The sequence below is a fragment of the Streptomyces sp. NPDC127038 genome (assembly GCF_042725875.1).
Lineage (GTDB): Bacteria > Actinomycetota > Actinomycetes > Streptomycetales > Streptomycetaceae > Streptomyces.
In genome coordinates this window covers 1-55,494 of record NZ_JBHXDQ010000014.1, presented here as the reverse complement: position 1 = coordinate 55,494, position 55,494 = coordinate 1, and the positions used below count along the sequence as shown (strand labels likewise).

Genomic DNA, 55,494 nt, shown 5'->3' with positions numbered 1-55,494 from the left:
TCTCGATGGAGATGCGGGTGCGCCGGGTCAGGATGTCGTCCAGGTGGCGCGCGCCCTCGTGCGAGGCGGCGTAGACGATCTCGGCCCGGAGGTAGTCCTCGGCGGCCGGAAGGGGTTCGCCGAGGGAGGGGTCCGCCGCGATGAGGTCGAGGAGCTCCTCGGCGAGCGATCCGTACCGGTTCAGCAGGTGCTCCACCCGCACCACGTGGATGCCGGTGCGGGCCGCGATCCGCGCCCGCGCGTTCCACAGCGCGCGGTACCCCTCGGCACCCAGCAGCGGGATGTCCTCGGTGACGCATTCGGCGACGCGCTGGTCGATGCCGTGCACCGCCTCGTCCACCGCGTCCTTGGCCATCACGCGGTAGGTCGTGTACTTGCCGCCCGCCACGACCACGAGTCCGGGCACGGGGTGGGCCACGGTGTGCTCGCGCGACAGCTTGCTGGTGGCGTCCGACTCCCCGGCCAGCAGCGGCCGCAGCCCCGCGTACACCCCCTCGACGTCGTCGCGGGAGAGCGGGACGGAGAGCACCGAGTTCACGTGCTCCAGCAGATAGTCGATGTCCGCGCTGGAGGCGGCGGGGTGGGCCTTGTCGAGGTCCCAGTCGGTGTCGGTGGTGCCGATGATCCAGTGGCGGCCCCACGGGATCACGAACAGCACGGACTTCTCGGTGCGCAGGATCAGCCCCGTCGAGGAGTTGATCCGGTCCTTCGGCACGACCAGGTGGATGCCCTTGGACGCGCGGACGTGGAACTGGCCGCGCTCCCCGACCATGGCCTGGGTGTCGTCGGTCCACACACCCGTGGCGTTGACGATCTGGCGGGCGCGGACCTCGTACTCGCCGCCGCCCTCGACGTCGCGCACCCGGGCCCCGACCACCCGCTCGCCCTCGCGCAGGAATCCGGTGACCCGCGCGCGGTTGGCGACCTTCGCGCCGTACGAGGCGGCCGTGCGCACCAGGGTCGCCACATAGCGGGCGTCGTCCATCTGCGCGTCGTAGTACTGGAGGGCGCCGATCAGCGCGTCCTTCTTCAAGGCCGGTGCCACGCGCAGGGCGTGGCGGCGGCTCAGATGCCGGTGGCGGGGCAGGCCCCTGCCGTGGCCGCGGGCCATCGACATGGCGTCGTACAGCGCGACGCCCGAGCCCGCGTACAGCCGCTCCCAGCCCTTGTGCTGGAGGGGGTAGAGGAACGGGACGGGCTTGACCAGGTGCGGGGCGAGGCGTTCCAGGAGCAGTCCGCGCTCCTTCAGTGCCTCGCGCACGAGCGCGAAGTCGAGCATCTCCAGATACCGCAGACCGCCGTGGATCAGCTTGCTGGATCTGCTCGACGTGCCCGAGGCCCAGTCGCGCGCCTCCACCAGGCCGGTGGACAGACCGCGGGTCACGGCGTCAAGCGCGGTGCCCGCGCCGACCACGCCCGCGCCCACGACCAGTACGTCCAGCTCACGCTCGGCCATTCCCGCCAGTGACTCGGCACGCTCCGCCGGCCCCAGTGTCGCTGTCCTCACCGCTGCCTCCCGCTGTAGGTCGTGCTGGCCGCACCGCACCTGTCCGGCGACGCCCGGCTCACATCCCCCCTGCCCAAAGTCTGACCGCCTCTCCCCTCATCGGCCACCGTCCGTCCGCAGCCTGTGGACAACTCTGGGCGACGCGTAGGGAATCTTGATCGATCAATCCCGCAAATCGGTCATATTTACTCCTAGTCTGACATTGCTCTCGCCCATCCTGTCCACAGGGCTTGCGCACCTGTCCCGCTTCGGTTACTGGGAAGGACGGCCCATCCATGCCCGCAGACCTCGCCGTCATCGGACTCGGTCACCTCGGCCTGCCCCTGGCCCAGGCCGCCGTCGCCGCCGGCATCCCCACGCTCGGCTACAGAACAGGACCCGAGGGGGGCTCCCTCACCCCTGCGGAACTGCGCCGGATGCTCTCGGGGGGCTTCCGGCCCGCCACGAACCCGGCCGAGCTCGGCCGCGTCCGCACCGCCGTCATCTGCGCACCGACCCCCCGGGGCGCGGACGGCACGCCGGACCTCGGCCAGGTGGAGGCGGCCGCGCGCACCCTCGCCGCACGGCTGCGCCCGCACACCACGGTGATCCTGGAATCCCCGGTGCACCCCGGCACCACGGAGGGCTTCCTGCGCCCGCTGCTCGAAACCGGTTCCGGGCTGCGCGCGGGGCGCGACTTCCACCTCGCCTACTCGCCCAGCCGGGTCGACCCCGGCAACCGCGACTTCACCCCCGCCGGAACCCCGAAGGTCATCGGCGGCCTCACCCCCGCCTGCACCGAGTCGGCCGCCGCCTTCTACGGACGGCTCACCGACAAGGTCGTCCGCGCGCGTGGTCCCCGCGAGGCGGAGACCGTGCAGGTCCTGGAGACCAATTTCCGGCACGTCAACATCGCCCTCGTCAACGAGATGGCCGTGCTCTGCCACGACCTGGGCGTCGACCTGTGGGACGTCATCCGCTGCGCGGAGACCAAGCCGTTCGGGTTCCAGGCGTTCCGTCCCGGCCCGGGGGTCGGGGGCCACGGGCTCGCCCAGGACCTCGGCGGTCCCTCCGGGCGCCCGCTGCGGATGGTCGAACTGGCCCAGCAGGTCAACGACCACATGCCCCGGTACGTCATCCAGCGCGCCGCCGCGCTGCTCAACGAGCACGGGAAGTCCGCCCGGGCCGCGCGGGTGCTCCTCCTCGGGGTCACCTACAAGGCCGACACCGCCGACCAGCAGGGCGCTCCCGCCCATGAGATCGCCGTCCGGCTGATGGAACTCGGCGCCTCCGTCAGCTATCACGACCCGCACGTGCCGGCCTGGAGCGTGCTCGGGCGGCCCGTCCCGCGCGCGGACTCCCTCTACGAGGCCGCGGCCGACGCCGACCTGACGATCCTGCTCCAGCAGCACCGCACGTACGACCTGCAAGGACTGTCCGTGAAGGCGCAGCTCCTCCTGGACACGAGGGGAGCGACCCCGACGGGGGCGGCACACCGGCTCTGACCGGGGACCGGCCCGCTCCCTCCCGCGCCGAGGCCGGGGTGATCCGCCGACGGGCGCACCACCCCGGGGTGACGGACGCGTCAGGAGGCGGAGTGCGTGTACGCGTATCCGACGGCCTGGCGAGCGGTTCCCTTGCCCACGTAGGAGCCGTCGAGCTTGCTGTAGGCCTTGAACGTATACGTCTTGTACAGGGGATACGCCTTCAGGGTGCCCATCTTGCCCCTCGGGACGGCCCAGCTGGCCGCCATGGTCTTCGTCCGCGACTTGGTCACGTCGAAGCCCACCGCCGTCGACACCGATCCGGCCGTCACCGTGATCGTGGAACTCTTGGTGTTGGAGACGGTCTCGCTGTTGGTCAGGGTGAGCGTGATCGGCCCGCGCCCCTTCGCCAGCGCGACCGCGGTCTTGCCCTGCTTGATGCCCACGTACTTGACGTTCTTGATGTTGCACCAGTTGTGCTCGTGCACCCGGCCCAGATCGTCGGTGATGTGGCTGACGCACGACGTCATGTGGGAGGCCTGCGCCTCGCCGCCCATGCCCATCGCTCCGACGAGTACGGCCAGAGCTACACCCGAGTTGAGTCCGACGCGGACAGCGGGCGGTGTGATCGATCGCAAAACTGTTCCCCTCGTTTTACTACCGGTCGGTAGCAAAAGGGACGCTATCCCAGGCCACCGGCGGTCCTGGGCGGGTCGGAGCCGATTTGATCAACATCTGAGCCTCGGCCCCGAGGCCCGGACACGAGGGAAGGGCCCCCGCCGGATCGGCGGGGGCCCTTCCCTCGTACGACGTGAGAACGCCGGTGGAAGCCGTGCTGCTAGCGCTTGTGCTGGGAGTCCGCGACCGTCACCTCGACGCGCTGGAACTCCTTGAGCTCGCTGTAGCCGGTGGTGGCCATGGCGCGGCGCAGGGCGCCGAAGATGTTCATCGAGCCGTCCGGGATGTGCGACGGGCCGGTGAGGATCTCCTCGATGGTGCCGACGGTGCCGAGGTCGACCTTCTTGCCGCGCGGCAGCTCCTCGTTCACCGCCTCCATGCCCCAGTGGTGACCGCGGCCGGGCGCGTCGGTGGCGCGCGCGAGCGGGGAGCCCATCATCACCGAGTCGGCACCGCAGGCGATGGCCTTGGGGAGGTCGCCGGACCAGCCCACACCGCCGTCGGCGATGACGTGCACGTACCGGCCGCCGGACTCGTCCATGTAGTCGCGGCGGGCCGCGGCGACGTCCGCGACGGCCGTGGCCATCGGGACCTGGATGCCCAGCACGTTGCGCGTGGTGTGCGCGGCGCCGCCGCCGAAACCGACCAGCACGCCGGCCGCGCCGGTGCGCATCAGGTGCAGGGCCGCGGTGTACGTGGCGCAGCCGCCGACGATCACCGGGACGTCGAGCTCGTAGATGAACTGCTTCAGGTTCAGCGGTTCGGCGGCACCGGAGACGTGCTCGGCCGACACCGTCGTACCGCGGATGACGAAGATGTCCACGCCCGCGTCGACGACGGCCTTGGAGAACTGCGCCGTGCGCTGCGGGGACAGGGCGGCGGCGGTGACGACTCCCGAGTCGCGCACCTCCTTGATGCGCTGCCCGATCAGCTCCTCCTTGATGGGAGCCGCGTAGATCTCCTGGAGCCGGCGGGTCGCGCTCTCCGAGTCCAGCCCGGCGATCTCGTCGAGCAGCGGCTGCGGGTCGTCGTACCGGGTCCAGAGGCCTTCCAGGTTCAGGACGCCGAGGCCGCCGAGCTCACCGATACGGATCGCGGTGGCCGGGGAGACGATGGAGTCCATGGGAGCGGCCAGGAAGGGCAGCTCGAAGCGGTACGCGTCGATCTGCCAGGCGATCGAGACCTCCTTCGGGTCCCGCGTACGGCGGCTCGGGACGACGGCGATGTCGTCGAAGGCGTACGCCCGGCGGCCGCGCTTGCCGCGCCCGATCTCGATCTCAGTCACGTTGTGGCCTTTCCGTCTTCGCTTCTGCGCCTCCCAGTATCCCCGACGCCCACGACGAGGGCGGCCCCGGAACCTCCGGGGCCGCCCTCGTGGCGGGCTTCCACGCGCGCGTGGAAGCCTTTTCAGGTGTACGGGTGACTACTTGAGGCGGCTGTAGTTCGGCGCCTCGACCGTCATCTGGATGTCGTGCGGGTGGCTCTCCTTGAGGCCCGCCGAGGTGATCCGGACGAACCGGCCGCGCTCCTGGAGCTCGGGCACGGTGCGGCCGCCGACGTAGAACATCGACTGGCGCAGACCGCCGACCAGCTGGTGGACGACCGCGGAGAGCGGGCCGCGGTAGGGCACCTGGCCCTCGATGCCCTCGGGGACGAGCTTCTCGTCGGAGGCGACGCCCTCCTGGAAGTAGCGGTCCTTGGAGAAGGAGCGCTGCTCGCCACGGGACTGCATGGCGCCCAGGGAGCCCATGCCGCGGTACGACTTGAACTGCTTGCCGTTGATGAAGAGCAGCTCGCCCGGGGACTCCTCGCAGCCCGCGAGCAGCGAGCCGAGCATCACCGTGTCGGCGCCCGCGACCAGGGCCTTGGCGATGTCGCCCGAGTACTGGAGGCCGCCGTCGCCGATGACCGGGACCCCGGCCGCCTTGGCGGCGAGGGACGCCTCGTAGATGGCCGTGACCTGGGGGACGCCGATACCGGCGACCACACGGGTGGTGCAGATGGAGCCCGGGCCGACGCCGACCTTGATGCCGTCGACGCCCGCGTCGATGAGGGCCTGCGCCCCGTCACGGGTGGCGATGTTGCCGCCGATGACGTCCACGCCGGAGGAGTTCGACTTGATCTTGGCGACCATGTCGCCGACCAGCCGGGAGTGACCGTGCGCGGTGTCGACGACGATGAAGTCGACGCCGGCCTCGATCAGGGCCTGGGCGCGCTCGAAGGCGTCACCCGCGACACCGACGGCCGCGCCGACCAGCAGGCGCCCCTCGGAGTCCTTGGCGGCGTTCGGGTACTTCTCGGCCTTGACGAAGTCCTTGACCGTGATGAGGCCCTTGAGGACGCCCGAGTCGTCGACCAGCGGAAGCTTCTCGATCTTGTGGCGGCGCAGCAGCTGCATCGCGTCGTGACCGGAGATGCCGACCTTGCCGGTGACCAGCGGCATCGGCGTCATGACATCGCGCACCTGCTGCGAGCGGTCGGTCTCGAAGGCCATGTCGCGGTTGGTGACGATGCCGAGCAGCTTGCCGCCGCCGTCGGTCACCGGCACGCCGGAGATGCGGAACTTGGCGCAGATCGCGTCGGCCTCGACGAGCGTGGCGTCCGGGCGCACGGTGATCGGGTCGGTGACCATGCCGGACTCGGAGCGCTTCACCAGGTCGACCTGGTTGGCCTGGTCCTCGATGGACAGGTTGCGGTGCAGAACACCGACGCCGCCCTGACGGGCCATCGCGATCGCCATGCGCGATTCGGTGACCTTGTCCATGGCGGCGGAGAGCAGCGGGATGTTGACCCGGACGTTCTTCGAGATGTGCGAGGCGGTGTCGATCTGGTCGGGCGCCATGTCCGACGAGCCCGGCAGCAGCAGCACGTCGTCGTAGGTCAGCCCGAGTGTCGCGAATTTGGCGGGCACTCCGTCGACGTTGGCAGTCATGACACCTTCCCCAAATGGCCTTGATCGGTGCGGATGTCCATGCTAACGGGAAGCGTGGCTCTCTGATTCCACGGTTGCCGATGGGCACCGGCTTCGTATGTTCGTACGGGATGAGGGCCTTCCCCGTTCAGGTCCGCGACCGGACGGGCGCCGAAGGCCTGGTCCGGGCGTACGGAACGGGGTGGGCGGGGGTGCCGGCCGGCGCCCCGTTCCCGGGGTCGACCGCGTACGGCCCCACCCGGACGGACCGGTTCCGGCGCCGCCGGGGTACGTCACCTTTTGCCTGCGGTTTGCGGAGGGGAAGGCCTCCGGTGCCCCGGCACACCCCGACGCGGCGGGGCCGGGGTGACAGGCATCACCGGAAAGAGTGGCGCCGAGAACCACACCACCTCACCGGAAGGCGTACGAGGGCACGGTCCGACGCGAGGTCACGGCTCGGCCGGGAGACGCGGCCGGCTGAGGAGGCCGTACGAGAGCACGGCTCCACTCGGATCACCGCTCGGCCCGGAACGGGCGGCAGCCCGCTCGGCGCCGGATCACCGGCCCGCCGCGGCCCGCAGCCTGCTCAGCGCGAGGTCACTGCTCCGCCAGGGCCCGCAGCCTGCTCAGCGCGCGGTGCTGGGCCACGCGGACCGCACCCGGGGACATGCCCAGCATCTGGCCGGTCTCCTCGGCCGTCAGACCCACCGCGATCCGCAGAAGGAGCAGCTCACGCTGGTTCTCGGGCAGGTTGGCCATGAGCTTCTTGGCCCATTCGGCGTCGCTGCTGAGCAGCGCCCGCTCCTCTGGACCCAGGGAGTCGTCGGGCCGCTCGGGCATCTCGTCGGACGGGACGACCGTGGACCCCGGATGACGCATCGCGGCGCGCTGGAGGTCGGCGACCTTGTGGGCTGCGATCGCGAAGACGAACGCCTCGAAGGGACGTCCGGTGTCCTTGTAGCGCGGCAGCGCGAGGAGCACCGCGACACAGACCTCCTGCGCCAGGTCCTCCACGAAGTGCCGGGCGTCCCCGGGAAGCCGGGACAGCCGGGCGCGGCAGTACCGCAGCGCGAGCGGGTGTACGTGGGCGAGCAGGTCGTGCGTGGCCTGTTCGTCACCCTCGACCGCGCGAAGGACGAGCGCACCGATCCCCGTCGTCTCGTCTTCGCGCATCGGTCCATGGTGCCTTGGCGTCGTCCTGTCCGTGGCACCGCGTCCATAGTTGTGCACCGAAGCGTTATGAGCAGGTGCGCCGGAACTCATCTCCTGCGCCCTCCCCTTCCGCTCGACCGACTTGTCCCCAAGGAACTCCACACCTCAAGGATGCGGCATCCGCCGGGAAACGGGGATCGGACACCGAAGAGGCCCTCCGTGAGGACCCGGCCCCGCCCGCCGGACGGCGGGCAGGGACCACCATTGTCATACCCGCGAACCGGCCCGCCCAAGGCCCGCGGCGTGACTCCCGGCGGGCGCGCGACGCCGGCCGGGGTGCCTCGCCGTGGCGCCCGACCGCCCGGGAACGCCCGGGGCGCGGACGCCCCGCGGCCTGGCGGCGCACCGCGTCCGGCGCCGCGCGACGATCCCTCGGGGACCACGGGACACTCCTCAGCGAACCAGGCCCCAGCGGAATCCGAGCGCGACCGCGTGCGCCCGGTCCGAGGCGCCGAGCTTCTTGAAGAGCCGCCGGGCGTGGGTCTTGACCGTGTCCTCGGAGAGGAACAGCTCACGGCCGATCTCCGCGTTCGAGCGTCCGTGGCTCATGCCTTCGAGCACCTGGATCTCCCGCGCGGTGAGCGTGGGCGCGGCGCCCATCTCCGCCGAGCGCAGTCTGCGCGGGGCGAGCCGCCAGGTCGGGTCGGCGAGCGCCTGCGTCACCGTGGCGCGCAGTTCGGCCCGCGAGGCGTCCTTGTGCAGATAGCCGCGGGCGCCGGCGGCGACGGCCAGCGCCACGCCGTCCAGGTCCTCGGCGACGGTGAGCATGATGATGCGCGCACCGGGGTCGGCGGACAGCAGTCGCCTGACCGTCTCCACACCGCCCAGTCCGGGCATACGTACGTCCATCAGAATCAAATCCGAACGGTCGGCTCCCCAGCGGCGGAGGACTTCCTCGCCGTTGGCCGCCGTCGTCACGCGCTCGACGCCGGGCACGGTCGCGACCGCGCGGCGGAGCGCCTCTCGGGCAAGCGGGGAGTCGTCGCAGACGAGGACGGATGTCATGACCGTCCTCCGCAGCTGATGCGCGTCACCTTGAGCCTCCAGGCTGTTACGAATCGTCACCTGTGCGGTCGACACTCGCAGGCGGATATGACCGCCTACCCGAGCGCTTGTTCCTTCAACCGCCTCAGCCATCTCAACGATGGTCACTCGAAAGAGTTACGGGGCAGTCGGCCGTCATCGGCACTGTACGTGAGGACGCAAACACGGTGCAGACATGCGCGCCGACCCTCAACGTTTCATCACAACCCATGCCCCATTTAGCCTGTTTTCTTCCCATTTGCTGGTGTCTGAGGCTAGATTCGCAATGAGTCATATTTTCATCTCCTTAGATCGTAGATGTACGGTCGGTGGGCACAGAGCAGCCCGGAACGGCAACAAGGGGACACGCAATGGCAGATTTCTCTCGCCTTCCCGGTCCGAACGCGGACCTCTGGGACTGGCAGCTCCTCGCGGCTTGCCGAGGGGTCGACAGCTCGCTCTTCTTCCACCCGGAGGGCGAGCGTGGTGCGGCACGGAGCGCTCGTGAGAACTCGGCCAAAGAGGTCTGCATGAGATGCCCGGTGCGCGCGGAATGCGCTGCACACGCGCTGGCGGTGCGCGAACCGTACGGCGTGTGGGGCGGGCTGACCGAGGACGAGCGCGAAGAGCTCATGGGACGGGCACGCAACCGACTGGTCTCGGCGGCGGCCACAGGAAACACTTCCGCCTCGAACAACTGAAGGAACGTTTCTGCCAACTGGGTGAGCACCGGTCCGCGCGGGAGTGTCCGGCCCTGCCGCGGGTGGGGTGCCGGCGGGCCTCCCGCAGGTGAGGCGCACGCGGGCTTCCCGCAGATGAGGTGCACGCGGGCGCGCTGCGGGTGAGGTGCACGCGGGCCCACCGCGGGTGAGGTGTGTACGGGCCTACTGCGGCTGAGGTGCACGCGGGTCCGCCGTGGATGAGGTGCACACGGGCCTGCTGCGGCTGAGGTGCACGCGGGTCCGCCGTGGATGAGGTACACACGGGCCTGCCACGGGTGAGTGCACGCGGAGGAAGCGCTCGCTGATGGGGCGCTCGCGGATGGGGCGCTAGCGGGCCGCCGCCCGTGCCAGCCGTTCCAGCGTCGCGGCCACCGCCGGAACCTCGGCGAGGTCGGGGAGGGTGAGGGCGACGATCTCGCGGCGCACCGCGGGCTCCACCGTCACGGTCCGCGCCCCCTTCGGCCGTACGGACTCGATCGCGAGCTCCGGAAGGACGGCGACGCCGAGTCCCGCGCCCACGAGCCCGACCACCGCCGGGTAGTCGTCGGTGGCGAAGTCGATCCGGGGCTCGAACCCGGCACCGCGGCAGACCTCGACGAGCTGGCCGCGGCAGCGCGGGCAGCCCGCGATCCACGACTCATCGGCGAACTCGCCGATCGCGACGGACCGCGAGCGGGCGAGCGGATGCCCCTCGGGCACCAGGCCGACCAGACGGTCCATCAGCAGCGGCCGCACGACGAGGTCGTCCCACTCCTCGACACCCGGAGCGCCTTCGTAACGGAAGGCGAGCGCGATGTCGCAGTCGCCGGCCCGGAGCTTCTCCACGGACTCGGGCGGTTCGGCCTCCTCCAGGGAGACGCGCGTCCCCGGGTGGGCGGCGCGCAGCGCGGCCAGGGCCGTGGGGACGAGGGTGGAGCTGCCGCTGGGGAAGGAGACCAGGCGGACGCGGCCCGCGCGGAGCCCGGCGATGGCGGCGACCTCCTCCTCCGCGGCCGTGAGCCCGGAAAGGATGCTCGCCGCGTGCTTGACCAGGGCCTCACCCGCCTGGGTGAGACGCATCTCGCGCCCGGTCCTGACCAGCAGCGGGGTGCCCACGGACGACTCCAGGGCCTTCATCTGCTGGCTGACGGCAGGCTGGGTGCAGCCCAGCTCGCGCCCCGCCGCCGAGAAGGATCCGGTGGTGGCGACGGCGCGCAGGACGCGGAGATGTCGGGCCTCGATCACTCTTCGAGCATAAGCGCATCTTGGGTCCGGCGCCGAATATCACGTCGACGCTTTGGGGCGGATCGCCTAGCGTGGTTCCCATGAAGCTTCTGTCGCTGAACCTGGGCCGGGCGCAGGCCGTCGCGTACACGGACCAGCCGGAGGGCGTGACCGGCATCGACAAGCGTCCGGTCGACGGGCCGGTCCGGGTGACGGCGCCGGGCCCCAAGGGGACGGCTGGGAGCGGGCTCGCCGGGGACGCGGTCTGTCATCTGCGGCATCACGGCGGTGACGACCAGGCGGTGTACGCGGTGGCGCGCGAGGACCTGGACGACTGGGAGCGCGAGCTGGGCCGGCCGCTGCCGAACGGCGTGTTCGGGGAGAACCTCACGACGCTGGGGCTCGACGTGTCCGGCGCGCTGATCGGCGAACGCTGGCGGGTGGGTTCCGGCGTCGTCCTGGAGGTCACGAGCGGGCGGATCCCCTGCCGCACCTTCCAGGAGCACCTCGGCGAGAAGGGCTGGGTCAGGCGGTTCACGGGCCGGGGCGCGCCGGGGGCGTATCTGCGGGTGATCGAGTCCGGCGAGATACGGGCCGGGGACGCGGTCGAGATCGTGCACCGGCCGGACCATGACGTCACCGTCGCCCTCCAGTTCCGTGCCGCGACGACCGAACGGAAGCTGCTGCCGCGGCTGTTGGCGGCGGGCGAGGCGCTGCACCCGGAGTCGCTCGCGGCGGCGCGGGAGTACGTGGCGAAGTACGGCGACTGACGGCGGCCACGGCCCCGGGAGCTCGGCACGAGCGGCACGGCCCGGCGGCGCGGCACGAGTGGCACCCCGACCAGGTGTGCCACCGGCGGCACCCGCACGGAGGGCACCCCGCGTCCAGGCCCCCGGAAGCCGACCGGCGAAGGTGCTCGGAACCGGGGTGGGCAGCCGACGGCACCGGGCGGCGCGGGCCCCGGCCGGTCACTACCCTGACGCCATGACAACGGCTCTGATTACGGGATCGACCGCGGGGATCGGTGCCGCGTTCGCGCGGCGGCTGGCGGCGGACGGGCACGACCTCGTGCTGGTGGCGCGGGACACGAAGCGGCTGCTGGAGCAGGCGACCGAGCTGCACGACCGGCACGGCATCGAGGCGGAGGTGCTCACCGCGGACCTGGCGACGGACGAGGGCATCGAGGAGGTCGCCGCCCGTCTGTCCGACCGCAGGAACCCGGTCGACCTGCTGGTCAACAACGCCGGCTTCGGCAACAAGGGCCGCTATCTGGACGTGTCGATGGCGGACGAGCTGAAGATGCTCAAGGTGCACTGCGAGGCGGTGCTCCGGCTGACGTCTGCGGCGGCCGAGGCGATGCGGGAGCGCGGCCGGGGCGGTGTCGTCAACGTGGCGTCGGTGGCCGCGTTCGTGCCGCGCGGTACGTACGGGGCGTCCAAGGCCTGGGTCGTGCAGTTCACCCAGGGCGCGGCGAAGGATCTCGCGGGCAGCGGGGTGCGGCTGATGGCCCTGGCTCCGGGCTTCGTGCGGACCGAGTTCCACGAGCGGGCGGGCATGGGCACGGACAACATCCCGAACTGGATGTGGCTCGACGCCGACAAGCTGGTCGCGGCGGCGCTGGCCGATCTGGCGCGCGGAAGAACCCTGTCCGTCCCGGATCCGCGCTACAAGGTGCTGATGGGCGTGGTGAAGGTGACCCCGCGCGCGCTGCTGGGCGGGATCTCGTCGAAGACGGGACGCAAGTACGGGCCCCAGTGAACGGGTGCGCGCGGCCGGGCCCGGGCTCGCGATGATCGTGCGGTGGGTGGTGCCGCCCCTCCGGTGGGAGGATTGAGGGTGTTTCGACCGGAGTGAGAGCCGGAGGCGGCGCCATGACTTTCGTACAGCTGATTGACGGCAGGACCAGTCGGTTCGACGAGATGAACCGGCTGATGGACACCTGGGTCGAGAAGACCAACGGGAAACGGACCGCGACGCGCGGCGTCGTCGGCATGGACCGCTCCGACGCGAACCACTTCGTGGAGATCGTGGAGTTCCCGTCGTACGAGGAAGCGATGAAGAACTCGAAGATGCCGGAGACGGAGCAGATCTTCCAGGAGATGGTGGCGCTCTGCGACGGGATGCCGACCTTCACGGACCTGGACGTGGTGCGCGACGACCGCCTCTGAGGACGGGAGCCGGTCCGGGCCGCGCGCCCGGGCCGGCCCGCCGCGCGGCTCGGCCCCGGGTGCCGGGGACCGTGGGACAGAACGCACGAGGTCCCCGCTCCTGTCGGAACGGGGACCTCGTCACGTCGTCACACCCGTGCGGGTGTGCCGGCGTTCATGACGTCGGACGTCAGTGGGAGTGGCCGTGGCCGCCGTGGCCGGCGTCGCCCTCGTCCTCGGCCGGCTTCTCGACGACCAGGGTCTCGGTCGTCAGGAGCAGGGAGGCGATGGAGGCGGCGTTCTCCAGGGCGGAGCGGGTGACCTTGACCGGGTCGATGACGCCGGCCTTGACCAGGTCGCCGTACTCGCCGGTGGCGGCGTTGAAGCCCTGGCCCTTGTCGAGCTCGGCGACCTTCGAGGTGATGACGTAGCCCTCGAGGCCGGAGTTCTCGGCGATCCAGCGCAGCGGCTCGACGGCGGCGCGGCGGACGACCGCGACACCCGTGGCCTCGTCGCCGGTCTTGCCGAGGTTGCCCTCGAGGACCTTGACGGCGTGGACGAGCGCGGAGCCACCACCGGAGACGATGCCCTCCTCGACCGCGGCGCGGGTCGCGGAGATGGCGTCCTCCAGACGGTGCTTCTTCTCCTTGAGCTCCACCTCGGTGGCGGCGCCGACCTTGATCACGCACACGCCGCCGGCGAGCTTCGCGAGGCGCTCCTGGAGCTTCTCGCGGTCCCAGTCGGAGTCGGTGTTCTCGATCTCGGCCTTGATCTGGTTGACGCGGCCGGCGACCTCGTCGCTGCTGCCGGCACCGTCGACGATCGTGGTGTCGTCCTTGGTGACGGTCACGCGGCGGGCGCTGCCGAGCACGTCCAGACCGATCTGGTCGAGCTTGAGGCCGACCTCCTCGGCGATGACCTGACCACCGGTGAGGGTGGCGATGTCGCCGAGCATGGCCTTGCGGCGGTCACCGAAGCCGGGGGCCTTCACCGCGACGGCGTTGAACGTGCCGCGGATCTTGTTCACGACCAGGGTCGACAGGGCCTCGCCCTCGACGTCCTCGGCGATGATCAGCAGCGGCTTGGAGGCGTTCGACTGGATGACCTTCTCCAGCAGCGGCAGCAGGTCCTGGATGGAGCTGATCTTGCCCTGGTGGATGAGGATGTACGGGTCGTCGAGGACGGCCTCCATACGCTCCTGGTCGGACACCATGTACGGGGACAGGTAGCCCTTGTCGAAGGCCATGCCCTCGGTGAAGTCCAGCTCCAGACCGAAGGTGTTGGACTCCTCGACGGTGATGACACCGTCCTTGCCGACCTTGTCCATCGCCTCGGCGATGAGCTCGCCGACCTGGCTGTCCTGGGCGGAGAGCCCGGCCACGGCGGCGATGTCGGACTTGTCGTCGATCGGGCGGGCCGTCGCGAGGAGCTCCTCGGAGACGGCCTTGACCGCGGCGTCGATGCCCTTCTTCAGCAGGGCGGGCGACGCGCCGGCGGCGACGTTGCGCAGGCCCTCGCGCACGAGCGCCTGGGCGAGCACGGTGGCGGTGGTCGTACCGTCACCCGCGATGTCGTTGGTCTTGGTCGCCACCTCCTTCACCAGCTGCGCGCCGAGGTTCTCGAACGGGTCCTCGACCTCGACCTCACGGGCGATGGTCACACCGTCGTTGGTGATGGTGGGAGCGCCGAACTTCTTGTCGATGACGACGTTGCGGCCCTTGGGGCCGATCGTCACCTTCACCGTGTCGGCAAGCTTGTTGACGCCGCGCTCAAGGGCGCGACGGGCGTCCTCGTCGAACTTCAGGATCTTCGCCATGGAAGCGGTTCAGCCCTCTCGGAAAATATGGAGAACGAACCGCGCCCCCGGCGCCCGGCGCTGGAATGATCGCGGGTGCCAGGGGCGTGGTTCACTGCAATGCTTGGTGCGGGGTCGCCCGGGGACCAGCCCCGGACTCCCTTACCAGGTGAATTACTTCTCGATGATCGCGAGAACGTCGCGAGCCGAGAGGACGAGGTACTCCTCGCCGTTGTACTTCACCTCGGTGCCGCCGTACTTGCTGTAGAGGACGATGTCGCCGACGGCGACGTCGAGCTCGACACGCTTGCCGTCCTCGATGCGGCCCGGGCCCACGGCCAGGACGACGCCCTCCTGGGGCTTCTCCTTGGCGGTGTCCGGGATGACCAGGCCGGAGGCCGTGGTCTGCTCGGCGTCGAGCGGCTGGACCACGATGCGGTCCTCGAGCGGCTTGATGGCAACCTTGGAGCTGGTGGTCGTCACGATCCGACCTCCCCCTTCGGAGATCTCACGGGGTTAACTGTCTGAGGTGGCGACCAGGTCGATCCGTCGTCGCGGGTGCCGGACCTGCCCGTCGCTACTGGCACTCTCCAGGGGGGAGTGCCAGGCCTGAGACTATGACTGCGATTAGCACTCGGTCAAGCGGAGTGCCAAAGGCGTCGGCGTGGCGTGGGCGGGAAGGTGCCGGATCACGCCGAATGGGCGTCTCGCCGGCAGACCCCCCGGAGAACCGGCAGGCACCGCACCGGCCCCCACGGCCCCCTGGAGAACCGGCCCCCGCGGCCCCTGAAGGACCGGCAGGCGCGCCGCCCCGCCCCGCTCCCCCGGCGGGCCCCTGCTGGTGCTTCTCCTCGTCCGGCGACCTCTAGAGGTAGTTCTCCAGCCGCGCCAGGGTGAAGCCCTCCCGCTGGATCCGCCGGAGCAGCCGCAGGGTGGCGTCCGTGACTCCGGGTTCGCCTGGGCCGGAGAGGATGTCGCCGGGCCGCAGGCGGTGCGCGTCGGCCGTTCTGCCGAGGACGATCGCGGCGACCCCGCAGTCGGCGGCGGCGCGCAGGGTCGTGTCGTCGTACCGGCCGTAGGGGGGCCGCAGCAGCCGGGGCCGGACGCCGAAGCGCCGCGTCAGCTTGTCCTGCTGCCCGCAGATCTCGGCGCGCTGCCCGGCGTAGGGCAGACCGGCCAGGACGGCGTGGTCGAGGGTGTGGTTCTGGACGCTCGCCCCGACGGCGCGCAGCCGGGCGAAGTGCCCGTAGCCGGGTCCTGCGACCCGGTCCGTGAGGAACATGCTGACCGGCAGGCGCAGTTCGCGGACCATGTCGGCGAACCGCGGATCGCGCTCGGCGCCGTCGTCGTACGTCAGGAAGACCACCTTGTCGCGGGTGCGGACCTGGTTCACGACGGGCGGCAGTCCGGTGTCCGCGGTGCGGGCGGTGGTCCGGACGGACACCGCGGGGGCCGGGGCGAGCGGGCTGGCGAGCCCCCAGCGGCGGTACGCCGACTGCGTCGGGTGCACCCGCTGGGCGGCCTTCTTGCCCAGCCGTTCGATGGGGTCGACGGACTGCGCGCAGCCGCCGAGCAGCGCCGCCACGAGCAGTCCGGCGACCGGGACCCGGACCCTCGCCGGCACCCGCATCCGCATCCGCGCCCTCACCCTCACAGGTAGTCCTCCAGGCGCGCGACCGCGTATCCCTTGGCCGTGACGGTCTTCAGGAAGCGGCGGACCATGTCGGGCATGGTGCCGTTCCACTCCTCGCGGCCCTGGAAGTGGGTGAGGACGATGTCGCCGGGGTGCAGGTCCTGGTCCTCCTCGCGGTACTCCCAGTGGTCGACGAAGACCTCCTCGTTCCAGATCGGCGCGTACCGGATGCCGCAGGACTTGGCGGCGCGCAGGGTGTCCTGGTCGTAGTTGCCGTACGGCGGGCGGAAGACGGTCGGGCGCCTGCCGAACTCCTTCTGCATCACGTCCTGCATGCCGCAGATCTCGTGCTTCTGCTGCTCGTAGGAGAGGGCGGGCAGATAAGGGTGGTGCAGGGTGTGGTTGTTGAGGGTGATGCCGCGGTCGCGCATCCGCCGGAAGTACCCGTAGTCGTCCTTGACGAGGAAGTCGCTGAGGAACGCGGTGTACGGGATCTTCAGGTCGCTCATCATCCGCAGGAAGGCGGGGTCCTTCTCGGAGCCGTCGTCGACGGTGAGGAAGACGACCTTGTCCTTGGTGGGGACGGTGGTGAAGACCGGGGGCAGTCCCAGTTCCCTCTGGTCGTCGACCTCGAAGCCCTTGCGTGCCGCGATGCGCGGTTTCCTGGCGGGCGGCGCGGGGGGTGTCAGGGGCACCGCGGTCAGTCCCCAGCGTTTCGCGACGGCGGCGCGCCGGGCCTGGTCCCGGCGGAGGCGGTCGGCGTACGCGGCGAGGGCGCGGGCCGGGCCCGCGGGGAGCGCGGCCCCCCGGGCGTGGGCGGGGCCGTGGGCCGGCTCGGCGCCACCGGCTCCGGGGGCGGAGGCCGTGCCGGCCCCGGCGCAGCCTGAGACGAGCAGGGCGAGGGCGAGCGCGCCGACTCCCCAGCGCGCACCAGCCCCGTTTGCGCCGGTTTTGTAATTTTGTCGTACGGGTCGCATGGAGCCGGATCCTCCCAGCTCAGCGCCCCGCAGCGGCCCCGACACCGCCGCCGGAAGCGCGCCGTCCACCGACTGGCCCACAATGGCCGGGTGAACGACGCCTCCTTCGCCCCCCTCCTCACCGCCGAGGGCCGCGCCCTGCTCGACGAGGTCCGCGCCACCGAACCGGCACAGGAACTGGCCGTCGCCACGCGGCTGCGCCGCGACCACCCGGCCGATCTCGTCTCGGCGGCGCTCGGACAGGCCCGGCTGCGGCAGCGGGCGGTGGCGAAGTTCGGCGCCGAGGACGCCGGACGGATGTTCTTCACCCCGAACGGGGTCGAGCAGTCGACCCGTACGACCGTGGCCTCGTACCGCGCCGAGCGGCTGCGCGCGCTGGGGGTCCGCTCCGTGGCCGACCTGTGCTGCGGCATCGGCGGCGACGCCATCGCGCTGGCCCGCGCCGGGATCCGCGTCCTGGCCGTCGACCGTGACCCGCTGACGGCCGCCGCCGCCCGCGCGAACGCCGACGCGCTGGGACTCGCGGAGCTAATCGAGGTGCGCGAGAGCGATGTGACCGAGGTGGACACCGCCTCGTACGACGCCGTCTTCGTGGACCCCGCGCGCCGGGGCGGCCGGGGCCGGATCTTCGACCCGGAGGCGTACTCACCGCCGCTGTCCTGGGCGGTCGCGGCGGCACGGAAGGCGCCGCTCGCCGCGCTGAAGATCGCCCCCGGCGTCCCGCACGAGGCGGTCCCGGCCGAGGCGGAGGCCGAGTGGATCTCGGACGGCGGGGACGTGAAGGAGGCGGTGCTCTGGTTCGGCACGGAGCCCGGCCTGGTGCGCGCCACCCTGCTGCCCGGCCCGCGCGCGCTGCGCGGCCGCGGCCTGCCGGATCCGGCGGTCAGACCGGTCGGACGCTATCTGTACGAGCCGGACGGCGCCGTCATCCGCGCGCACCTGGTCGCCGAGGTGGCCGAGGACCTGGACGGCGGGCTCGTCGACGAGACGATCGCCTACGTCACGGCGGACGCGCTGCGCCCGACGCCGTACGCCACCGCGTACGAGATCACCGATCGGCTGCCGTTCAACGTCAAGAAGCTGAAGGCGCTGCTGCGGGAGCGTGAGGTCGGCGTGCTGACCGTGAAGAAGCGCGGGTCGGCGGTCGAGCCCGAGGAACTGCGGCGCAAGGTGAAGCCGCAGGGCCCGAACTCCGCGACGGTGTTCCTGACCCGGGTGGCGGGGGCCCCGACCATGCTGGTGGGGGCACCCGCGACTCCGGCCGCCGCGGCACAGGACACCGCGGCGCCGGCTGCCGCCGGTGGACCGTCCTGAGGGGCGCCGGGTTCGGCTCGGCGCCGACGGGGCCCGACCTCACGACCGTCGCGGCCTGACCGCCGTCCGTACGCGGCGCGAAGGTGCTGCTCCGCGTGAGGTCGAGTAGCGAGAGATTCCCGCGGACCCCCTGAGCGTGCAGCCGGTCACCGCGCGGGAGCCTCAAGGCTCCGGCAGGTCACGCGCCCTCGTCTCCAGTAGCTCCCGCTCCCGCTCGTTGCGGGCCAGTGAGGCGGCGCGCCGGAACTCCGCCCGTGCCTCGGCCGTCCTTCCCAGCCGGTCGAGCAGGTCCCCCCGCACGCTGGGCAGCAAGTGGTAGTCCCGGAGCGCGGGTTCGGACGCGAGGCGGTCGACGATGGCGAGCGCGGGTTCCGGGCCCTCGGCCATCGAGACGGCCACGGCGCGGTTCAGCTCGACCACGGGGGACGGGGACCTGGCCGCCAGCAGGCCGTACAGGACGGCGATCCGCTGCCAGTCGGTGTCCTCGTAGGCGAAGGCCTGGGCGTGGCAGGCGGCGATGGCGGCCTGGAGGGCGTACGGTCCCGGGCTGCCCGTCGCGACGGAGTTGGCGCGGCTCAGCGCGGTGTAGCCGCGGCGGATGAGCATGCGGTTCCAGCGGCGCCGCTGCTGGTCCTTGAGCAGGACGGGTTCGCCGCCGGGCCCGGTGCGGGCGGCCGAGCGGGACTCCTGGAGCTCCAGCAGCGCGGCGAGGGCGTGCACCTCGCTCTCCTTGGGCATCAGCTCGGCGAGCACCCGGGCCAGCCGCAGCGCGTCCTCGCACAGCGCGGGCCGCAGCAGGTCGTCGCCCGCGGTGGCCGCGTACCCCTCGTTGAAGACCAGGTAGATGACCTCGAGGACGGACCCGAGCCGGGCCTCGCGCTCGGGTCCGTAGGGGACCTCGAAGGCGACCCCCTTCGCCGCCAGCGTCCGCTTGGCCCGCACGATGCGCTGGGCGACCGTGGCCTCCGGGACCAGGAACGCGCGGGCGATCTCGGACGTCGTCAGACCGCCGAGGAGCCGCAGCGTCAGCGCGATGCGGGCCTCGGCGGACAGGACGGGGTGGCAGGCGGTGAAGACCAGGCGGAGCAGGTCGTCGTCGATGTCGTCCGGGTCGGAGGGTTCGTCGAGGTGGTGCGGCGCGGCGAGCGAGAGGTCCCGCCCGACCTCCTCCAGCTTGCGCGCGTAGCGCTCACGGCGGCGTACGAGGTCGATCGCCCGGTGCTTGGCCGTGGCCGTCAGCCAGGCGCCCGGGTTGTCCGGGACACCGTCGCGCGGCCACTGCTCCAGCGCGGCGACCAGGGCGTCCTGCGCGAGTTCCTCGGCGATGCCGACGTCACGGACGATCCGGGCCACGCCCGCGATGATGCGGGGGGACTCGATACGGAAGATGGTCTCGACGGCGGTGCCGACGCCGCCGGCGGGTGCCGGTGCGGGGTGCTGTTCCACAACCCACCATGAGACACCCACGGCGGCGTCCGGCCAAGGAGCGGTCAGCCCCCGGCGATCTCCCGCACCTCGCAGGTGACCGTCCAGTGCTCCTCGTGCACCTTCAGGAACCGCTTGGTCCACTCCACGGCCTCGGCCATGTCCTTGCACTGCATGATCGCGTAGCCGCCGACGACCTCCTTGGACTCCGTGAAGGGGCCGTCGGTGACGGACAGCTCGCCGCCCGAGTAGTGGACGCGCTTGCCCTGCGCGCTGGGCGTCAGACCCTCGGTCTCCAGCATGACGCCGGCCTTGGTGATCTCCTCGATGAGCTCGCCCATCCGCTGCATCAGCTCGGGGCTGGGGCCTTCGGCGGGCGCGGTGCGCTCGTCGATCTGGACGAGGGAGAGGTAGCGGGGCATGGTGACTCCTCGTGTCTGGGTGTCTTCGGTATCCCGGAGGCGGGCTTCTTCCCGCCTCTCACCTGTGCGTCGAACGACGGACACCGGTTTCGACACCCTCCCCGGATCTCTTCGGATTTCTTTCGCCCGGCGGGGTGAGGGGGTCGGACGGCGGAGCCCCGCGAAGCCCTCGGGTCACGCGAGCGATGCCCAGAGGTCGCTCGCCTCCGGTTCGTCCGCGATCACCCGGTTGTGGTCCGAGGGAGCCGCCACGACCGGCATCATCACCGTCTTGACCTCGTCGGACGAGAGGGACTTCAGGCTCTGGCCGAGTCGCGTCAGTTTGCCGAGCGAGTCCAGTCCCGTGTCCGTCGTGAGGCTGCCGGTCACCGCGTTCGCGACCTCGTAGAGCTTGGCGGGGTCGGTGAGCAGGCCGGCCGAGGAGATCTGTTCCAGCAGCGCCTTGACCAGCTTCTGCTGGAGGCCTATCCGGCCCAGGTCGCTGCCGTCGCCTATGCCGTGCCGGGTGCGGGCCAGGGCGAGGGCCTGCTTGCCGTCCAGATGGTGGGTGCCGGCCTTGAGGTGCAGATGGCTCTTGTCGTCGTCGATGTCCCGGCCTGTGGTGACGGTGACCCCGCCGAGGGCGTTCACCAGCTTCGCGAAGCCCGAGAAGTCGATCTCGATGTAGTGGTCCATCCGGACGCCCGTGACCGCCTCGGCCGTCTTCACGGCGCACACCGGTCCGCCCACCGAGTAGGCGCTGTTGAACATCGCGCCGTAGGCCACCGACGTCGAACCCCCGGACGGCAGCGGGCAGGACGGACGGGTGACCAGCGTGTCCCGCGGGATGCTGACGACCGTGGCGCCCGTGCGCCCCGCGTCGATGTGCACGACCATCGCCGTGTCGGAGCGCGCCCCGGAACTGCTTCCCCCGCCGAGCTTCGCGTTCGCCTTGCCGCTGCGCGAGTCGGAGCCTAGGACCAGGATGTTGAGGGCGCCGCTGGGCAGCGGCGACGCGGACGCCGAGGCCGGGGCGGACGCCTCGGGCGAAGGCGTCACCACCGCCCGCGCCGGCCGGTTGTCCCCGAGCGCGCCGTCGATGTCGACGCTTCTGATGTTCTGGTTCAGATGCCAGTACGCCCAGCCCGCGGTGCCGGCGCCGAGCACCAGCAGCCCCGCCAGGGTGAGGCCGGCGGCCTTCAGTACGCGCGACCGCCGGCCCCGCCGTCCGCTCTCGTCGCCGTTCTCGTCATGTCCGGTCACGGACAGGAACGTAAGTCCGAATTATTAGGGGACTGTTAGGGACGGTGACACGGAACGGTTTTCTTCGGAAAATCTCATTCTTCTCAGCCGAGCGTCACCGTGGGGACCGGATTGGCCCCGCTCCAGGAGGCGTTGAACCCGAACGTCACCGAACCGCCGTCCGGAACGGTCCCGTTGTAGGAGGCGTTGGCGCAGCTCACCGCCGCTCCGGTCCGGGAGCAGTTCGCGTTCCAGGCCTGGGTGATCTGCTGTCCCGCGCCGTACGTCCAGTTCACCTTCCACGAGGAGAGCGCCGCGCCGGAGCAGGCGATGCGCACCTGCCCGGTGAACCCGGTGTTCCACTGGGTCTGGACGCTGTACACCGCCGTGCACCCGCCCGTGGGCGGCGGGGTGGTGGTCCCTCCGCCGAGCGAGGCCGCGATGGCGTCGTAGGCCGGTTTGGGCGCGTAGTTCTCGTCGTACGGGGTCGCCGCGCCGTAGCCCGGGAAGACGTCCGGGATCCAGGAGTCGGAGTCGGTGAAGCCCCAGACGGTCACGCCGTAGCAGCGGGCCACGGCGACGCAGGCGTCGAAGACGGCCTTGTAGTCGGCGGCCTGCTGCGCCAGTTTCGTGCTGTCGGCCGGGAGTTGCATCCGGATGTCCAGCTCGGTGACCGCGACGTCGACGCCGAGGTCGGCGAAGCGCTGGATGTTCTGCTGGAGGGTGCCGGGGACCTGGCCGACGATGAGATGGGCCTGGAGGCCGACGCCGTCGATCGGGACGCCGCGCGCCTTCAGGGACTTGACCAGGTTGTACAGGGCGGTGCTCTTGGCGTTGACGCCCTCGACGTTGTAGTCGTTGATGTAGAGCTTGGCGGCCGGGTCTGCGGCGTGGGCCCAGGTCAGCGCCTGGGCGATGTAGTCGGAGCCGAGGCCGTTGTACCAGAGGGTGGAGCGGTAGGTGCCGTCCTCGTTGAAGGGTTCGTTGACCACGTCCCAGGCGGCCAGTTTGCCTTTGTAGCGGGTGACTTCGGTGGTGATGTGGTCCTGGAGCAGGCCGCTCAGCTCAGCCGTCGTCCAGGTGCCGTTGGTCAGCCAGGTCGGGTTCTGGCTGTGCCAGACCAGGGTGTGACCGCGTACCTGCTGGTTGTGGGCCTGCGCGAAGGCGACGATCTGGTCGGCCTCGGCCCAGTTGTAGCTGCCCCGGGTGGGTTCGACGGTGCCCCACTTCATCGCGTTGCCCGGGGTCAGCGAGCTGAACTGGCCTCCGGCGAGGTCGCCGTAGGTCCCGGTCAGCTTGGAGCCGGTGACTGCCGTGCCGATGGCCTTGCCCTTGGCTGCGGCGAGGTCGCGCAGCGGGGCTCCTGCGGCGTGGGCCGTCGTGCCGGCCGCCAGCAGGGTGGCCACGGTCACGGCTCCGGCGAACAGGGCGGCGGCGCGGCGGCGTAAGGGGCGGAGTCTGTTCACACGGGTTCGGGAGGTTCTCATGGCGGGTGCCTCCGAAAGTTTCGGTCGTCCAACCGATTGACTTCGCAGGAGTGTGGAGGGGGACGCCCCACCCGTCAATACGGCCTCCTGACCCCGGGTCGCCCCACCCCACTTTTTTCGCCCCCTCCGCCCCTACCCGACCCGTACCCAGGGGCTCCGCCCCCGGACCCCCGCTCCTCAAACGCCGGAGGGGCTGAATGTCCCCCGGAACCCAAAGGACGGGCCGGAGAGGGCCACCCCCGGGGCTCCGCCCCGGACCCCGCTCCTCAAACGCCGGAGGGGCTGAATCTTTCCCCGCGCCGAAAGGTGACCCGGCCGGCCTGAACCTTCCCCGGCCGGAGCTGAAAGGCGGCCGAAACAGGCACGCACCCGCAGTCGGCATCGCACCGTCGGGGCCGTGCCGGTACATCGATGGCCGTCGCCACCTACGCCCACACCTCACCCAACGGCGACGGCCTGATGCACCGGCACGGACCCGACCCACCCACCGGGCCGAAGCCGGAGCCCGCAACACCGGCCTCACGCCGAAGGCGCCCCCGTGCTGCTCCGCACGACCAGACTCGTCGCCAGTTCCATCCGCGTCCCCGCCGAGGGCCGCTCCTGGCGGCTCAGGTCGAGCACCAGCTTCGCCGCCGCCTCGGCCATCTCCGTCAGCGGCTGCCGCACGGTCGTCAGCGGCGGCCCCACCCAGCGGGCCACCGGCAGATCGTCGAAGCCGACCACACTCAGGTCCTCCGGAACGCGCAGCCCGAGCTCGCGGGCCGCCTCGTACAGACCGAGCGCCTGGAGGTCGTTGCCGGCGAACACGGCCGTGGGCCGGTCGGGGCGGCGCAGCAGGTCGAGGCCGAGGCGGTAGCCGGCCTCGTGGTGGAAGTCCCCGGCGACGATCAGCGAGGGATCGACGGGCACCCCGGCCGTCTCCAGCGCGGCCCGGTAGCCGTCCACCCGGGCCCGGCTGCACATCATCCGCGAGGGCCCGCTGATGGCGCCGATCCGGGTGTGGCCGAGTTCGACGAGATGCCGGGTGGCGGCGAGGCCGCCCTGCCAGTTGGTGGCACCGACCGAGGGCACGTCGACGCCCGGGTCGCCCGCCGGGTCCATCACCACGAACGGGATGGACCTGCTGGTCAGCAGGGCGCGCTGGGAGTCGTCGAGGCCCGAGAGGACGAGGACCACGCCGTGCGGGCGGCGGGCGGCGACCTGGTCGGCCCAGGTCCTGCCGGGGGTGAGCCGCCCGGCGGACTCGGAGAGCACCACGCTGAGCCCGGCCTCCCGGGCGACGTTCTCCACCCCCCGGATGACCTCCATCGCCCAGGCGCTCTCCAGCTCGTGGAAGACCAGGTCGATCAGCGGTGAGCGCGAAGCCTCGGCCCGGCGGCGCCGGTAGCCGTACGCGTGCAGCAGCTCCTCGACACGGGAGCGCGTCGCGGGGGCGACATCGGCACGGCCGTTGAGCACTTTCGAAACAGTCGGAGCCGACACCCCGGCCTCCCGGGCGATCTCGGCCAGCGTCGCCGTCTGTGCTTCTGCGGACTTCCCAGGCTTCATGGCGGCGATCGTATCTCTGCGCGACCTCTTGACGGACCCACCGGATCGCCTTACGTTCCCGGAACATTCGAAAAATAACTCGAAACATTCGCGATGGATCATCGGCGATCCTTCGCGCCTACCGAGAGGTGCCGTCCTATGGAGTCCCACAGCAGACGTTGGTTCCTCGGCGCGGGCACGGTCGCGCTGGCCTCTGTCGGCGGGCTCACCGCCTGCGGCTCCGGCAGCGGCTCGGGCTCCGGCGGAACGCTCACCGCGTTCGTCTACGGGGACGACGCGGCGAAGATCCAGGTCAAGTCGGTGAACCGGTTCAACGCCTCGGCCGCCGCGAAGAAGGCCAAGGGCACGATCAAGCTCCAGAAGGTGCCCGCCACCGACTACCCGGCCAAGCTGCGCACGGCGATGGGCTCCCCCAACGCGCCCGACGTGTTCTTCAACTGGGGCGGCGGCTCCATCAAGGCCTACCGGGAGGCCGGCCAGCTGGTCGACCTGACCGACGTCATCGCGTCCGACCCGGTGCTCAAGAGCGGATTCCTGCCGTCGGTGCTGGCCGCGGGCGGCCTGGACGGCAAGAACTACGGCGTGCCGATGCGCGGCATGCAGCCCGTGATCCTCTTCTACAACAAGTCCGTCTTCCAGGAGCACAAACTCCAGCCGCCCACCACCTGGGCCCAGTTGCTGGACGTCAACGCCAAGCTGAAGAAGGCGAACGTCACCCCGTTCGCGCTCGGCGGGGCCGACATCTGGCCCGAACTCATGTGGCTGGAGTACCTGGTCGACCGGATCGGCGGCCCCCAGGTCTTCGAGAAGATCAAGAACGGTGACGCCTCGGCCTGGGGCGACCCGGCGGTCCTCAAGGCCGCCCAGACGGTCAAGCAGCTGATCGACGACGGCGCCTTCGGCAAGGGCTACAGCTCGGTGGGCTACGGCAACGGCGGCGCGCCCGCGGTCTTCGCCAAGGGCAAGGCGGCGATGCACCTGATGGGTTCGTGGGAGTACTCCACGCAGCTCGGCAAGTTCCCCGACTTCGCGAAGAACAACCTGGGCTGGTGCGCCTTCCCGCAGATCGAGGGCGGCGCCGGCGACATCCGCAACGTGGTCGGCAACCCCACCAACTACTGGTCGGTGAACGCCCACACCTCCAACAAGGACGCGGCGATCGCCTTCCTGCGGGACTCCGCCTCCCTGGCGTACACCAAGGAACTCATCGCCAACGGCGACGTCCCGGCCACCTCGAACGCGGCGACCCTCCTGGACGCCTCGCCGAACCCGGAGTTCGCCAAGTTCCAGTACGAGATGGTGCAGAAGGCCCCGGCGTTCACCCTGAGCTGGGACCAGGCGGTCGACCCGAACGTGGCGACGCCGATGCTCACCGAGGTCAACAAGCTGTTCGTGGGCAAGTCCTCGCCGGAGCAGTTCGTGGCGGCGCTCAAGGAGCTGAAGTGAGCGTCCCGCAGATCAAGGGCGGCCCGCGTCGCGACGCGGGCCGCCCCCGCTCCGCCCGGCGGGGCAGGGCCGGCCGCCCGAGCGCGGTCCTGGCCCTTCCCGGCGTCCTGTTCTTCGCGTTCTTCGCCCTGGCCCCGATGGTCCTGGCCTTCTATCTGTCGTTCACCACGTGGAACGGCCTGGGCGACCCGCGGCCGGCCGGTCTGGCCAACTGGCGCAAGCTGCTGAGCGACGACCGGCTGGGCCAGTCGCTGACGGTCACCGTCGCGCTGACCGTGGTCAGCTGGGCGTTCCAGACGGTGATCTCGCTGCTGCTGGGCGTCTGGGCGGCGGGCAGGCAGCGCAACCGCGCGGTGCTCTCGGCGATCTTCTTCGTGCCGTTCCTGCTGTCGTCGACGGCGATCTCGCTGCTGTTCTACGCCCTGCTCGACCCGAACTTCGGCATCATCCACCGCGACACCCTGGGCACGACCAGCGGCGCGTTCCTCGCGATCGTGTTCGTCGGCGGCTGGCAGTTCATCCCCTTCCACACCCTGATCTACCAGGGCGGGGCACGGCAGATCCCCGAGGTGCTCTACCAGGCGGCGGCGATCGACGGGGCCGGACGGCTGCGGCAGTTCTTCTCGATCACCCTGCCGCAGCTGCGCAACACCGCTACGACGTCGAGCGTGCTGATGATCGTCGGTTCGCTGACGTACTTCGAGACGGTCCTGATCCTCACCCAGGGCGGTCCGGGCACCGACACGGCGATCCTGCCGTACCTGATGTACGAGGCGGGCTTCAAGAGCTACGACTTCGGCTACGCGAGCGCCGTCGCCTCCTTCCTGGTGCTCGCCGCGACCGCGTTGTCCCTGCTGATGGTGAAGCTGTCCGGCTTCGGCGCGATGCGCAGCACCCGGGAAGGGATGTGACGGCATGTCACACGACACCTTGTCCCGTCCCGTGAGGACGGACTCCGCCCCGGCCGCCGAGCGGCCCGCGCGCCGCCGCCGGCCCTGGTCCCGGCGTGCCAACCCGCTGGCCGGCGCCGGCGCGCTGCTCTGGCTGGCGGTCGTGATCGTCCCGATCTACGCGATGATCTCGGCCTCGCTCACCCACCAGGACGAGGCCCTGGGCCACAACGCCCTGAGGCCGCCGTCCCATCCGACCCTGGACAACTACAACACCGTCCTGCACAACGGCTTCGGCCATCTGCTGTGGAACACCGTGCTGGCGGCGGCCGGGGTCGTCCTGATCGTCCTCGTGCTCTGCGTCCCGCTGTCCTACGTGGCCGTGCGGACCCGCGGCGTCTGGTCGGGGGCGGCCTTCCGGCTGTTCCTCCTCGGCGTGGCGATCCCGGCGCAGGCCGTCGTGGTGCCCCTCTATCTGATGATCGCCAAGCTGAACCTCTACGACAGCCTGCTCGCGATCGTCCTGCCGACGGCCGCGTTCGCCATGCCGGTGTCGGTACTGATCCTCACCGGCACGCTGCGGGACATCTCGGAGGAGCTGTACGAGGCGATGGCCCTGGACGGCGCCTCCACCACGCGCATGTTGTTCCAGCTGGTCATCCCGATGGCCAAGGGCGGCATCAGCACCGTCGTCATCTTCTCGGCGCTCCAGGCCTGGAACGGCTTCCTCTTCCCGCTGATCTTCACCCAGTCCGACGGACCGCGGGTGCTCACCCTCGGCCTGTTCAACTACGTGAGCGAGTTCGGCGTGAACATTCCCGCGATCCTCGCCTCGGTCGTCCTCTCCGGCGTCCCGATCTTCGTCGTGTACCTGGTGGCCCGCCGCGCGCTCGTCGGCGGCCTCATGGGCGTGGGCGGCAAGTGAACGTGTACGACCAGGGGCGCCCGAACCCCCTTTTCCCCGACAGGAGTTCCATGACCACCGCTCCCTGGCGCGACACCGCCCTGCCCGCCGCGACCCGCGTCGACGACCTGCTCTCCCGGATGACCCTGGAGGAGAAGACCGCCCAGCTGTACGGCGTATGGGTGGGCGCCGACACGGACGGCGGCGGGGTCGCCCCGCTCCAGAGCGAGATGTCCTCCTCGTACGACTGGGACGAGCTGATCACCCGCGGCCTCGGCCAGCTGACGCGCTCCTTCGGCACCGCCCCCGTGGACCCGGCGCTGGGCGCGCAGGCACTGGCCCGCGCCCAGCGCCGGATCACCGAAGCAGGCCGCTTCGGCATCCCCGCGGTCGCCCACGAGGAGTGCCTGGCGGGCTTCACGGCCTGGCGGGCGACGGCCTACCCGGTCCCGCTGTCCTGGGGCGCCGCCTTCGACCCGGACCTGGTGGAGGAGTTGGGCCGGCGCATCGGCGACGACCTGCGCTCGGTCGGCGTCCACCAGGGCCTGGCCCCCGTCCTGGACGTGGTCCGCGATCTGCGCTGGGGCCGGGTGGAGGAGACGATCGGCGAGGACCCCTACCTGGTCGGCACCGTCGCCACCGCCTATGTGCGGGGCCTGGAGTCGGCCGGGATCGTGGCCACGCTCAAGCACTTCGCCGGGTACGCGGCCTCGGCCGGCGCACGGAACCTGGCACCGGTGCGGGCCGGCGTGCGCGAGCTCTCCGACATCACCCTGCCGCCGTTCGAGATGGCGCTGCGCGAGGGCGGCGCCCGTTCGGTGATGGCCGCCTACAACGACATCGACGGCGTCCCGGCCTCCGCCGACCCCTCCCTGCTGACCGAGCTGCTGCGCGAGGAGTGGGGCTTCACCGGCACGGTGGTCTCGGACTACTTCGGCGTCGGCTTCCTCCAGAGCCTGCACCGGGTGGCGGGCAGCGAGGCCGAGGCGGCGCACAAGGCGCTGGAGGCCGGCATCGACGTCGAACTGCCGACCCTGAAGTGCTACGGCGAACCGCTGGTGGCCGCCGTCCGCGCGGGCACCGTCGCCGAGTCGCTGATCGACCGGGCGGCCCGCCGGGTGCTGCTCCAGAAGTGCGAGCTCGGCCTGCTGGACGAGGACTGGCGGCCGGAGACCGGCCGCCCGGTCGACCTGGATTCCGCGGGCAACCGGGCGCTCGCCCGCAGGCTCGCCGAGGAGTCGGTGATCCTGTTGGACAACGCCGACGGCGTGCTGCCGCTGGCCCCGGACACCCGGATCGCGGTGGTCGGCCCGCGCGCGGACGACCCCCTCGCGATGCTGGGCTGCTACTCGTTCCCCTCGCATGTGCTCACGCACCACCCCGAGGTGCCGACCGGTGTGGACATCCCGACCGTGCTCGACGCGCTGCGCGCCGAACTGCCGGACGCCAAGGTGACGTTCGCGCAGGGCTGCGGGGTCTCGGAGCCGGACCGGTCCGGGTTCGAGGAGGCGGTGGCACGGGCCGCCGAGGCGGACGTGTGCGTGGCGGTGCTGGGCGACCGGGCCGGGCTGTTCGGCCGGGGAACCTCGGGCGAGGGCTGCGACGTGGCCGACCTCGGGCTGCCCGGCGTGCAGGGCGAACTGCTCGACGCCCTGGTCGCCACGGGGGTCCCGGTGGTCCTGGTGCTGCTCACCGGCCGCCCCTACGCGCTGGGCCGCTGGCGTGAGGGTCTCGGCGGCGTGGTCCAGGCGTTCTTCCCCGGCGAGGAGGGCGGGCCCGCGCTGGCGGGCGTGCTGTCCGGCCGGGTCGGCCCCTCGGGGCGGCTGCCGGTGAGCGTGCCGCGCGACCCGGGCGGCCAGCCGTGGACCTATCTCCAGCCGCCGCTCGGCCTGAAGGGCGAGGTCAGCAATCTGGACCCGACGCCGCTGTACCCGTTCGGCCACGGCCTCTCGTACACGACGTTCGCCTGGGAACCGGACGAGACGCCGGAGGCCGGGATCGGCACGGACGGTTCGTACGACGTGGCGGTGACCGTCCGCAACACCGGCGACCGCGCGGGCGCCGAGGTCGTCCAGCTCTATCTGCACGACCCGGTGGCCTCGGTGACCCGCCCCGACGTACGGCTGATCGGCTATCAGCGGCTGGAGCTGGCGCCGGGCGAGGCCCGCCGGGTGACCTTCCGCTTCCACGCGGACCTCTCGGCGTTCACCGACCGCGCCGGCACCCGGATCGTCGAACCGGGCGCCCTGGAGCTGCGGCTCGCCGCCTCCGCCACGGACGTGCGCCACACCGCCCGGCTGCACCTGACCGGTCCCGTACGGCGGTTGGGCACCGACCGGCGCCTGCGCTGCGAGACCGAGGTCGAGCGGGTGTCCTGACCGGGTTCGGGCCGGTGTCTCCCGTGCGGACACGGAAGACACCGGCCCGGTACCGGGCGGTCAGCCCACCGACTCGAAACGCCACCGGTGCACCGCCCGGGACACCAGCTCCCCTTCCGGATCCGGCAGTTCGGGAAGCTCGGCGTGGAACTCCGCGTCCCACCAGGTGATGACGAGCACCCGGTCCTGGGGCGCCCGCAGGACCTCCTGCCGCACCGGCCGCCCGGGGACCTTCTGCTCCCGCACCCAGGCGAGCAGGTCCTCGCCCCGGCCTGCGACGGCCCGCGCCTCCCACATCACCGCGACGGTCACGGGTACAGGTTCTCCTTCGCCACCTCGTGCACGTGATCGTGGTCGTGCGCGTGCCCGCGCCCCGGCACGTGCGGGTCCGTCACCGGCAGCGAGGAGTCCGCCGACAGGTCCCAGTCGGAGGCGGCCCGGTTCCGGGCGACCATCTCGGCGCCCAGCGCGGCGACCATCGCCCCGTTGTCCGTGCACAGCTTGGGCCGCGGCACCCGCAGCCGGATCCCGGCGGCCTCGCAGCGCTCCTGGGCGAGCACCCGCAGCCGGGAGTTCGCGGCCACGCCGCCGCCGATCATCAGATGGTCGACGCCCTCGTCCTTGCACGCGCGGACGGCCTTGCGGGTGAGCACGTCCACCACGGCCTCCTGGAAGGACGCGGCCACGTCGCGCACCGGCACCTCCTCCCCCGCCGCCCGCTTCGCCTCGATCCAGCGGGCCACGGCGGTCTTGAGACCGGAGAAGGAGAAGTCGTACGCCGGATCGCGCGGACCGGTGAGACCGCGCGGGAACGTGATGGCGTTCGGGTCGCCCTCCTTGGCGTACCGGTCGATGACCGGGCCGCCGGGGAAGCCGAGGTTCAGCACCCGGGCGATCTTGTCGAAGGCCTCGCCGGCCGCGTCGTCGATGGTCGCGCCCATCGGCCGTACGTCGGAGGTGATGTCGGTGGACAGCAGCAGCGAGGAGTGCCCGCCGGAGACCAGCAGGGCCATCGTCGGCTCCGGCAGCGCGCCGTGCTCCAGCTGGTCCACACAGATGTGGGAGGCGAGGTGGTTCACGCCGTACAGCGGCTTGCCGAGCGCGTACGCGTACGCCTTCGCGGCCGAGACCCCGACCAGCAGCGCCCCGGCGAGCCCGGGTCCCGCGGTGACCGCGATGCCGTCCAGGTCCCTGGCCGACACCCCCGCCTCCTTCAGCGCCCGCTGGATGGTCGGGACCATCGCCTCCAGGTGCGCCCGGGACGCGACCTCGGGCACGACCCCGCCGAAGCGCGCGTGCTCGTCGACGCTCGACGCGATGGCGTCGGCGAGCAGGGTGTGGCCGCGGACGATGCCGACGCCGGTCTCGTCGCAGGAGGTCTCGATGCCGAGGACGAGGGGTTCGTCAGCCATGGGTCTCTGTTCCTTGTACGGAGGTCGATGGGTCGTGCAGCCGCATCACCAGGGCGTCGATGTTCCCCGGCTGGTAGTAGCCGCGCCGGAAGCCGATGGGCTCGAAGCCGAAGCGCTCGTACAGCTTCTGCGCGCGGACGTTGTCCACGCGGCACTCCAGCATCACCTCGGCGCACTCGAAGTCGCTCGCGGCGCGCAGCAGTTCGGTGAGCAGCCGGCCGCCGAGGCCGGTGCCCCACTGGTCCCGCCGCACCGCGATCGTCTGCACGTCACCCAGGTCTCCCGAGGCGGCGAGCCCGGCGTAGCCGACGAGCAGGTCGCCGTCGGAGGCGACCAGATAGCGCCGGCTCGCCTCCGGCCCGCGGGAGTGGGCCAGTTCGGACCAGAACATGCCCCGGGACCAGGCGTCCACGGGGAACAGTTCCTTCTCCAGCTCCAGGACGGGATCGATGTCCCACCAGCGCATCTCGCGCAGCACGACGGTCACTTGGGGGTGACCACCTTGTAGTTCTTGGGCACCTGGGCGTCCGGGCGGCGCAGATAGAGGGGTCTGGGCGGCTCCAGCTCCTCACCCGCGGCGAGCCGTTCGGCGGCCAGGGAGGCGAGGGCGGCGGCCGAGACGTTCTCGGGCGCGCGGGCGTCCTTGAACGTGTCCGGGTAGAGGAGGGCGCCCGCGCCGACGGCGGGCAGCGCGGCGACCGCCTCGTCGATCTCGGCGGGACGGTCCACGGCCGGCTCCGACAGCCGCGTACGGCGGTCGGCGTAGCGGGCCCAGTAGACCTCCTTGCGGCGGGCGTCCGTGGCGACGACGAACGGTCCCTCCACGTCGGCCGCGTGGGCGAGCCCGTCGAGGGTGCACACGCCGTGCACGGGCACGCCGAGCGCGACCCCGAAGGTGTCGGCGGTCATGAGGCCGACGCGCAGCCCCGTGTACGGGCCGGGGCCGACGCCCACGACGATGCCGGTGACGGCGTCCAGTCCGAGGCCTGCCTCGGTGAGCACCCGGTCGACTGCCGGCAGCAGCAGCTCTCCGTGCCGGCGCGCGTCCACCTGGCTCGACGAGGCGATGACGGACGTGCCGTCGTGCAGGGCGACGGTCACTGCGGGGGTGGCGGTATCCAGAGCGAGCAAGAGCACGCAAACAGCCTACGGCGCCGGAGCCCGGAGCAAGGCCGCCCGGGACTCCCGTCCCTCGGCTGCTACCGTCAGCGCAAGGACGTACGAAGGTGGAGAGGTGGGCACACAAGGTGGCTAGGAGCAGCTCGGGAATCGTGGCCGGGCTCACCGTGGCGGCGCTCGCGGCAGTCGGCTTCCTCGCCTTCCAGGCACACGCGAACGTTCCGGACGACCTGGGCAAGCCGAGCGGAACCGTTTCGGCCAAGGCTTCCGCCCCCAAGACGCCCAAGGCGGCCAAGAAGGACCCGAACGCGCTGCCGGTCCCGTCCGGCACCGGTGCGCGGGTCGTCTACTCGCTCGGCACCGACCGGGTGTGGCTCGTCGGCGCGGGCAACAAGGTGAAGCGCACTTTCAAGGTCACCCCGGGCACGGTCGACCCGGCCGTCGGCTCTTACGCCGTCACGTCACGGACGGGCCTGACCCCCGGGTCCGACGGCACGCAGATCGAGCACGTCGTACGGTTCACGCAGGTCAGCAGCATCGCCATCGGCTTCAGCGCCGCGGTGGACGGCACCACGGAGGCGCCGGACCCGGGGAAGAAGCTCGGCGGCATCCGCGCCACGCGGGCGGACGGCGACGCGATGTGGGCGTTCGCCACCGTGGGCGCCAAGGTCGTCGTCGTCAAGTGACCTGCGGGGCCCCATCGCACCGCCGAACTCCACGCCCCCGACCGCCGCTGTCCTGACTCCGCGGCCGTCCCGGCAACCGGGCCTCGGCGTCGGCCGCCTCAGGCCGCCCTGCGGGGGCGTTCCTCGGTGACCGGTTCGCCCAGGGGCGGGGCGGGCGGCCTGGAGACCGCCTCGGCCATCGCGCACGCCGCCAGCAGATCCCGCATCGCCACCCCGGCCGTGGCCGGCGGCGCGGCCGGCACGTCACGTTCTGAAGCCGGCACTTCAGCCGACTCTGCTGCCGACATGGACGCCTCCTCGGGCTTCGGGGGCAAGCGTGGTTAGGTAGACCTAACCACGTACTGATGTCCATGTGACCACGGCCGGGACACGGAACGCAATATTTTGCCGACGACCTGTCGGAAACGTTGGCCGAATGTACGAGCGAGGGACGCCGTCAGGCCGCGAGCACCGTCAGGTCGGCGGCCGCCCAGCGCCGCCCGAGTCCCGTGACGGTCACGTGCCGCACCTCGTCGGTGGTGTCGCCGACGGCCCGGTGGATGACCACGTGCAGCCGGTCGTCGGTCAGCTCCTCGACCTTGCCCTCGCCCCACTCCACGACGATCACGGAGTCGGAGAGCGAGACGTCGAGATCGAGGTCCTCCATCTCGTCGAGCCCGCCGCCGAGGCGGTACGCGTCCACGTGCACGAGCGGCGGTCCGTCGCCGAGGGAGGGGTGGACGCGGGCGATGACGAAGGTCGGCGAGGTGACGGCTCCGCGCACGCCGAGCCCCTCACCGAGTCCGCGGGTCAGCGTGGTCTTGCCCGCGCCGAGCTCGCCGTTCAGCATCACGAGGTCGCCCGCGCGCAGCAGCTTGGCCAGTCTGCGGCCCAACTCCTGCATCTGTCCGGGCGAGTTGACGGTGATCTGCGCGCCGACGCCGTCCTGGGCGGGCTCAGCCGGGTTGTGCGCTGCTGCTGGTGCTTCCATAAGGGCCCACGGTAGCCCCTGCCGGCACGGCTCCGGCGCGCACGAGGAGGTCGGCGAGGCGGTCTATGACGACCTCGGGATGTTCCAGCATGACCAGATGTCCCGCGTCGGGGACGAGGACCAGCTCGGCGTCCGGCAGCAGGTCGGCGATGGCCTCGCTGTGCTCGCTGGGCGTCACCAGGTCCTTGACCCCGGCGAGGACGAGGACGGGGAGCTCGGCGAAACGGGCCAGGGCGGCGGTCTTGTCGTGCTCGGTGAACGCGGGGTAGAACTCCGCGACCACGTCGATGGGCGTGCCCTCGATCATCCGTTCGGCGAACCGCTCGACGGCCGGATCGACGTCCCGGCTGGCGAACGAGTACCGCTTGATGACCCCGGCGAACAGATCGGCCGTGGCCCGCCGTCCCCGCTCCACCAGGGCCGCCTGCTGCCCGAGCGCCTTCAGCACCCCGGGGAGCACGCGCCGCACGGCGGCGACGCCCGCGACGGGGAGCCCGAAGTTGACCTCGCCGAGCCGGCCCGACGACGTACCGACGAGGGCGACGCCGACGACCCGGTCGCGGATCAGCTCGGGGAACTGCTCGGCGAGCGCCATGACGGTCATGCCGCCCATGGAGTGCCCGACGAGCACGATCGGGCCCTCGGGCACGGCCGCCTCTATGACGGCGAGCAGGTCGCGGCCGAGCTGGTCGATCGTGACCGGCTTGCGGTCCTCCAGCTGGGCCACACCCCGACCGGAACGGCCGTGGCTGCGCTGGTCCCAGTGGACGGTGCGGACGACACCGCGCAGCGCCGCACGCTGGAAGTGCCAGGAGTCCTGGTTGAGGCAGTAGCCGTGGCTGAAGACGACGGTGACGGGGGCGGGGGCCTTGCGGCCGAAGAGCCGGCGCCTGCGCGGGGCGAGCGAGGTCTCCGGCTCGGCCTCGTCGACCTCGTAGTACAGCTCGGTGCCGTCGTCCGCGTACGCCTTGCCGGGCGTTCCGCGCAGCGTGCCGTACGGGCCGGTCGAGTCCAGGGCGAGCCGCGCCTTCTTGCGCATGCCCCGCCCGACCGTGAGCCGCTCGATCGCGACCCCGGCCGCGGCGCCCGCGGCGACCACGCCTATCGCGGCCCCGGCGACCGAGGCCCTGCGCCAGTTCCCGGCGGAGGCGGCGGCCGAGGCCGCGCTCACGACGGCCTCCGCGCTGGTCTCGCTCACGTCCCGCTCCTCTTCGCTCCGGCCCTCGGCTGTCGGCTGTCGGTGTGGCTGTGGGTGTCGGCTGTGGCTGTACGCGCGCCGGATGCCGCCCGGCGCCGTTCGCCCGCCCGGTCCCGCGCGCCTGTTCGGCTAAGGGGTGTTACCCGCCTTGTTCCTCTTTCACTTTCCCGTAGACGCGCGGAACGCGGGTTCCGATGCGTGTCACGATCTCGTACGCGATCGTGCCCGCCGCGCGCGCCCAGTCCTCGGCGGTGGGCTCGCCTCCGTCGCCGGGCCCGAACAGGACCGCGCGGGCTCCGGGTTCCGGCTCGTCGCCGCCGAGGTCCACGACGAACTGGTCCATGGCGACCCGGCCCGCGACGGTACGCCACTTGCCGCCGACCAGGACGGGGCCCGTACCCGAGGCGTGCCGCGGGACGCCGTCCGCGTAGCCGACGGGGACGAGGCCGAGGGTGGTCTCGCCCGGGGTGACGTAGTGGTGGCCGTAGCTCACGCCGTGACCGGCCGGTACGTGCTTGACCAGGGAGAGCGAGGCGCTCAGCGTCATCACCGGGCGCAGTCCGAAGTCGGCGGGGGTGCCGAGCTCGGGGCTCGGCGAGATCCCGTAGACCGCGATGCCGGTCCGTACGAGATCGAAGTGGCTCTCGGGGAGGGTCAGGGTCGCGGGCGAGTTGGCGATGTGCCGCACCTCGGGGCGGACGCCCTGTTCCTCGGCGTACGCGACCATCTCGCGGAAGAGCGCGAGCTGGGCCCCGATCGAGGGGTGGCCCGGCTCGTCGGCGCAGGCGAAGTGGGACCAGAGCCCGGTGACGGTGATCAGTCCGCGTGCCTCGGCGGCCAGGGCCTCGGCGACGAGCTCCGCCCAGTCGGCGGGCTGGCAGCCGGCCCGTCCGAGGCCGGTGTCGGCCTTGAGCTGCACCCTGGCCGGCGTTCCGACGGCCTCGGCGGCCGCCACGGCCTCCCTGAGCGCCCACAGCGCGCTGACCGAGACGTCGATGTCGGCCTCGATCGCCTCGGCCCAGGGGCCGCCCGGCGTCCAGAGCCAGCACATGACACGGCCCGGCAGACCGGCGGCCCGCAGGGCGAGCGCCTCCTCCGGGGTGGCCGTGCCGAGCCAGGTGGCACCCGCCTCGCGCGCGGCGCGGGCGCACTGGACCGCGCCGTGGCCGTACGCGTCGGACTTGACCACGGCCATCAGGGCCGCGGTCGGCGCGTGGGCACGCAGGGCCCGCACGTTGGCTCGCAGGGCGGCCAGATCGATCTCGGCGCGGGCGCGCAGGGGCGCGGTCCGCGGGTGTGCTGTCTCTGTCATCGCGCCCCAGTCTCTCAGAGGCGCACGGCAGCCCTCCGGCACCGGTCCCCGGTCCACACCATGGGCCCACCCCGGGTACTCACCGATTCCCGCCCTGGTCCGCCCCTAGGTCCGCCCCGGGACCGCCCCGGGACCGCTCTGGGAACCGGCCGGACTCGCCGCCTGGACCGGCCCGGGGCCACCCGGGAACCTGGGCCGGGGGCGGGGGCGGCCGAGGACGGGGCCCGGGGTTCGGGCCCAGGGTGGTCGGGACCCGGGGCGGCCGGGACCCGGTGGCCCGATCCGGGGGTTCGGGTTCGGATCCGGGCCGCGGGTTCGGGCCCAGGGGTGGGCCGGTCCGAGGTGGACCGGTCCGGGGTCGGGCGGGGCGCGGCCCTTGTCCGGGGCTCACCCCTGGGCCCTGGTCCGGCCCGTACCCGTGCCCCCTGGGCCCCGGCGCCCAGTTCCTAGGCGTGGTGCCTTCGGCCCCACACGTAGACGTGGTCGCCCTTGCCGAGCACCTTCCAGAGCCCGCGGGCGTCCGCGAGCCGCAGGTTCACGCAGCCCATCGAGCCGCCGCGGGTGCGGATGCTGCCGCGGACGGCGTGGAAGGCCTGCCCGCCGCTGAAGAACTGGGCGTACGGCATGGGGCTGTTGTAGAGGGTCGACCAGTGGTGCAGGTGGCGCCAGTAGATCCTGAACCAGCCCGTACGCGTGGGGTGCCTGACCCCGCCGCTGCGCATCGGCACCGGGCCGAACAGGATCCGGCCCCGCTGCTGCACCCAGGTGCGCTGGTGCGAGAGATCGACGCAGGCGACCCGGTACGAGCGGACCGGGCAGCCACGGAACGTCCGGGCACGGGCCCGGTCCGCCGCTCCGGGGATCCCGGCGGCGGGCTCGACGCCGTGCTTCTCCTGGAACGCGCCGGCCGCCCGGCAGTCCGCCGCCGACGGCTTCCCGTCCGCCCTCGGCCTCAGCCATCGCCCGGCCCGCCGCCGATACGGCCCGCCATGCCCCTCGCACACCGGCTCGGCCCGCTCCGATCCCGATCCCGAGCCGGAGCCGGATTCGGGACGGGAGGACCCGTCGCCGACCGGCCTGTCCCCGCCGGGTGCCGAGCCGTCCGGCCCGGAGCGCCCGTGCCCGAACCGGTCGGACACCGGACCACCCCGCCCGGACCCTTCGGACACCGGCCCGCCCCGTCCGAACCGGTCGGACACCGGCCCGCTCCGCCCGAACCCGTCGGACAGCGGTCCGGCCGGCCAGGAGCCGGTGGGTGGGGGCAGGACCCGTACCGGCAGGTCCGGCGCGAACGTGGCCGGTGCGCGGCCCGACCCGGGAGCGCCCCGCAGGCTCCGCCCCGTGGCGGGGCCGCCCGCGGCCGTCGGCAGTATCCGCCCGCCCGGGGTGTCCCCCGGCCAGGCCGCACGCGGCCCCCGCGCCGTACCGGACCACGGGGCACCCGCGTGTCCGGAGGGAGGCGGCAGCGGAGCGGACACGGCCGCCACCGTTCCGACGGGCACGGCCGCCACCGCCGCCAGCAGCACCGCGATCCCCCGGCAAGCCCTTCGTCTGCTCATCACGCGAACAGACATACGCAACATCACACGCGCCCGGCCCGCGCCGCGCGCAAAGGGTCCCCCGATCTGTGCAACGCCTCCGACCTGCCGGGTCAGGGCCCGTCGACGGTGTCCCGCCAGGCCGCGGGGAGCGCCTCGGCCACGTCGTGGGCCCCGGCCGGGGCACCGTCCGCGGCGAAGCGGCCCGCCAGTCCGTGCAGATACGCGGCCACGCTTCCCGCGTCGAGCGCGGAGAGCCCCGAGGCGAGCAGCGACCCCGCGAGGCCCGACAGCACGTCCCCGCTCCCCGCGGTGGCCAGCCACGCCGTCCCGGTGGCGTTCACCCGCACCGCTCCGCCGGTCGGACCGGCGACCAGGGTCGTCGCCCCCTTGAGGAGGACCGTCGCCCCGTACAGCCCCGCCAGCTCCCGTACGGCGGCCAGCCTGGCCTCCTCCACCGCCTCCCGGGCGATGCCCAGCAGCGCGGCGGCCTCCCCGGCGTGCGGGGTCAGCAGCGTCGGCGCGCTGCGGGCCCGTACGGCCCCCCGGTCGGCGAGCCGCAGCCCGTCCGCGTCCACCAGCACCGGCACGTCCACCTCCAGCACCTCCGCGACCGCCGAGGCGTCGTCCCCGGCGCCGGGGCCCACCACCCAGGCCTGCACCCGGCCCGCCTTGGACGGCCCGGAGCCGGAGACCAGCGTCTCGGGGAAACGCGCGAGGACGGCTTCCGCTGCGGGCCCGACGTACCGCACCGCACCGGCCCCGCCGCGCAGCGCCCCGGCCACGGCGAGCACCGCCGCCCCGGGGTAGCGGGCGGACCCGGCGGCGATCCCGACGACACCGCGCCGGTACTTGTCGCTCTCCGCGCCCGGGAACGGCAGCCGGGCCGCGACGTCGCGGTGCTGGAGCGCCTCCAGATCGGCGGGGTCCGGCAGATCGAGCCCGATGTCGACGAGCCGTACGGATCCGGCGTACCCGCGCGCCGGATCGACGAGCAGCCCCGGCTTGTGGGTGCCGAAGGTGACGGTGAGGTCGGCGCGGACGGCGGGGCCGAGCACCTCTCCGGTGTCCGCCTCGACCCCGCTCGGGAGGTCGACGGCGACGACGGCGGCGCGGGAGGCGTCCGCGAGGGCGGCGAGCCGTGCCGCCTCGGGCCGCAGGCCGCCCTTGCCGCCGATCCCCACGATGCCGTCGACCACGAGGTCGGCGTGGCGCAGCAGGGGTTCGGCGGCGGCGGGCGCGGCCGTGGTGCCTCCGGCGCGCAGCAGCGCCGTCAGTCCCCCCGGGTGGGTCCGCTCGGGGGCGAGCAGCACCGCGGTGACACCCGCGCCGCGCCGGGCCAGGCGCGCCCCGGCGTAGAGGGCGTCGCCGCCGTTGTCCCCGCTGCCCACCAGCAGGACCACCCGGCGGCCGTACACCCGGCCCAGCAGGTCGGCGCAGGCGGCGGCGAGTCCGGCGGCCGCCCGCTGCATCAACGCCCCCTCGGGGAGCCGTGCCATCAGCTCCCGTTCGGCGGCTCTCACGGTCTCCACGCTGTACGCAGTACGCATGGTGCCGAGTCTCCCGCACGGGCCCACCCCGTGCCCGCTCCCGGCACCCGGCACCCGGCACCCGGCACCGTGTCACGCGGGTCGGCGCGGCTCCCCGCCGGGAATCCGTGTCACGCGGGCCCGCGCGGCTCCGCACCGGGAGCCCGTCTCACCCGGCCCGCGCGGCTCCGTACCGGCCGGCCCGCCGGGCACGGCCCGCGTCAGCCCTCCGCCACGACCACGGCCGAGGCCACCCCGGCGTCGTGACTGAGCGACACGTGCCAGGAGCAGACGCCCAGTTCGGCCGCGCGGGCCGCCACCGTGCCCTTCACCCGCAGCCGCGGCCGGCCGCTGTCCTCGACGTAGACCTCGGCGTCCGTCCAGTACAGCCCGGCCGGGGCGCCCAGCGCCTTGGCGAGCGCCTCCTTCGCCGCGAAGCGGGCCGCGAGCGAGGCGATGCCCCGCCGTTCGCCGCTGGGCAGCAGCAACTCGCTCTCCACGAAAAGGCGTTCGGCCAGTCCGGGCGTACGCTCAAGCGACGCCCGGAACCGGTCGATCTCGGCCACGTCGATACCGACCCCGATGATGCTCATGCCGGAACCCTAGAGGGCGGGGCCGCCCCGGGGCCTCATCCGGCCGGGCCGCTCACTCCACCGTCACGGACTTCGCCAGGTTGCGCGGCTGGTCCACCTCGTTGCCCCGGGCCGTCGCCAGTTCGCAGGCGAACACCTGGAGCGGAACCGTCGACACCAGCGGCTGGAGCAGCGTCGGCGTGGCCGGGATGCGGATGAGGTGGTCGGCGTACGGGACGACCGCCTCGTCGCCCTCCTCCGCGATGACGATCGTGCGGGCGCCCCTGGCCCGGATCTCCTGGATGTTGGAGACGATCTTGTCGTGCAGCACCGAGCGCCCGCGCGGCGACGGGGCCACGACCACGACCGGCATGTCCGCCTCGATCAGGGCGATCGGCCCGTGCTTGAGCTCCCCGGCGGCGAAGCCCTCGGCGTGCATGTACGCCAGCTCCTTGAGCTTCAGCGCGCCTTCCAGCGCGACCGGGTAGCCGACGTGCCGGCCGAGGAACAGGACGGTGTTCTTGGAGGCGAGGGAGCGCGCGAGCTCCCGTACGGGCTCCATGGTCTCCAGGACCCGCTCGACCTCGCGGGAGATGCGGGACAGCTCCCGGATGACGGCCTGGATCTCGTCGCCCCACTTGGTGCCGCGCACCTGGCCCAGGTACAGCGCCACCAGATAGCAGGCCACCAGCTGGGTGAGGAACGCCTTGGTGGAGGCGACGGCGACCTCGGGTCCCGCGTGCGTGTACAGCACCGCGTCGGACTCGCGCGGGATCGTCGAGCCGTTGGTGTTGCAGATCGCCAGCACCCTCGCGCCCTGCTCGCGGGCGTGCCGCAGGGCCATCAGCGTGTCCATGGTCTCGCCGGACTGCGAGATGGCGATGACGAGCGTCTGCCGGTCCAGGATCGGGTCCCGGTAGCGGAACTCGCTGGCCAGCTCGACCTCGCACGGGATGCGGGTCCAGTGCTCGATGGCGTACTTGGCGATCAGCCCGGCGTGGAAGGCGGTGCCGCAGGCGACGATGACGACCTTGTCGGCCTCGCGCAGCGCCCGTACCGGGATGCGCACCTCGTCGAGGGTCAGCGAACCGGCCGCGTCGATCCGCCCCAGCAGGGTGTCGGCGACCGCCTTGGGCTGCTCGGCGATCTCCTTGAGCATGAAGTAGTCGTAGCCGCCCTTCTCCGCCGCCGACGCGTCCCAGTCGACGTGGTACGAGCGGACGTCGGCGGGAGCGCCGTCGAACCCGGTGACGGTCACGCCGTCCCGGCGCAGTTCGACCACCTGGTCCTGTCCCAGTTCGATCGCCGACCGGGTGTGGGCGATGAACGCGGCGACGTCCGAGGCGAGGAACGCCTCGCCCTCGCCGACGCCGACCACCAGCGGTGAGTTGCGACGCGCGCCGACCACCACGTCCGGCTCGTCGGCGTCCACCGCGACCAGCGTGAACGCGCCCTCCAGACGCCGGCACACCAGCCGCATCGCCTCCGCCAGGTCCGCGCACGAGGAGTACTCCTCGGCGAGCAGATGGGCGACCACCTCGGTGTCCGTCTCCGAGGCCAGGTCGTGCCCCCGCTCGGCCAGTTCGGCGCGCAGCAGGGCGAAGTTCTCGATGATGCCGTTGTGGACGACGGCGACGCGGCCGGCGTTGTCCAGATGGGGATGGGCGTTGGCGTCCGTGGGGCCGCCGTGGGTGGCCCAGCGGGTGTGCCCGATCCCCGTCGTCCCGGCCGGCAGCGGTCTGCCGGCCAGCTCCTTCTCCAGGTTGACCAGTTTCCCGGCCTTCTTCGCGACGGCGAGTCCCCCGTCCGCCAGGACGGCGACACCCGCCGAGTCGTATCCCCGGTACTCGAGCCTCTTCAGTCCGGCCATCACCACGTCGAGCGCCGGCTGCGACCCCACATATCCCACGATTCCGCACATGGCGGCAGCGTACGGTCCGACGGCCTCCCGAATCCGGCTCACCGTGCCCGATATCGGAAATTCGGGCCGCCTTCGGGAGACGCCCGCGGGCTCCGGGACTCCGGGCGTGTCACCCGGCGTGACGGACCCCACCCTCCATCCCGTCCATACTCCCGTAACAATGGACTGTGATCTCTCCGGTCTCCTCGTTGCCGCGGAGCGCCCACCGGTCCAAGCCGGAGGCGACTCCCTACGTCGACCTCACCCGTGCCGAGTGGAGCGCGCTGCGCGAAAAGACGCCGCTCCCGCTGAACGCCGAGGAGGTCGAGAAGCTGCGCGGTCTGGGCGATGTCATCGACCTCGACGAGGTGCGGGACATCTATCTGCCGCTGTCGCGGCTGCTGAACCTGTACGTCGGCGCCACCGACGGGCTCAGAGGCGCGCTGAACACCTTCCTGGGCGAGAAGGGCTCGCAGTCCGGGACCCCGTTCGTCATAGGGGTCGCCGGCTCCGTGGCCGTCGGCAAGTCCACCGTCGCCCGCCTGCTCCAGGCCCTGCTCTCCCGCTGGCCCGAGCACCCCCGCGTCGAGCTGGTCACCACGGACGGCTTCCTGCTCCCCACCAAGGACCTGGAGGCGCGCGGGATGATGTCCCGCAAGGGCTTCCCCGAGTCGTACGACCGCCGGGCCCTGACCCGGTTCGTCGCGGACATCAAGGCGGGCAAGGACGAGGTGACGGCGCCCGTCTACTCGCACCTGATCTACGACATCGTGCCGGGCGAGCGGCTCACGGTCCGCCGTCCCGACATCCTCATCGTCGAGGGCCTGAACGTGCTCCAGCCGGCGCTGCCGGGCAAGGACGGGCGCACCCGGGTCGGCCTCGCGGACTACTTCGACTTCAGCGTGTACGTCGACGCGCGCCCCGAGGACATCGAGCGCTGGTACCTCAACCGCTTCCGCAAGCTGCGCGCGACGGCCTTCCAGAAGCCCGACTCGTACTTCCGCAGGTACACCCAGGTCTCCGAGGAGGAGGCCCTGGACTACGCCCGTACGACCTGGCGCACCATCAACAGGCCGAACCTGCTGGAGAACGTGGCACCCACCCGCGGCCGGGCGACCCTGGTCGTCCGCAAGGGCCCGGACCACAAGGTCCAACGCCTGAGCCTGCGCAAGCTGTAGTCCGGCGGCCGCCGCCGCGCGGCCGGCGACTACCCTGCGGCCATGCTGCACCTGCGCCTGATCACGCCCTCGGACAGGACCGACGACGTCGTCCGCCTGATCGAGGAGACCGTCGGCACCACTCACCTCGTCGTCCTTCCCGGCGCCGCCCGCAACCCGGCGGGAGACGTCGTCATGTGCGACGTCGCCCGGGAGGCGGGTGACGAACTCATCGGCGGCCTGCGCGGCCTGGGCATCGACCGTACGGGCTCGATCGCGGTCGAGGACATCGACCTGTCGCTGTCGAAGCGGGCCGACCGGGCCGAGGAGGAGGCCCCGGGCGAGGGCGCGGACGCGGTGCTGTGGGAGCACCTGGAGGAGGCCACGCACGAGGAGTCGACGCTGTCGGTCACCTACGTCGCCTTCATCACGATCGCCACGATGATCGCCGCGTGCGGTGTGGTGCTCGACAACGCGGTACTGATCGTGGGCGCCATGGCCGTGGGGCCGGAGTTCGGCCCGCTGGCCGGGCTGTGCACGGCGATGGTGCAGCGCGGCGGACGCCTCGCCCTGCGTTCCCTGACGGCGCTGCTGGCCGGCTTCGCGATCGCCATGGCGGCGACGGTGCTCTTCAGCCTCTTCATGGACGGGGTGGGCCTGTTCAGCGAGGCGAAGCTGGAAGGCGCGCGCCCCAACACCGGGTTCGTCTACGCCCCGGACTGGTTCTCCTTCGTCGTCGCGGTGCTCGCGGGCGTCGCCGGGATACTGTCGCTGACCTCGGCGAAGTCCGGGGCCCTGGTCGGGGTCGCGATCTCCGTGACGACGGTCCCGGCGGCCGCGAACGCCGCGGTGGCCCTCAGCTACGGCGACATGGGCCAGACCTGGGGCTCCACCAAGCAGCTGCTGTTCAACCTGCTCGGCATCGTGGTGGCCGGCACGCTCACGCTGATGGCCCAGAAGTGGTTCTGGGCGGCGCAGCGCAAGCGGCAGCCGGCGTAGTTGGAGAGACTCCCGGACATGCGTGAGGCCCGGCGCCCCTGGGGTGCCGGGCCTCACGGTTTCGTGCGGGGCTGCTAGCCGAGGGCCGACTTCACCGCGTCGGCGAGGCGGGCGGCCACCGAGCGGGCGTGGTCGATGTCGGCGGCCTCGACCATGACGCGGACGAGCGGCTCGGTGCCGGAGGGGCGCAGCAGCACCCGTCCGGTGGCGCCGAGCTCCTGCTCGGCGTCGGCCACCGCGGCGGCGAGCTCGGCGGAGGTGCCGACCCGCGTCCGGTCGACGTCGGGGACGTTGATGAGGACCTGCGGCAGCCGCTCCATGACCGAGGCGAGGTCCTTGAGCGTACGGCCGGTCTCGGCGACCCGGGCGGCCAGCAGCAGGCCGGTGAGCGTGCCGTCGCCGGTGGTCGCGTGGTCGAGGACGATGACGTGCCCGGACTGCTCGCCGCCGAGGGCGTAGCCGTGCGCCTTCATCTCCTCAAGGACGTAACGGTCGCCCACCGCCGTCTGGATGAGGGCGACGCCCTCGCGCTCCATGGCGAGCTTGAAGCCCAGGTTGGACATGACCGTCGCGACAACGGTGTCGGAGCGCAGTGCGGAACGCTCCCGCATCGCCAGCGCGAGTACGGCCAGGATCTGGTCGCCGTCGATCTCCTCGCCGGTGTGGTCCACGGCCAGGCAGCGGTCGGCGTCGCCGTCGTGCGCGATGCCGAGGGCCGCGCCGTGCTCGACCACGGCGGCCTTGAGCAGGTCCAGATGGGTGGAGCCGCAGCCGTCGTTGATGTTGAGGCCGTCGGGCGCCGCGCCGATCGTGATGATCTCGGCACCGGCCCGCGCGAAGGCCTCGGGCGAGACGCGGGCGGCCGCGCCGTGCGCCTCGTCCAGGACGACCTTCAGACCGTCGAGCCGGTTCGGGAGGACTCCGATGAGGTGGGCGACGTACTGGTCGAAGCCCTGGTCGTAGGACTTCACACGGCCGACGCCCGAGCCGGTGGGGCGGTCCCAGGGAGCGCCGGTGCGGTGCTCCTCGTAGACGCCCTCGATCCGGTCCTCCAGCTCGTCGGCGAGCTTGTGTCCGCCGCGGGCGAAGAACTTGATGCCGTTGTCGGGCATGGCGTTGTGGCTGGCGGAGAGCATCACGCCGAGGTCGGCGCCGAGCGCCCCGGTGAGATAGGCCACCGCGGGGGTGGGCAGCACGCCGACGCGCAGGACGTCCACACCGGCGCTGGCGAGGCCGGCGACCACGGCCGCCTCCAGGAACTCCCCGGACGCGCGCGGATCCCGCCCCACGACCGCCACGGGCCGGTGGCCTTGGAACGTGCCCGCCTCGGCGAGTACGTGTGCCGCCGCGACCGAGAGCCCGAGCGCGAGCTCGGCCGTCAGATCCGCGTTGGCGACACCACGCACGCCGTCCGTGCCGAAGAGTCGTCCCACTTGTCCTCCTGAGAAAGCTGCAGAGTACGGAAGTCCCCCGCAGGATACGGAGTCATCCGATCACATGAGCCTTTGAGCACCTTGTGCCGTTATACGCCCAACCACTGTGATAAACGAACGCCCCGGCAGCACGATGACCGTGCCGCCGGGGCGTTCGGAGCTACGCGTGACTACGCGCAGAAGCAAGCAGCGAAGATTAACGCTTGCTGTACTGCGGAGCCTTGCGGGCCTTCTTGAGACCGGCCTTCTTGCGCTCGACCGCACGGTCGTCGCGCTTGAGGAAGCCGGCCTTCTTGAGGGCGCCGCGGTTGTTGTCCACGTCGGCCTCGTTCAGCGCGCGGGCCACGCCGAGGCGCAGGGCACCGGCCTGACCGGACACGCCGCCACCCGAGATGCGGGCGATGACGTCGTAGCGGTTGTCGAGCTCGAGCACCTTGAAGGGCTCGTTGACTTCCTGCTGGTGCACCTTGTTGGGGAAGTAGTCCTCAAGGGTGCGGCCGTTGATCTTCCACTTGCCGGTGCCCGGAACGATCCGGACGCGGGCGATGGCGTTCTTCCGACGGCCCAGGCCAGCGGCCGGCTGCGGGTCGCCGAAGCGGCCCGCCAGCGACTCCGAGGTGTACTCGCCCTCGACGGGGACCTCGGACTCGGTGGTGTAGTTCTCGATGTCGACGAGCTCAGTCTCTTCGACCGGCTGCTCAACGGTGGTCTCGGCCACGATTCTCCTCAGATTCTTTTTCGTCTTAGGGGGTGGCCGGAACTACTGCGCGACCTGGGTGATCTCGAACGGGACCGGCTGCTGAGCAGCGTGCGGGTGGTTCTCGCCCGCGTAGACCTTCAGCTTCGAGAGCACCTGACGGCCGAGGGTGTTCTTGGGAACCATGCCCCTGATGGCCTTCTCGACGGCCTTCTCGGGGTTCTTCGCCAGCAGCTCGTCGTAACGGACGGAGCGCAGACCACCCGGGTAACCGGAGTGGCGGTACGCCAGCTTCTGGGTCTTCTTGTTGCCGGACAGGTGCACCTTGTCCGCGTTGATGATGATGACGAAGTCACCAGCGTCGACGTGGGGGGCGTAGATCGGCTTGTGCTTGCCGCGCAGAATGTTCGCAGCAGTGGTCGCCAGACGGCCCAGGACGACATCCTGGGCGTCGATGACGTACCACTGGCGAGTGATGTCGCCGGGCTTGGGGCTGTACGTACGCACGGTCGTAGCCTTCGCTTCTTCAGTGAGTGGGTCCTGACATGGCCACCACGGACGATCACGACAGCCCTGACCGCACTGCGGTGACGCATACCGCGTGCTGGTCGCTGGTCATCGGCCCCGGTGGACCGGTGTAAGGGCCCCTCACGTGAGAATGAGCAAGCCAATACACATAACGAACTGCAAGCTTACCCGCGGTGCCCCGGAAGGGTCAAAACGCGAGTGCTCATGCCCTCGTGGCCCGTCGCTCCCGTCGCTGAGCGACGAAGCGGACCGGTCCGGCGAGCGGCAGCTGACGGTCACGCCTGAGCGCCACCGATGCAGTCATCACACACAGGGTAAAGCAGTCACGGAAGGAACGCCGGGTCACCGCCTGGAGCCAGGGCCAGTCCGCGCCGGGCACCTGCGGCACCAGCGCCAGCCAGAACCAGGGCCCACGGGCCGCCGAGGCGGGGTACGGCAGCCCCGCGAGCAGCAGCGGCACCACGACGAGCAGATAGTGGTCGTACGACGGCCTGGACACCAGGAACGCCGAGAGCATCAGCAGCACCGCGGTCTCGGCGAGCCGCAACGGCCCGGGAACACCCCGCGACCAGCGGCGGTACGCGGCCAGCACCCCGGCGCCCGCGGCCGCGCAGGCGAGCGCGACCGCCACCGGGGACGGCACGCCGAGCCGCGGCAGCACGGCCACCGGAGATGCCTCGTAGAGCCGCACGAAACCGTCGTGGCCGCGCAGCAGGAACGGCAGCGTCCGTGTGACGAACGCCGCAGGATCGGGCATCAGCAGCGCCGCCCCGCCGGACGCCACGGCCGGCACCAGGACCACCCCGGCCAGCGCCCTCCGGCGGCGCGCGAAGAGGAAGAGGAGGGCCACGGGCGCGAGCAGCGGCTTGAGGGCGAGGGCCGCGCCGATGACCACCCCGGCCCACCCCCACCGCTCCCGCGCGGCCAGCAGCAGCGCGAACGGCAGCGCCGCCGCCGCGGTCACGGTCCAGTTGCCGAGCGCCACCAGATGCCCGAACGGCGCGAAGCCCAGCGCGAGCACCACGGGCCCCAGCACCCCGAGCCGGCTGCGCCACGGCACCCCGTGGACGCGCAGCGCGCAGAGCCAGCCCGCCAGCAGCAGCACGGTCACCGTCAGCGGGACCAGCACCCGGAGCGCGTACGGGGGCAGCAGGGTCTGCGGGACCGCCGCGAGCACCGCGCTCGGAAGATAGAGGAAGTGCCGGTCCGCGTACGGCGAACCGCCGTTCAGCCAGGTCCGCGCCGCCCGCACGACGATCGCGTTGTCCATGCCCCCGTCCGAGGTGCGCAGCGCGACGCCCACGACATGCGCGCCCAGCACCAGCACCGATGCCGCCCACGCGTGCCAGGAGGCCCTACGCACCAACCACCCGGAGATGTCACTTTTGCCCTTGCGCATTCAGATCACGCTAGGGGCTCAAGTGCCCGGTGGAGCTGACCGGCACCCCCCAACCCCCGTCTAAGATGCGGCGCATGAGTTATGGGCAGGGTGGGCAGGGGCAGCCCCCGTGGGACCCCTGGAAGCCGGGGTCTCAGCAAACGCCTCAGTGGAACAACCAGCGTTCCAGCGGGAATCCCGACTGGGCCGCCATGGCGGAGGCTTCCGAAACGCGCAACAAGCGCCGCAAAGTGCTGTTCATCGTGGGCGGGGCCGTGGCCACCGTCGCGGTCGGTGCTGCCGTGGCCATGGCCGTCGCCAACGCCAACGGGAGCAACGACGCCTCCAACCAGCCGTCCAAACTGCCCGCCAGTTCGGACATCCCCGGCGCCACGACACCGGCGCCGTCCTTCGAGCCGACCTCGGCCCCGCCGCCGCTGGACCCGAAGCAGTTCATAGCCAGCGCGCAGAAGGACACCGCGCCGCTGAGCCCGGACATCCTCTTCCCCGGCACGCAGCTCACCATGGGCAACCGCGTGTACCGCAAGGGTCCGACGGCCGACACGAAGAACTGCGCCTCGGCCGCGAAGGGCACGCTGCCGCCGGTCCTCACCAAGGACGGCTGCACCCGCTTCATGCGGGTCACCTACGTCAAGGACGGGGTGGCGGTGACGGTCGGCGTCGCGGTCTTCGACACCGAGGCCCAGGCGAGCAAGGCCAAGGCCGACGCGGACAGCAAGAGCATCATCGCCTCGCTCCCCGGCAACGGCATCAAGGCGTTCTGCAACGCGGCGGTCTGCCGCTCGACCACCAACGCCTACGGCCGTTACGCCTACTTCACGCTCGCCGGGTTCACCGACGGCAAGGACGTGACGACGAAGGACACCGCCGTGTTCACCACCGGCGACGATCTCGCGGAGTTCGCGTTCCGCCAGATCAGCCGGCGCGGCCAGGCCCAGGCGTCGGCCGCGGCCAACCAGTAGCGCTCCGGGACGGCGGCCGGCGACGATCCGGCCGCCCCCCGGACTCCGCACGCCCCCCGGACTCCGCACGCTGCCCGGACTGCGTACGTCGCCGGATTCCGCACGCCGCCCGACGGCCGCTCAGCGGCGCCGATCCGGCCCGGAACCGGGCCCGGTGACCGGGCGTCAGCAGGAATCGCACCCGGCGGCACCGGGCAACGTCCGCTTGTTCCGGGCCTCTTTGCTCCGCGCGGCCAGCAACTCGTCGGCGGGGTAGCCGACTTCCTCCAGCGTCAGCCCGTGCGGCCGTACGACGTGGACGGCCGAGTCCCGTACGCCGGCGGCCAGCACCTTGCCCGGCCACTCCGGCCCGCGGTGCCCGTCCCCCACGAACAGCAGCGCCCCGATCAGCGACCGCACCATGTTGTGGCAGAAGGCGTCGGCCCGCACGGTGGCGGTGACGACCCCGTCCTCGCCCCGCACCAGGCTCAGTTGCTGGAGCGTGCGGATGGTCGTGGCGCCCTCGCGCTTCTTGCAGTAGGCGGCGAAGTCGTGCTCCCCCAGCAGCGCCCGGGCCGCCTCGTTCATGGCGTCCACGTCCAACGGCCAGTCGTGCCACAGGACATGACTGCGCAGCAGCGGATCGACACCGCCCGGCTCGTCGGTCACGCGATAGGCGTAGCGCCGCCAGATCGCCGAGAACCGCGCGTTGAAACCGGCGGGCGCCTCGGTGAGCGACCACACGCGCACGTCCTTGGGCAGCCGTCCGGCCAGCCGCTTCAGCAGCTTCTCCCGGTGCTCGGCCCACAGTGCGTCCGGCAGGTCGACATGGGCGACCTGGCCGCGCGCGTGCACCCCGGCGTCGGTCCGCCCGGCCACGGTCAGCTCGTACGTGGTGTCCCTCGTCCGCGTCACCGTCCGCAGGGCGTCCTCGATCTCGCCCTGCACGGTCCGGCGCCCGCCGGCCTGCCGGGCCCACCCGGAGAACTCGGTCCCGTCGTACGACAGGTCCAACCGCACCCGGACGAACCCGGGCTCCGCTTCGTCACTCACACCTAGATCCTCTCAAGCCCGGGACCGTGCCCGGGTACGCGAAAGCGGGCCCGCCCCCGAAGGGACGGACCCGCTCACAGCAAGGCAGTGCCTCAGGCGTCCTTCGACTCCTCGGCGGGAGCCTCGACGGCGTCCTCGACCTTGGTGTCCTCGACCTTGGCCGGGGCCTCGGTCTCCTTGGCGGCACGCTTGGTGGCGGCCTCGGCCTCACCGGTGGCCTGCTGGGCCACGGTCAGGGCCTCCACCAGCTCGATGACGGCCATGGGCGCGTTGTCGCCACGGCGGTTACCGATCTTGGTGATACGGGTGTAACCACCCGGGCGGTTCTCGTAGCGCGGGCCGATCTCGGTGAAGAGCGTGTGCACGATGCTCTTGTCCGTGATCACCGAGAGCACCTGGCGGCGGTTGTGAAGGTCACCCTTCTTCGCCTTGGTGACCAGACGCTCCGCGTAGGGACGCAGGCGACGGGCCTTGGCCTCGGTGGTGGTGATGCGGCCGTGCTCGAAGAGCGACTTCGCGAGGTTCGCGAGGAGCAGCTTCTCGTGCGCGGCGCTGCCGCCCAGACGGGCACCCTTGGCGGGCTTCGGCATTGTTTCTCCTAGGTGTCTGCCCCGGCCGTACTAGGTACCGAGGTCAGTGTCCGAGCGGGCGATCGCCCGTCGAAGATCCGACAAGCCCCAAAGGGGCGAGTCGGAGGGGGCGCGGGGCGGTGTCCATCTGCGACTCCGTCGCGGGGTCGCGATCAAGCACAGCGCACCCGCACCCAGGAACCGGTAGTCGGCTCCGAGCTCTTAGTACTGCTCGGTCTCGACGAAGCCGGCGTCCGCGTCGTCGTCGGCGCCGAAGGCGTCGGCGGCGGCGGTCGGGTCGAATCCGGGCGGGCTGTCCTTGAGGGCCAGGCCCATGCCGGCCAGCTTCGCCTTGACCTCGTCGATGGACTTCGCACCGAAGTTGCGGATGTCCAGGAGGTCGGCCTCGGAGCGGGCGACGAGCTCACCCACGGAGTGGATGCCCTCACGCTTGAGGCAGTTGTACGACCGAACGGTGAGCTCGAGCTCCTCGATCGGCAGGGCGAGATCAGCGGCGAGGGCGGCGTCCGTGGGGGACGGGCCCATGTCGATGCCCTCGGCGTCGATGTTGAGCTCACGGGCCAGACCGAACAGCTCGACCAGGGTCTTGCCGGCCGACGCCATGGCGTCACGGGGACGCATGGCCTGCTTGGTCTCGACGTCGACGATCAGCTTGTCGAAGTCGGTGCGCTGCTCGACACGGGTCGCCTCGACCTTGTACGTGACCTTCAGCACCGGCGAGTAGATCGAGTCGACCGGGATGCGCCCGATCTCCTGACCGACCTGCTTGTTCTGAACGGCGGAGACGTAGCCGCGACCGCGCTCGACGGTCAGCTCCATCTCCAGCTTGCCCTTGCCGTTGAGCGTGGCGAGGACGAGGTCGGGGTTGTGGACCTCGACACCGGCCGGGGGCGCGATGTCGGCGGCGGTGACCAGACCCGGGCCCTGCTTGCGCAGGTACATCACGACCGGCTCGTCGTGCTCCGAGGAGACGACCAGCTGCTTGATGTTGAGGATCAGGTCGGTGACGTCCTCCTTGACGCCCGGCACGGTGGTGAACTCGTGCAGGACACCGTCGATGCGGATGCTGGTGACAGCGGCTCCGGGGATCGACGAGAGGAGGGTGCGGCGCAGGGAGTTGCCGAGGGTGTAGCCGAAGCCCGGCTCCAGCGGCTCGATCACGAACCGGGAGCGGAATTCGTCGACGACCTCTTCGGTCAACGAGGGGCGCTGAGCGATCAGCATGTGGTGATCAGATCCTTCATTCGTGGACGCCCGCTATTTGACGCCCGACAAAACCTGGCCTCCGAAGAGACCGGGTACAGCAAGGGTACGGGCGATACGGCCCTTTTACGGAGCCGTACCGCCCGAAAACCTCTGTCCAGCACAGGGCCGTCGAGATCGACGACCGAGCGGCCGTGCGTCAGACGCGGCGGCGCTTCGGCGGACGGCAGCCGTTGTGCGGGGTGGGGGTGACGTCCTGGATGGAGCCGACCTCGAGGCCAGTGGCCTGGAGGGAGCGGATCGCGGTCTCGCGACCGGAGCCCGGGCCCTTCACGAAGACGTCAACCTTGCGCATGCCGTGCTCCTGCGCGCGACGGGCGGCCGACTCGGCAGCCATCTGCGCGGCGAAGGGGGTGGACTTGCGCGAGCCCTTGAAGCCGACGTGGCCGGCGGAGGCCCAGGAGATCACGTTGCCCGAGGGGTCCGTGATCGAGACGATCGTGTTGTTGAACGTGCTCTTGATGTGAGCGTGCCCGTGAGCGACGTTCTTCTTTTCCTTGCGGCGCACCTTCTTGGCGGCGCCCTGACGACCCTTGGGGGGCATCTGTTTCTCCTACGGGGAGGTGGTCGGTCCTACAGCGAAGACCGCTGATGAAGCGTTGTCCGCTGAGGACTACTTCTTGCCCGGCTTCTTCTTGCCGGCGATGGCGCGACGCGGGCCCTTGCGGGTACGAGCGTTCGTGCTGGTGCGCTGACCGTGAACGGGCAGGCCACGACGGTGGCGCAGACCCTGGTAGCAACCGATCTCCACCTTGCGGCGGATGTCGGCCTGAATCTCGCGACGGAGGTCACCCTCGGTCTTGATGTTGGCGTCCACGTACTCGCGGATCTTGACCAGCTCCTCCTCGGAGAGGTCACGAACGCGCGTGTTGGGGTTCACGCCAGTCTCGGCCAGCGTCTGCTGGGAAAGGGTCCGGCCGATGCCGAACACGTAGGTGAGGGCGACCTCCACACGCTTTTCGCGCGGGATGTCAACACCGGAAACGCGTGCCATTCAATGGCTCCAGTTGTCGTTCGGAGGTCTTCCGCAGAACCGGATCCCGCCCGCCGTCGTCCTCGGATCCAGGGGATCGAGGAGTCGGTACGAACCGGGTCCCCGGCCTCCGACCGGGGGTGTCAGGCCTGATGAGACTCAGCCCTGGATCCTGCGTATGAACATGTACTGCTTGCGTCGCGCGAAGTATCTGCGGGTGCAGAAGGTGCGGTCGTGCGTCAGCCCTGGCGCTGCTTGTGGCGCGGGTTTTCGCAGATGACCATGACCCGACCGTGACGGCGGATCACCCTGCACTTGTCGCAGATCTTCTTGACGCTCGGCTTGACCTTCATTAGGTGAGGTTCTCCGGGTCAGTGCCACCCCCCGTGCCCCGGAACGGGAACACGGAGCAAGGCAAGATCTACTTGTAGCGGTAGACGATCCGGCCGCGCGTCAGGTCGTACGGAGACAACTCCACCACGACCCGGTCGTCAGGGAGGATGCGGATGTAGTGCATGCGCATCTTGCCGCTGATGTGCGCCAGGACCTGGTGGCCGTTCTGGAGCTCCACCTTGAACATCGCGTTCGGAAGAGACTCAACGACAGTGCCCTCGATCTCGATGGCACCTTGCTTCTTGGCCACGCTTTGCCCTTCGAATCGACTACCTTGATCGACTTCGTGCGAGCGCATGCAGACATGCGGGTGCACGAGAGCCGACGAGTCAGTCTACGTCAGGGCCCCCGGAAAGACGAATTGGTCTCCGTCCGCCATCGCTACTCATGACGATGCCCCACCCTTCCGCGCGGTATGCGCGGGGGATGGGGCGGGCCGATCGCACGGCCGTCGAAGAAAGGGAGCGAGCGGAATGCGTCATGTGTTGTCGAACACTGGACCGATATCGTGCGATCCCGCGAACACGCGCGCGGACGGTCAGCCCGCCAGCGGATCCGGCGCCGCCGTGACCCCGTACTCGGCGAGCTTGGCCCGGCCGCAGTCGGGGGCCGTGAGGACCAGCGGACCCTCCGGCGTCAGCGCCACGGAGTGCTCCCAGTGCGAGGACCAGGTCCCGTCCGTGGTGATCACGGTCCAGTCGTCCTCCAGCACCTCGGTCCGCGGTGTGCCGAGCGACACCATCGGCTCGATCGCCAGGCAGAACCCGGGAACCAGCTTCGGCCCCTTGCCCCGCTTGCGCTCGACGTAGTTCAGCAGGTGCGGGTCCATGTGCATCTCGGTGCCGATGCCGTGGCCGCCGTAGTCCTCGACGATCCCGTACTTGCCGCCGCCCGGCTTGGGCTGGCGGCGGATGTACGTCTCGATGGCACGGGAGATGTCGACCAGGCGGTTGCCCACCTTCATGGCCGCGATGCCCGCCCACATCGACTCCTCGGTCACCCGGGAGAGCTCGATCAGCTCCGGGGCGTGGCCGGAGCCCACGAACGCGGTGAAGGCCGCGTCGCCGTGCCAGCCGTCCACGATCGCGCCGGCGTCGATGGAGATGATGTCGCCGTCCTTCAGGACGGTCTTGTCGTCCGGGATGCCGTGGACGACGACCTCGTTGGCCGAGGTGCAGATCGTCGCCGGGAAACCGCCGTACCCGAGGAAGTTCGACTTGGCGCCGTGCTCGTCGAGCACCTTGCGCGCGACCTCGTCCAGATCCCGGGTCGTCGCGCCGGGGACCGCCGCCTCACGCGTGGCCGCATGGATCGCCGCGACGACCAGCCCCGCCTCACGCATCTTGGCGATCTGCTCGGGGGTCTTGATCTGCACCATGGTGGCTGCGGCCTTTCTGGACCGGAACTACGGACTACTCCAACGATACGGGGGACTCGCCCCACCCCGCCCGGGGTCATGGGACCCCGTACCGCACGGGCCGGGCACCCCGCCCGTCCCGCACGTCGGCCGCGGCACCCGGTGAGGG

Annotated in this window: 53 protein-coding genes and 1 pseudogene (1 of these 54 only partly in view); 14 read left to right on the top strand and 40 right to left on the bottom strand. The window is 71.5% G+C overall.

Annotated features, from left to right (window positions below; all coding sequences use genetic code 11):
• Nucleotides 1-1,507, bottom strand: the 5' portion of a protein-coding gene (locus tag ACFWI4_RS13540; protein ID WP_387194792.1) for a glycerol-3-phosphate dehydrogenase/oxidase. It extends 200 nt beyond the left edge of the window; 1,507 of the gene's 1,707 nt are visible here — the first part of the coding sequence; its start codon is at nucleotides 1,505-1,507; its stop codon lies off the left edge, out of view.
• Between the two features lie 275 nt (nucleotides 1,508-1,782).
• On the opposite strand from ACFWI4_RS13540, the gene ACFWI4_RS13535 reads away from it, so the two are divergent.
• The gene (locus ACFWI4_RS13535; RefSeq protein ID WP_387194789.1) at nucleotides 1,783-2,991 is read left to right on the top strand and encodes a nucleotide sugar dehydrogenase; all 1,209 of its coding nucleotides are present in this window, start codon (nucleotides 1,783-1,785) and stop codon (nucleotides 2,989-2,991) included.
• Nucleotides 2,992-3,071: 80 nt separating this feature from the next.
• Here the strand turns inward: ACFWI4_RS13535 and ACFWI4_RS13530 are convergent, their stop codons facing one another.
• The 5 genes from ACFWI4_RS13530 to ACFWI4_RS13510 all read right to left on the bottom strand — a co-directional run bounded on the left by ACFWI4_RS13530 (nucleotide 3,072) and on the right by ACFWI4_RS13510 (nucleotide 8,776).
• Entirely contained in the window at nucleotides 3,072-3,608 is a 537-nt protein-coding gene (locus tag ACFWI4_RS13530) for a hypothetical protein (RefSeq protein ID WP_387194786.1), read from the bottom strand.
• Nucleotides 3,609-3,808: 200 nt separating this feature from the next.
• Nucleotides 3,809-4,933, bottom strand: coding sequence for a GuaB3 family IMP dehydrogenase-related protein (locus tag ACFWI4_RS13525; RefSeq protein WP_385404967.1), 1,125 nt, complete (start codon nucleotides 4,931-4,933; stop codon nucleotides 3,809-3,811).
• A 138-nt stretch (nucleotides 4,934-5,071) separates the two neighbouring features.
• Nucleotides 5,072-6,580: an IMP dehydrogenase gene (gene guaB / locus ACFWI4_RS13520; protein ID WP_387194782.1), complete on the bottom strand. Its 1,509-nt coding sequence runs from the start codon at nucleotides 6,578-6,580 to the stop codon at nucleotides 5,072-5,074.
• A gap of 576 nt (nucleotides 6,581-7,156) precedes the next feature.
• The gene (locus ACFWI4_RS13515) at nucleotides 7,157-7,732 is read right to left on the bottom strand and encodes a sigma-70 family RNA polymerase sigma factor (RefSeq protein ID WP_385404961.1); all 576 of its coding nucleotides are present in this window, start codon (nucleotides 7,730-7,732) and stop codon (nucleotides 7,157-7,159) included.
• 432 nt (nucleotides 7,733-8,164) lie between these two features.
• Entirely contained in the window at nucleotides 8,165-8,776 is a 612-nt protein-coding gene (locus ACFWI4_RS13510) for a response regulator transcription factor (RefSeq protein WP_003948568.1), read from the bottom strand.
• Between the two features lie 389 nt (nucleotides 8,777-9,165).
• Between ACFWI4_RS13510 and ACFWI4_RS13505 the strand changes: the two genes are divergently transcribed.
• Nucleotides 9,166-9,495 (top strand): WhiB family transcriptional regulator, encoded by a 330-nt coding sequence (locus ACFWI4_RS13505; protein WP_037626848.1) that lies wholly within the window; start codon nucleotides 9,166-9,168, stop codon nucleotides 9,493-9,495.
• 348 nt (nucleotides 9,496-9,843) lie between these two features.
• Here the strand turns inward: ACFWI4_RS13505 and ACFWI4_RS13500 are convergent, their stop codons facing one another.
• Entirely contained in the window at nucleotides 9,844-10,740 is an 897-nt protein-coding gene (locus ACFWI4_RS13500; protein ID WP_387194778.1) for a LysR family transcriptional regulator, read from the bottom strand.
• An 80-nt stretch (nucleotides 10,741-10,820) separates the two neighbouring features.
• Between ACFWI4_RS13500 and ACFWI4_RS13495 the strand changes: the two genes are divergently transcribed.
• From ACFWI4_RS13495 to ACFWI4_RS13485, 3 genes and pseudogenes are all read left to right on the top strand, one after another.
• Nucleotides 10,821-11,489 (top strand): MOSC domain-containing protein, encoded by a 669-nt coding sequence (locus tag ACFWI4_RS13495; protein WP_387194775.1) that lies wholly within the window; start codon nucleotides 10,821-10,823, stop codon nucleotides 11,487-11,489.
• A gap of 214 nt (nucleotides 11,490-11,703) precedes the next feature.
• Nucleotides 11,704-12,477 (top strand): SDR family NAD(P)-dependent oxidoreductase, encoded by a 774-nt coding sequence (locus tag ACFWI4_RS13490; protein WP_387194772.1) that lies wholly within the window; start codon nucleotides 11,704-11,706, stop codon nucleotides 12,475-12,477.
• A 113-nt stretch (nucleotides 12,478-12,590) separates the two neighbouring features.
• Nucleotides 12,591-12,884: pseudogene (locus tag ACFWI4_RS13485) on the top strand (ester cyclase); the annotation flags it as partial.
• 172 nt (nucleotides 12,885-13,056) lie between these two features.
• Here ACFWI4_RS13485 and groL read toward each other — a convergent pair.
• From groL to ACFWI4_RS13465, 4 genes are all read right to left on the bottom strand, one after another.
• Nucleotides 13,057-14,682, bottom strand: coding sequence for a chaperonin GroEL (gene groL / locus ACFWI4_RS13480; RefSeq protein ID WP_385404941.1), 1,626 nt, complete (start codon nucleotides 14,680-14,682; stop codon nucleotides 13,057-13,059).
• A gap of 153 nt (nucleotides 14,683-14,835) precedes the next feature.
• Entirely contained in the window at nucleotides 14,836-15,144 is a 309-nt protein-coding gene (gene groES, locus ACFWI4_RS13475) for a co-chaperone GroES (RefSeq protein WP_266761820.1), read from the bottom strand.
• 382 nt (nucleotides 15,145-15,526) lie between these two features.
• Nucleotides 15,527-16,297 (bottom strand): polysaccharide deacetylase family protein, encoded by a 771-nt coding sequence (locus ACFWI4_RS13470; protein WP_387194768.1) that lies wholly within the window; start codon nucleotides 16,295-16,297, stop codon nucleotides 15,527-15,529.
• Nucleotides 16,298-16,311: 14 nt separating this feature from the next.
• Complete coding sequence (locus ACFWI4_RS13465; RefSeq protein WP_387194765.1) at nucleotides 16,312-17,271, bottom strand: polysaccharide deacetylase family protein; 960 nt, start codon at nucleotides 17,269-17,271, stop codon at nucleotides 16,312-16,314.
• Nucleotides 17,272-17,361: 90 nt separating this feature from the next.
• Between ACFWI4_RS13465 and ACFWI4_RS13460 the strand changes: the two genes are divergently transcribed.
• Nucleotides 17,362-18,585 (top strand): methyltransferase domain-containing protein, encoded by a 1,224-nt coding sequence (locus ACFWI4_RS13460; protein ID WP_387194762.1) that lies wholly within the window; start codon nucleotides 17,362-17,364, stop codon nucleotides 18,583-18,585.
• Nucleotides 18,586-18,747: 162 nt separating this feature from the next.
• Here the strand turns inward: ACFWI4_RS13460 and ACFWI4_RS13455 are convergent, their stop codons facing one another.
• The 5 genes from ACFWI4_RS13455 to ACFWI4_RS13435 all read right to left on the bottom strand — a co-directional run bounded on the left by ACFWI4_RS13455 (nucleotide 18,748) and on the right by ACFWI4_RS13435 (nucleotide 24,688).
• Complete coding sequence (locus ACFWI4_RS13455; RefSeq protein WP_387194759.1) at nucleotides 18,748-20,031, bottom strand: RNA polymerase sigma factor; 1,284 nt, start codon at nucleotides 20,029-20,031, stop codon at nucleotides 18,748-18,750.
• A 44-nt stretch (nucleotides 20,032-20,075) separates the two neighbouring features.
• The gene (locus ACFWI4_RS13450) at nucleotides 20,076-20,432 is read right to left on the bottom strand and encodes a YciI family protein (RefSeq protein ID WP_339130971.1); all 357 of its coding nucleotides are present in this window, start codon (nucleotides 20,430-20,432) and stop codon (nucleotides 20,076-20,078) included.
• A 174-nt stretch (nucleotides 20,433-20,606) separates the two neighbouring features.
• Nucleotides 20,607-21,674, bottom strand: coding sequence for an LCP family protein (locus ACFWI4_RS13445; RefSeq protein ID WP_387194755.1), 1,068 nt, complete (start codon nucleotides 21,672-21,674; stop codon nucleotides 20,607-20,609).
• A gap of 83 nt (nucleotides 21,675-21,757) precedes the next feature.
• On the bottom strand, nucleotides 21,758-23,140 hold the full coding sequence (locus ACFWI4_RS13440; protein ID WP_387194751.1) for an endo-1,4-beta-xylanase: 1,383 nt from the start codon (nucleotides 23,138-23,140) through the stop codon (nucleotides 21,758-21,760).
• A gap of 519 nt (nucleotides 23,141-23,659) precedes the next feature.
• Nucleotides 23,660-24,688 (bottom strand): LacI family DNA-binding transcriptional regulator, encoded by a 1,029-nt coding sequence (locus tag ACFWI4_RS13435; RefSeq protein ID WP_387194748.1) that lies wholly within the window; start codon nucleotides 24,686-24,688, stop codon nucleotides 23,660-23,662.
• A gap of 138 nt (nucleotides 24,689-24,826) precedes the next feature.
• Between ACFWI4_RS13435 and ACFWI4_RS13430 the strand changes: the two genes are divergently transcribed.
• The 4 genes from ACFWI4_RS13430 to ACFWI4_RS13415 are packed head-to-tail and all read left to right on the top strand — an operon-like array spanning nucleotide 24,827 to nucleotide 30,306.
• Nucleotides 24,827-26,134: an ABC transporter substrate-binding protein gene (locus ACFWI4_RS13430; protein WP_387194745.1), complete on the top strand. Its 1,308-nt coding sequence runs from the start codon at nucleotides 24,827-24,829 to the stop codon at nucleotides 26,132-26,134.
• Entirely contained in the window at nucleotides 26,131-27,045 is a 915-nt protein-coding gene (locus ACFWI4_RS13425) for a carbohydrate ABC transporter permease (RefSeq protein ID WP_385404899.1), read from the top strand. Before ACFWI4_RS13430 ends, ACFWI4_RS13425 begins: the two co-directional genes overlap by 4 nt.
• 4 nt (nucleotides 27,046-27,049) lie before the next feature.
• Complete coding sequence (locus tag ACFWI4_RS13420; protein WP_387194741.1) at nucleotides 27,050-27,949, top strand: carbohydrate ABC transporter permease; 900 nt, start codon at nucleotides 27,050-27,052, stop codon at nucleotides 27,947-27,949.
• 50 nt (nucleotides 27,950-27,999) lie between these two features.
• Complete coding sequence (locus ACFWI4_RS13415) at nucleotides 28,000-30,306, top strand: glycoside hydrolase family 3 N-terminal domain-containing protein (protein ID WP_387194738.1); 2,307 nt, start codon at nucleotides 28,000-28,002, stop codon at nucleotides 30,304-30,306.
• Nucleotides 30,307-30,366: 60 nt separating this feature from the next.
• Here ACFWI4_RS13415 and ACFWI4_RS13410 read toward each other — a convergent pair whose 3' ends face one another.
• From ACFWI4_RS13410 to tsaB, 4 genes are read right to left on the bottom strand one after another with little or no spacing between them, the layout of a single operon-like run.
• Nucleotides 30,367-30,618 carry a hypothetical protein gene (locus ACFWI4_RS13410; RefSeq protein WP_387194735.1) on the bottom strand — a complete coding sequence of 84 codons (252 nt, stop codon included), beginning with the start codon at nucleotides 30,616-30,618 and terminating at the stop codon, nucleotides 30,367-30,369.
• Nucleotides 30,615-31,718, bottom strand: a complete 1,104-nt coding sequence (gene tsaD / locus ACFWI4_RS13405; RefSeq protein WP_387194732.1) for a tRNA (adenosine(37)-N6)-threonylcarbamoyltransferase complex transferase subunit TsaD — start codon at nucleotides 31,716-31,718, stop codon at nucleotides 30,615-30,617. Before tsaD ends, ACFWI4_RS13410 begins: the two co-directional genes overlap by 4 nt.
• On the bottom strand, nucleotides 31,711-32,184 hold the full coding sequence (gene rimI / locus ACFWI4_RS13400) for a ribosomal protein S18-alanine N-acetyltransferase (protein WP_385404909.1): 474 nt from the start codon (nucleotides 32,182-32,184) through the stop codon (nucleotides 31,711-31,713). Before rimI ends, tsaD begins: the two co-directional genes overlap by 8 nt.
• Before the next feature lie 17 nt (nucleotides 32,185-32,201).
• Complete coding sequence (tsaB, locus tag ACFWI4_RS13395) at nucleotides 32,202-32,855, bottom strand: tRNA (adenosine(37)-N6)-threonylcarbamoyltransferase complex dimerization subunit type 1 TsaB (RefSeq protein ID WP_385404886.1); 654 nt, start codon at nucleotides 32,853-32,855, stop codon at nucleotides 32,202-32,204.
• Between the two features lie 110 nt (nucleotides 32,856-32,965).
• Between tsaB and ACFWI4_RS13390 the strand changes: the two genes are divergently transcribed.
• A complete protein-coding gene (locus tag ACFWI4_RS13390) occupies nucleotides 32,966-33,523 on the top strand; it encodes a hypothetical protein (protein ID WP_387194729.1) in 558 nt (185 codons plus the stop codon).
• Nucleotides 33,524-33,621: 98 nt separating this feature from the next.
• Here the strand turns inward: ACFWI4_RS13390 and ACFWI4_RS13385 are convergent, their stop codons facing one another.
• From ACFWI4_RS13385 to glmS, 8 genes are all read right to left on the bottom strand, one after another.
• On the bottom strand, nucleotides 33,622-33,810 hold the full coding sequence (locus ACFWI4_RS13385) for a hypothetical protein (protein ID WP_387194726.1): 189 nt from the start codon (nucleotides 33,808-33,810) through the stop codon (nucleotides 33,622-33,624).
• A 149-nt stretch (nucleotides 33,811-33,959) separates the two neighbouring features.
• A complete protein-coding gene (tsaE, locus tag ACFWI4_RS13380; RefSeq protein WP_387194723.1) occupies nucleotides 33,960-34,493 on the bottom strand; it encodes a tRNA (adenosine(37)-N6)-threonylcarbamoyltransferase complex ATPase subunit type 1 TsaE in 534 nt (177 codons plus the stop codon).
• Nucleotides 34,459-35,691: an alpha/beta fold hydrolase gene (locus ACFWI4_RS13375; RefSeq protein ID WP_385404874.1), complete on the bottom strand. Its 1,233-nt coding sequence runs from the start codon at nucleotides 35,689-35,691 to the stop codon at nucleotides 34,459-34,461. The genes tsaE and ACFWI4_RS13375 overlap by 35 nt, the downstream gene beginning before the upstream one ends.
• A gap of 139 nt (nucleotides 35,692-35,830) precedes the next feature.
• Entirely contained in the window at nucleotides 35,831-37,003 is a 1,173-nt protein-coding gene (gene alr / locus ACFWI4_RS13370; protein ID WP_385404872.1) for an alanine racemase, read from the bottom strand.
• A gap of 446 nt (nucleotides 37,004-37,449) precedes the next feature.
• Complete coding sequence (locus ACFWI4_RS13365) at nucleotides 37,450-38,142, bottom strand: L,D-transpeptidase (RefSeq protein WP_387194719.1); 693 nt, start codon at nucleotides 38,140-38,142, stop codon at nucleotides 37,450-37,452.
• Between the two features lie 512 nt (nucleotides 38,143-38,654).
• On the bottom strand, nucleotides 38,655-40,091 hold the full coding sequence (locus tag ACFWI4_RS13360) for an NAD(P)H-hydrate dehydratase (RefSeq protein WP_387194716.1): 1,437 nt from the start codon (nucleotides 40,089-40,091) through the stop codon (nucleotides 38,655-38,657).
• 200 nt (nucleotides 40,092-40,291) lie between these two features.
• A complete protein-coding gene (locus tag ACFWI4_RS13355) occupies nucleotides 40,292-40,663 on the bottom strand; it encodes a holo-ACP synthase (protein WP_384789770.1) in 372 nt (123 codons plus the stop codon).
• A gap of 52 nt (nucleotides 40,664-40,715) precedes the next feature.
• Complete coding sequence (glmS, locus tag ACFWI4_RS13350; RefSeq protein WP_387194712.1) at nucleotides 40,716-42,563, bottom strand: glutamine--fructose-6-phosphate transaminase (isomerizing); 1,848 nt, start codon at nucleotides 42,561-42,563, stop codon at nucleotides 40,716-40,718.
• Nucleotides 42,564-42,730: 167 nt separating this feature from the next.
• Between glmS and coaA the strand changes: the two genes are divergently transcribed.
• Together coaA and ACFWI4_RS13340 are read left to right on the top strand one after the other, a co-directional pair.
• Nucleotides 42,731-43,720, top strand: coding sequence for a type I pantothenate kinase (coaA, locus tag ACFWI4_RS13345; RefSeq protein ID WP_385404862.1), 990 nt, complete (start codon nucleotides 42,731-42,733; stop codon nucleotides 43,718-43,720).
• 42 nt (nucleotides 43,721-43,762) lie between these two features.
• On the top strand, nucleotides 43,763-44,698 hold the full coding sequence (locus ACFWI4_RS13340; protein WP_387194709.1) for a DUF389 domain-containing protein: 936 nt from the start codon (nucleotides 43,763-43,765) through the stop codon (nucleotides 44,696-44,698).
• Nucleotides 44,699-44,772: 74 nt separating this feature from the next.
• Here the strand turns inward: ACFWI4_RS13340 and glmM are convergent, their stop codons facing one another.
• The 4 genes from glmM to ACFWI4_RS13320 all read right to left on the bottom strand — a co-directional run bounded on the left by glmM (nucleotide 44,773) and on the right by ACFWI4_RS13320 (nucleotide 48,755).
• Nucleotides 44,773-46,131 carry a phosphoglucosamine mutase gene (glmM, locus tag ACFWI4_RS13335; protein WP_387194706.1) on the bottom strand — a complete coding sequence of 453 codons (1,359 nt, stop codon included), beginning with the start codon at nucleotides 46,129-46,131 and terminating at the stop codon, nucleotides 44,773-44,775.
• Between the two features lie 196 nt (nucleotides 46,132-46,327).
• On the bottom strand, nucleotides 46,328-46,849 hold the full coding sequence (gene rpsI, locus ACFWI4_RS13330; protein WP_037626952.1) for a 30S ribosomal protein S9: 522 nt from the start codon (nucleotides 46,847-46,849) through the stop codon (nucleotides 46,328-46,330).
• A 42-nt stretch (nucleotides 46,850-46,891) separates the two neighbouring features.
• Nucleotides 46,892-47,335 carry a 50S ribosomal protein L13 gene (gene rplM / locus ACFWI4_RS13325; protein ID WP_037626954.1) on the bottom strand — a complete coding sequence of 148 codons (444 nt, stop codon included), beginning with the start codon at nucleotides 47,333-47,335 and terminating at the stop codon, nucleotides 46,892-46,894.
• Between the two features lie 223 nt (nucleotides 47,336-47,558).
• The gene (locus ACFWI4_RS13320; protein WP_387194702.1) at nucleotides 47,559-48,755 is read right to left on the bottom strand and encodes a glycosyltransferase family 87 protein; all 1,197 of its coding nucleotides are present in this window, start codon (nucleotides 48,753-48,755) and stop codon (nucleotides 47,559-47,561) included.
• A 74-nt stretch (nucleotides 48,756-48,829) separates the two neighbouring features.
• Between ACFWI4_RS13320 and ACFWI4_RS13315 the strand changes: the two genes are divergently transcribed.
• Entirely contained in the window at nucleotides 48,830-49,717 is an 888-nt protein-coding gene (locus tag ACFWI4_RS13315; protein WP_387194699.1) for a hypothetical protein, read from the top strand.
• A 165-nt stretch (nucleotides 49,718-49,882) separates the two neighbouring features.
• On the opposite strand, the gene truA is transcribed toward ACFWI4_RS13315, so the two are convergent.
• The 8 genes from truA to map all read right to left on the bottom strand — a co-directional run bounded on the left by truA (nucleotide 49,883) and on the right by map (nucleotide 55,346).
• Complete coding sequence (truA, locus tag ACFWI4_RS13310; protein WP_387194696.1) at nucleotides 49,883-50,749, bottom strand: tRNA pseudouridine(38-40) synthase TruA; 867 nt, start codon at nucleotides 50,747-50,749, stop codon at nucleotides 49,883-49,885.
• A 92-nt stretch (nucleotides 50,750-50,841) separates the two neighbouring features.
• Nucleotides 50,842-51,339: a 50S ribosomal protein L17 gene (rplQ, locus tag ACFWI4_RS13305; protein ID WP_356755684.1), complete on the bottom strand. Its 498-nt coding sequence runs from the start codon at nucleotides 51,337-51,339 to the stop codon at nucleotides 50,842-50,844.
• Nucleotides 51,340-51,540: 201 nt separating this feature from the next.
• On the bottom strand, nucleotides 51,541-52,563 hold the full coding sequence (locus ACFWI4_RS13300) for a DNA-directed RNA polymerase subunit alpha (RefSeq protein WP_003966937.1): 1,023 nt from the start codon (nucleotides 52,561-52,563) through the stop codon (nucleotides 51,541-51,543).
• Between the two features lie 178 nt (nucleotides 52,564-52,741).
• Nucleotides 52,742-53,146, bottom strand: a complete 405-nt coding sequence (gene rpsK, locus ACFWI4_RS13295) for a 30S ribosomal protein S11 (RefSeq protein WP_003956432.1) — start codon at nucleotides 53,144-53,146, stop codon at nucleotides 52,742-52,744.
• Nucleotides 53,147-53,215: 69 nt separating this feature from the next.
• On the bottom strand, nucleotides 53,216-53,596 hold the full coding sequence (rpsM, locus tag ACFWI4_RS13290) for a 30S ribosomal protein S13 (protein WP_060901485.1): 381 nt from the start codon (nucleotides 53,594-53,596) through the stop codon (nucleotides 53,216-53,218).
• A 218-nt stretch (nucleotides 53,597-53,814) separates the two neighbouring features.
• Entirely contained in the window at nucleotides 53,815-53,928 is a 114-nt protein-coding gene (gene rpmJ / locus ACFWI4_RS13285; protein WP_003998809.1) for a 50S ribosomal protein L36, read from the bottom strand.
• 68 nt (nucleotides 53,929-53,996) lie between these two features.
• Entirely contained in the window at nucleotides 53,997-54,218 is a 222-nt protein-coding gene (gene infA, locus ACFWI4_RS13280; protein WP_003948620.1) for a translation initiation factor IF-1, read from the bottom strand.
• Between the two features lie 288 nt (nucleotides 54,219-54,506).
• On the bottom strand, nucleotides 54,507-55,346 hold the full coding sequence (gene map, locus ACFWI4_RS13275; protein WP_387194692.1) for a type I methionyl aminopeptidase: 840 nt from the start codon (nucleotides 55,344-55,346) through the stop codon (nucleotides 54,507-54,509).
• Nucleotides 55,347-55,494 lie beyond the last annotated feature (148 nt).

What these genes read in the sequence shown, in the direction of transcription:
- ACFWI4_RS13535 (WP_387194789.1), top strand. Translation starts at nt 1,783, where the DNA reads ATGCCCGCAGACCTCGCCGTCATCGGACTCGGTCACCTCGGCCTGCCC.
- guaB (WP_387194782.1), bottom strand. Translation starts at nt 6,580, where the DNA reads ATGACTGCCAACGTCGACGGAGTGCCCGCCAAATTCGCGACACTCGGG.
- ACFWI4_RS13515 (WP_385404961.1), bottom strand. Translation starts at nt 7,732, where the DNA reads ATGCGCGAAGACGAGACGACGGGGATCGGTGCGCTCGTCCTTCGCGCG.
- ACFWI4_RS13510 (WP_003948568.1), bottom strand. Translation starts at nt 8,776, where the DNA reads ATGACATCCGTCCTCGTCTGCGACGACTCCCCGCTTGCCCGAGAGGCG.
- ACFWI4_RS13505 (WP_037626848.1), top strand. Translation starts at nt 9,166, where the DNA reads ATGGCAGATTTCTCTCGCCTTCCCGGTCCGAACGCGGACCTCTGGGAC.
- ACFWI4_RS13495 (WP_387194775.1), top strand. Translation starts at nt 10,821, where the DNA reads ATGAAGCTTCTGTCGCTGAACCTGGGCCGGGCGCAGGCCGTCGCGTAC.
- ACFWI4_RS13490 (WP_387194772.1), top strand. Translation starts at nt 11,704, where the DNA reads ATGACAACGGCTCTGATTACGGGATCGACCGCGGGGATCGGTGCCGCG.
- groL (WP_385404941.1), bottom strand. Translation starts at nt 14,682, where the DNA reads ATGGCGAAGATCCTGAAGTTCGACGAGGACGCCCGTCGCGCCCTTGAG.
- ACFWI4_RS13470 (WP_387194768.1), bottom strand. Translation starts at nt 16,297, where the DNA reads ATGCGGATGCGGGTGCCGGCGAGGGTCCGGGTCCCGGTCGCCGGACTG.
- ACFWI4_RS13465 (WP_387194765.1), bottom strand. Translation starts at nt 17,271, where the DNA reads ATGCGACCCGTACGACAAAATTACAAAACCGGCGCAAACGGGGCTGGT.
- ACFWI4_RS13450 (WP_339130971.1), bottom strand. Translation starts at nt 20,432, where the DNA reads ATGCCCCGCTACCTCTCCCTCGTCCAGATCGACGAGCGCACCGCGCCC.
- ACFWI4_RS13440 (WP_387194751.1), bottom strand. Translation starts at nt 23,140, where the DNA reads ATGAGAACCTCCCGAACCCGTGTGAACAGACTCCGCCCCTTACGCCGC.
- ACFWI4_RS13435 (WP_387194748.1), bottom strand. Translation starts at nt 24,688, where the DNA reads ATGAAGCCTGGGAAGTCCGCAGAAGCACAGACGGCGACGCTGGCCGAG.
- ACFWI4_RS13430 (WP_387194745.1), top strand. Translation starts at nt 24,827, where the DNA reads ATGGAGTCCCACAGCAGACGTTGGTTCCTCGGCGCGGGCACGGTCGCG.
- ACFWI4_RS13420 (WP_387194741.1), top strand. Translation starts at nt 27,050, where the DNA reads ATGTCACACGACACCTTGTCCCGTCCCGTGAGGACGGACTCCGCCCCG.
- ACFWI4_RS13415 (WP_387194738.1), top strand. Translation starts at nt 28,000, where the DNA reads ATGACCACCGCTCCCTGGCGCGACACCGCCCTGCCCGCCGCGACCCGC.
- tsaD (WP_387194732.1), bottom strand. Translation starts at nt 31,718, where the DNA reads ATGGCTGACGAACCCCTCGTCCTCGGCATCGAGACCTCCTGCGACGAG.
- rimI (WP_385404909.1), bottom strand. Translation starts at nt 32,184, where the DNA reads ATGCGCTGGTGGGACATCGATCCCGTCCTGGAGCTGGAGAAGGAACTG.
- ACFWI4_RS13385 (WP_387194726.1), bottom strand. Translation starts at nt 33,810, where the DNA reads ATGTCGGCAGCAGAGTCGGCTGAAGTGCCGGCTTCAGAACGTGACGTG.
- tsaE (WP_387194723.1), bottom strand. Translation starts at nt 34,493, where the DNA reads ATGGAAGCACCAGCAGCAGCGCACAACCCGGCTGAGCCCGCCCAGGAC.
- alr (WP_385404872.1), bottom strand. Translation starts at nt 37,003, where the DNA reads ATGACAGAGACAGCACACCCGCGGACCGCGCCCCTGCGCGCCCGCGCC.
- ACFWI4_RS13360 (WP_387194716.1), bottom strand. Translation starts at nt 40,091, where the DNA reads ATGCGTACTGCGTACAGCGTGGAGACCGTGAGAGCCGCCGAACGGGAG.
- ACFWI4_RS13355 (WP_384789770.1), bottom strand. Translation starts at nt 40,663, where the DNA reads ATGAGCATCATCGGGGTCGGTATCGACGTGGCCGAGATCGACCGGTTC.
- glmS (WP_387194712.1), bottom strand. Translation starts at nt 42,563, where the DNA reads ATGTGCGGAATCGTGGGATATGTGGGGTCGCAGCCGGCGCTCGACGTG.
- ACFWI4_RS13340 (WP_387194709.1), top strand. Translation starts at nt 43,763, where the DNA reads ATGCTGCACCTGCGCCTGATCACGCCCTCGGACAGGACCGACGACGTC.
- ACFWI4_RS13320 (WP_387194702.1), bottom strand. Translation starts at nt 48,755, where the DNA reads ATGCGCAAGGGCAAAAGTGACATCTCCGGGTGGTTGGTGCGTAGGGCC.
- ACFWI4_RS13315 (WP_387194699.1), top strand. Translation starts at nt 48,830, where the DNA reads ATGAGTTATGGGCAGGGTGGGCAGGGGCAGCCCCCGTGGGACCCCTGG.
- rplQ (WP_356755684.1), bottom strand. Translation starts at nt 51,339, where the DNA reads ATGCCGAAGCCCGCCAAGGGTGCCCGTCTGGGCGGCAGCGCCGCGCAC.
- ACFWI4_RS13300 (WP_003966937.1), bottom strand. Translation starts at nt 52,563, where the DNA reads ATGCTGATCGCTCAGCGCCCCTCGTTGACCGAAGAGGTCGTCGACGAA.
- rpsK (WP_003956432.1), bottom strand. Translation starts at nt 53,146, where the DNA reads ATGCCCCCCAAGGGTCGTCAGGGCGCCGCCAAGAAGGTGCGCCGCAAG.
- rpsM (WP_060901485.1), bottom strand. Translation starts at nt 53,596, where the DNA reads ATGGCACGCGTTTCCGGTGTTGACATCCCGCGCGAAAAGCGTGTGGAG.
- rpmJ (WP_003998809.1), bottom strand. Translation starts at nt 53,928, where the DNA reads ATGAAGGTCAAGCCGAGCGTCAAGAAGATCTGCGACAAGTGCAGGGTG.
- map (WP_387194692.1), bottom strand. Translation starts at nt 55,346, where the DNA reads ATGGTGCAGATCAAGACCCCCGAGCAGATCGCCAAGATGCGTGAGGCG.